This window comes from Anaerococcus sp. AGMB09787 (genome assembly GCF_022808955.1).
GTDB lineage: Bacteria > Bacillota > Clostridia > Tissierellales > Peptoniphilaceae > Anaerococcus.
In genome coordinates this window covers 115,027-165,032 of sequence record NZ_JAKZEY010000012.1, presented here as the reverse complement: position 1 = coordinate 165,032, position 50,006 = coordinate 115,027, and the positions used below count along the sequence as shown (strand labels likewise).

The 50,006-nt window shown below is 34.5% G+C and carries 44 protein-coding genes (1 of these 44 running past the window's edge); 12 read left to right on the top strand and 32 right to left on the bottom strand.

Features of this window, described 5'->3' with window-relative positions; genetic code table 11:
* Positions 1 to 222: 222 nt before the first annotated feature.
* Together trmB and MUN42_RS04280 are read left to right on the top strand one after the other, a co-directional pair.
* Complete coding sequence (gene trmB / locus MUN42_RS04285) at positions 223 to 870, top strand: tRNA (guanosine(46)-N7)-methyltransferase TrmB (protein ID WP_243343164.1); 648 nt, start codon at positions 223 to 225, stop codon at positions 868 to 870.
* Entirely contained in the window at positions 860 to 1,462 is a 603-nt protein-coding gene (locus MUN42_RS04280) for a DUF4230 domain-containing protein (protein WP_243343163.1), read from the top strand. Before trmB ends, MUN42_RS04280 begins: the two co-directional genes overlap by 11 nt.
* 33 nt (positions 1,463 to 1,495) lie before the next feature.
* Here MUN42_RS04280 and MUN42_RS04275 read toward each other — a convergent pair whose 3' ends face one another.
* The gene (locus MUN42_RS04275) at positions 1,496 to 2,209 is read right to left on the bottom strand and encodes a heparan-alpha-glucosaminide N-acetyltransferase domain-containing protein (RefSeq protein WP_243343162.1); all 714 of its coding nucleotides are present in this window, start codon (positions 2,207 to 2,209) and stop codon (positions 1,496 to 1,498) included.
* A 59-nt stretch (positions 2,210 to 2,268) separates the two neighbouring features.
* Here MUN42_RS04275 and MUN42_RS04270 point away from each other — a divergent pair, with 59 nt between their 5' ends.
* Positions 2,269 to 3,540 carry a folylpolyglutamate synthase/dihydrofolate synthase family protein gene (locus MUN42_RS04270; RefSeq protein ID WP_243343161.1) on the top strand — a complete coding sequence of 424 codons (1,272 nt, stop codon included), beginning with the start codon at positions 2,269 to 2,271 and terminating at the stop codon, positions 3,538 to 3,540.
* Here the strand turns inward: MUN42_RS04270 and MUN42_RS04265 are convergent.
* Positions 3,537 to 5,327, bottom strand: a complete 1,791-nt coding sequence (locus MUN42_RS04265) for an ATP-dependent helicase (RefSeq protein ID WP_243343160.1) — start codon at positions 5,325 to 5,327, stop codon at positions 3,537 to 3,539. The two genes, MUN42_RS04270 and MUN42_RS04265, sit on opposite strands and share 4 nt — an antisense overlap.
* Positions 5,328 to 5,399: 72 nt before the next feature.
* On the opposite strand from MUN42_RS04265, the gene MUN42_RS04260 reads away from it, so the two are divergent.
* Both MUN42_RS04260 and map read left to right on the top strand, forming a co-directional pair.
* A complete protein-coding gene (locus MUN42_RS04260; RefSeq protein WP_243343158.1) occupies positions 5,400 to 6,194 on the top strand; it encodes a nitroreductase family protein in 795 nt (264 codons plus the stop codon).
* Between the two features lie 57 nt (positions 6,195 to 6,251).
* Entirely contained in the window at positions 6,252 to 7,067 is an 816-nt protein-coding gene (map, locus tag MUN42_RS04255) for a type I methionyl aminopeptidase (protein ID WP_243343157.1), read from the top strand.
* Positions 7,068 to 7,105: 38 nt separating this feature from the next.
* Here map and MUN42_RS04250 read toward each other — a convergent pair whose 3' ends face one another.
* Together MUN42_RS04250 and ychF are read right to left on the bottom strand one after the other, a co-directional pair.
* Entirely contained in the window at positions 7,106 to 7,717 is a 612-nt protein-coding gene (locus tag MUN42_RS04250; protein WP_243343156.1) for a thymidine kinase, read from the bottom strand.
* A 4-nt stretch (positions 7,718 to 7,721) separates the two neighbouring features.
* Entirely contained in the window at positions 7,722 to 8,819 is a 1,098-nt protein-coding gene (gene ychF, locus MUN42_RS04245) for a redox-regulated ATPase YchF (RefSeq protein WP_243343155.1), read from the bottom strand.
* Between the two features lie 145 nt (positions 8,820 to 8,964).
* Here ychF and dut point away from each other — a divergent pair, with 145 nt between their 5' ends.
* From dut to MUN42_RS04215, 6 genes are read left to right on the top strand one after another with little or no spacing between them, the layout of a single operon-like run.
* The gene (gene dut / locus MUN42_RS04240) at positions 8,965 to 9,399 is read left to right on the top strand and encodes a dUTP diphosphatase (protein ID WP_243343154.1); all 435 of its coding nucleotides are present in this window, start codon (positions 8,965 to 8,967) and stop codon (positions 9,397 to 9,399) included.
* Complete coding sequence (locus tag MUN42_RS04235) at positions 9,399 to 9,938, top strand: hypothetical protein (RefSeq protein ID WP_243343153.1); 540 nt, start codon at positions 9,399 to 9,401, stop codon at positions 9,936 to 9,938. Before dut ends, MUN42_RS04235 begins: the two co-directional genes overlap by 1 nt.
* Before the next feature lie 30 nt (positions 9,939 to 9,968).
* Positions 9,969 to 12,578: a DNA mismatch repair protein MutS gene (mutS, locus tag MUN42_RS04230; protein ID WP_243343151.1), complete on the top strand. Its 2,610-nt coding sequence runs from the start codon at positions 9,969 to 9,971 to the stop codon at positions 12,576 to 12,578.
* Complete coding sequence (mutL, locus tag MUN42_RS04225; protein WP_243343150.1) at positions 12,578 to 14,386, top strand: DNA mismatch repair endonuclease MutL; 1,809 nt, start codon at positions 12,578 to 12,580, stop codon at positions 14,384 to 14,386. The genes mutS and mutL overlap by 1 nt, the downstream gene beginning before the upstream one ends.
* A complete protein-coding gene (gene miaA, locus MUN42_RS04220; RefSeq protein ID WP_243343149.1) occupies positions 14,376 to 15,323 on the top strand; it encodes a tRNA (adenosine(37)-N6)-dimethylallyltransferase MiaA in 948 nt (315 codons plus the stop codon). The genes mutL and miaA overlap by 11 nt, the downstream gene beginning before the upstream one ends.
* A complete protein-coding gene (locus MUN42_RS04215; RefSeq protein ID WP_243343148.1) occupies positions 15,313 to 16,590 on the top strand; it encodes a methionine gamma-lyase family protein in 1,278 nt (425 codons plus the stop codon). The genes miaA and MUN42_RS04215 overlap by 11 nt, the downstream gene beginning before the upstream one ends.
* 40 nt (positions 16,591 to 16,630) lie before the next feature.
* On the opposite strand, the gene MUN42_RS04210 is transcribed toward MUN42_RS04215, so the two are convergent.
* The 21 genes from MUN42_RS04210 to gmk all read right to left on the bottom strand — a co-directional run bounded on the left by MUN42_RS04210 (position 16,631) and on the right by gmk (position 40,532).
* Positions 16,631 to 17,653, bottom strand: a complete 1,023-nt coding sequence (locus MUN42_RS04210; RefSeq protein ID WP_243343147.1) for a tyrosine recombinase XerC — start codon at positions 17,651 to 17,653, stop codon at positions 16,631 to 16,633.
* A gap of 702 nt (positions 17,654 to 18,355) precedes the next feature.
* Entirely contained in the window at positions 18,356 to 19,906 is a 1,551-nt protein-coding gene (gene rny / locus MUN42_RS04205) for a ribonuclease Y (RefSeq protein WP_243343146.1), read from the bottom strand.
* Between the two features lie 186 nt (positions 19,907 to 20,092).
* Positions 20,093 to 21,112 (bottom strand): UDP-glucose 4-epimerase GalE, encoded by a 1,020-nt coding sequence (gene galE / locus MUN42_RS04200; RefSeq protein WP_243343145.1) that lies wholly within the window; start codon positions 21,110 to 21,112, stop codon positions 20,093 to 20,095.
* 12 nt (positions 21,113 to 21,124) lie between these two features.
* Positions 21,125 to 22,237 carry a sn-glycerol-3-phosphate ABC transporter ATP-binding protein UgpC gene (gene ugpC / locus MUN42_RS04195; protein ID WP_243343144.1) on the bottom strand — a complete coding sequence of 371 codons (1,113 nt, stop codon included), beginning with the start codon at positions 22,235 to 22,237 and terminating at the stop codon, positions 21,125 to 21,127.
* A gap of 199 nt (positions 22,238 to 22,436) precedes the next feature.
* Positions 22,437 to 24,596 (bottom strand): 1,3-beta-galactosyl-N-acetylhexosamine phosphorylase, encoded by a 2,160-nt coding sequence (gnpA, locus tag MUN42_RS04190; RefSeq protein WP_243343143.1) that lies wholly within the window; start codon positions 24,594 to 24,596, stop codon positions 22,437 to 22,439.
* A complete protein-coding gene (locus tag MUN42_RS04185; protein WP_243343142.1) occupies positions 24,596 to 25,480 on the bottom strand; it encodes a carbohydrate ABC transporter permease in 885 nt (294 codons plus the stop codon). The genes gnpA and MUN42_RS04185 overlap by 1 nt, the downstream gene beginning before the upstream one ends.
* A gap of 8 nt (positions 25,481 to 25,488) precedes the next feature.
* Positions 25,489 to 26,382, bottom strand: coding sequence for a sugar ABC transporter permease (locus tag MUN42_RS04180; RefSeq protein ID WP_243343141.1), 894 nt, complete (start codon positions 26,380 to 26,382; stop codon positions 25,489 to 25,491).
* 65 nt (positions 26,383 to 26,447) lie between these two features.
* Complete coding sequence (locus tag MUN42_RS04175; RefSeq protein ID WP_243343140.1) at positions 26,448 to 27,866, bottom strand: carbohydrate ABC transporter substrate-binding protein; 1,419 nt, start codon at positions 27,864 to 27,866, stop codon at positions 26,448 to 26,450.
* A 60-nt stretch (positions 27,867 to 27,926) separates the two neighbouring features.
* Positions 27,927 to 28,838, bottom strand: coding sequence for a sugar phosphate nucleotidyltransferase (locus MUN42_RS04170; protein ID WP_243343139.1), 912 nt, complete (start codon positions 28,836 to 28,838; stop codon positions 27,927 to 27,929).
* A gap of 257 nt (positions 28,839 to 29,095) precedes the next feature.
* Positions 29,096 to 29,656, bottom strand: coding sequence for a chromate transporter (locus MUN42_RS04165; protein ID WP_243343138.1), 561 nt, complete (start codon positions 29,654 to 29,656; stop codon positions 29,096 to 29,098).
* Positions 29,653 to 30,222, bottom strand: a complete 570-nt coding sequence (locus MUN42_RS04160; RefSeq protein ID WP_243343137.1) for a chromate transporter — start codon at positions 30,220 to 30,222, stop codon at positions 29,653 to 29,655. Before MUN42_RS04160 ends, MUN42_RS04165 begins: the two co-directional genes overlap by 4 nt.
* Positions 30,222 to 31,697 carry an arylsulfatase gene (locus MUN42_RS04155; protein WP_243343135.1) on the bottom strand — a complete coding sequence of 492 codons (1,476 nt, stop codon included), beginning with the start codon at positions 31,695 to 31,697 and terminating at the stop codon, positions 30,222 to 30,224. The genes MUN42_RS04160 and MUN42_RS04155 overlap by 1 nt, the downstream gene beginning before the upstream one ends.
* A gap of 117 nt (positions 31,698 to 31,814) precedes the next feature.
* Positions 31,815 to 32,345 carry a serine O-acetyltransferase EpsC gene (epsC, locus tag MUN42_RS04150; RefSeq protein ID WP_243343134.1) on the bottom strand — a complete coding sequence of 177 codons (531 nt, stop codon included), beginning with the start codon at positions 32,343 to 32,345 and terminating at the stop codon, positions 31,815 to 31,817.
* On the bottom strand, positions 32,326 to 33,243 hold the full coding sequence (cysK, locus tag MUN42_RS04145) for a cysteine synthase A (RefSeq protein ID WP_243343133.1): 918 nt from the start codon (positions 33,241 to 33,243) through the stop codon (positions 32,326 to 32,328). The genes epsC and cysK overlap by 20 nt, the downstream gene beginning before the upstream one ends.
* A gap of 116 nt (positions 33,244 to 33,359) precedes the next feature.
* The gene (tsf, locus tag MUN42_RS04140) at positions 33,360 to 34,028 is read right to left on the bottom strand and encodes a translation elongation factor Ts (protein WP_243343132.1); all 669 of its coding nucleotides are present in this window, start codon (positions 34,026 to 34,028) and stop codon (positions 33,360 to 33,362) included.
* Positions 34,029 to 34,038: 10 nt separating this feature from the next.
* Entirely contained in the window at positions 34,039 to 34,890 is an 852-nt protein-coding gene (gene rpsB / locus MUN42_RS04135) for a 30S ribosomal protein S2 (RefSeq protein WP_243343131.1), read from the bottom strand.
* Positions 34,891 to 35,024: 134 nt separating this feature from the next.
* Positions 35,025 to 36,164, bottom strand: coding sequence for a signal recognition particle-docking protein FtsY (ftsY, locus tag MUN42_RS04130; protein WP_243343129.1), 1,140 nt, complete (start codon positions 36,162 to 36,164; stop codon positions 35,025 to 35,027).
* Between the two features lie 9 nt (positions 36,165 to 36,173).
* Positions 36,174 to 38,543: a primosomal protein N' gene (gene priA, locus MUN42_RS04125; RefSeq protein ID WP_243343128.1), complete on the bottom strand. Its 2,370-nt coding sequence runs from the start codon at positions 38,541 to 38,543 to the stop codon at positions 36,174 to 36,176.
* A gap of 4 nt (positions 38,544 to 38,547) precedes the next feature.
* The gene (gene coaBC / locus MUN42_RS04120; protein WP_243343127.1) at positions 38,548 to 39,780 is read right to left on the bottom strand and encodes a bifunctional phosphopantothenoylcysteine decarboxylase/phosphopantothenate--cysteine ligase CoaBC; all 1,233 of its coding nucleotides are present in this window, start codon (positions 39,778 to 39,780) and stop codon (positions 38,548 to 38,550) included.
* Positions 39,743 to 39,931, bottom strand: coding sequence for a DNA-directed RNA polymerase subunit omega (gene rpoZ, locus MUN42_RS04115; RefSeq protein WP_243343126.1), 189 nt, complete (start codon positions 39,929 to 39,931; stop codon positions 39,743 to 39,745). The genes coaBC and rpoZ overlap by 38 nt, the downstream gene beginning before the upstream one ends.
* Entirely contained in the window at positions 39,924 to 40,532 is a 609-nt protein-coding gene (gene gmk / locus MUN42_RS04110; protein ID WP_243343125.1) for a guanylate kinase, read from the bottom strand. Before gmk ends, rpoZ begins: the two co-directional genes overlap by 8 nt.
* Before the next feature lie 90 nt (positions 40,533 to 40,622).
* Between gmk and MUN42_RS04105 the strand changes: the two genes are divergently transcribed.
* The gene (locus MUN42_RS04105) at positions 40,623 to 42,368 is read left to right on the top strand and encodes an NFACT RNA binding domain-containing protein (RefSeq protein WP_243343124.1); all 1,746 of its coding nucleotides are present in this window, start codon (positions 40,623 to 40,625) and stop codon (positions 42,366 to 42,368) included.
* A 41-nt stretch (positions 42,369 to 42,409) separates the two neighbouring features.
* Here MUN42_RS04105 and MUN42_RS04100 read toward each other — a convergent pair whose 3' ends face one another.
* From MUN42_RS04100 to glmU, 7 genes are all read right to left on the bottom strand, one after another.
* A complete protein-coding gene (locus MUN42_RS04100) occupies positions 42,410 to 42,688 on the bottom strand; it encodes an HU family DNA-binding protein (RefSeq protein WP_243343122.1) in 279 nt (92 codons plus the stop codon).
* A 79-nt stretch (positions 42,689 to 42,767) separates the two neighbouring features.
* Positions 42,768 to 43,688: a SurA N-terminal domain-containing protein gene (locus tag MUN42_RS04095; protein WP_243343121.1), complete on the bottom strand. Its 921-nt coding sequence runs from the start codon at positions 43,686 to 43,688 to the stop codon at positions 42,768 to 42,770.
* Positions 43,669 to 44,751: a peptidylprolyl isomerase gene (locus MUN42_RS04090; protein ID WP_243343120.1), complete on the bottom strand. Its 1,083-nt coding sequence runs from the start codon at positions 44,749 to 44,751 to the stop codon at positions 43,669 to 43,671. Before MUN42_RS04090 ends, MUN42_RS04095 begins: the two co-directional genes overlap by 20 nt.
* Before the next feature lies 1 nt (position 44,752).
* On the bottom strand, positions 44,753 to 48,250 hold the full coding sequence (mfd, locus tag MUN42_RS04085; RefSeq protein WP_243343119.1) for a transcription-repair coupling factor: 3,498 nt from the start codon (positions 48,248 to 48,250) through the stop codon (positions 44,753 to 44,755).
* A gap of 1 nt (position 48,251) precedes the next feature.
* Positions 48,252 to 48,830: an aminoacyl-tRNA hydrolase gene (gene pth / locus MUN42_RS04080; RefSeq protein WP_243343118.1), complete on the bottom strand. Its 579-nt coding sequence runs from the start codon at positions 48,828 to 48,830 to the stop codon at positions 48,252 to 48,254.
* Between the two features lie 2 nt (positions 48,831 to 48,832).
* The gene (locus MUN42_RS04075; RefSeq protein WP_243343117.1) at positions 48,833 to 49,822 is read right to left on the bottom strand and encodes a ribose-phosphate pyrophosphokinase; all 990 of its coding nucleotides are present in this window, start codon (positions 49,820 to 49,822) and stop codon (positions 48,833 to 48,835) included.
* A protein-coding gene (gene glmU / locus MUN42_RS04070; RefSeq protein ID WP_243343115.1) for a bifunctional UDP-N-acetylglucosamine diphosphorylase/glucosamine-1-phosphate N-acetyltransferase GlmU crosses the window boundary here: on the bottom strand, positions 49,812 to 50,006 show its final stretch. 1,206 nt of this gene lie beyond the right edge of the window; the window shows 195 of its 1,401 coding nt (coding positions 1,207–1,401); its start codon lies off the right edge, out of view; the stop codon is at positions 49,812 to 49,814. The genes MUN42_RS04075 and glmU overlap by 11 nt, the downstream gene beginning before the upstream one ends.

Sequence of the window (50,006 nt, the reverse complement as noted above, 5' to 3'; positions counted from 1 at the left end):
GCCCCTAATAAGGGGCTATTTTTGTAGAAAAAGTCAATATTATTTTTATTAATATCTAAAAGCAAAAAAATAATATAAATAAATCTAAACTTGAATTAATTGTTGGTAAAGATTATATTATTAAAGGCAAAGTGTTTAAAAACTTAAATTTTATGGTAAAATAATATTGACTACAAAATTAGTTTTACATAAGTAAATATTGTAGTTAAGAAAAGGAAGAATATGAGATTAAGACATAAACCAAATGCTATTCCAGAGATGGAAGAAAATGAATATGTATTTTTTGATGGTGGAAGATATAAGGGTAAGTGGCAGGAAGTCTTTGGCAATAATAGACCTATTGAGCTTGAAATAGGCGCTGGTAGGGGTGATTTTATTTGCAAGAAAGCCTTGGCTAATCCAGCCACTAATTTCCTTGCCTTGGAAATGAATACCAATGCCTTCGTCGTTGCCTCTAGGAAGATTTTAGATAATAAACTTACTAATGTTAGGGGCTTGATAGGAAAGGCAGAAGATCTAGAAGATATTTTTTCTAATGGAGATATTTCTAAGATCTACCTCAATTTTTCTACCCCTTGGCCCAAAAAACGCCATCACAAAAGAAGATTATCTCATAAGAGGTTTTTGGACAGGTATATTAATATAATAAAAGACCAAGCAATTCTTGAATTAAAGACCGATAATGAAGATTTCTTTGATGCAAGTATTGAATATTTTGAAGATTTTAATATGGATATTTTGGAAATTGATAGGGATTTAGCTTACGAAAAATCTATTAGCTCTGAATATGAAGATAAGTTTAGAAAGAGGGGCATGCCTATATATTATGTAAGGGCAAAGTTTAACAAAGGAGATGTAAATGAAGAGTAAAGTAAAAAAGGGAATTATTATTCTTGTAGGCCTAGTAGTCCTTGTATTTGGATCTTATTTCTTGGGTATGAAGGCAGGTGTCTTTAATGCAAAACCAGAGATAAGCTCAGATATAGTCTTGGAGCAACTTCAAGATGTAAAGGAACTTACAACACTAAAATATACCTATACAAATGTAGGGTCCTTTGAGAATGAAAATGAATTTTATGGAGTAAAAATCCCATTCACATTGAAGAAATTTATAATTTCTTATGATGGAAATTTAAGTGCAGGAATTGATTTGGATGAAGTTGAGGTAAATGTTGATAACAAGGGCAAAAAGATAAATATCACCATGCCTGAGGCAAAGATTTTATCCCACCAAATCGACGAAGATAGCCTAACTATCTTTGATGAAAAAAATTCAATTTTCAATCAATTCAAGATAGAAGATTTCCAACAATTTAGAGTTGCTGAAATGAAAAAAGTCGAAAATGATATGATAGAAAAGGGATTCTTGGACCAAGCAGAAGAAAGATCCAAGCAAGCTGTAATAGATATCCTAAATATAAATCCTATTATAGCTGAAGAATACCAAGTAAATATAAAATAGTAAGGAGCTTATGGTTTTTGCCATAAGCCTTTTTTATGCCATAAATATACTTACCAAAGGATAGAGAACTATCTGGTGGGCCAAGTAAATAACCATAGCGTGTCTACCGATAAAGGCTAGCGGATTGTTTGATCCTCTAGGCCCTAGGAGATTTTTACTCTTTAAGTACTTACCTATTCCAAGGCCTGAAAGATATATAAAAGTCCAAGGAATGATAGGGAAATAGTCAGTTGAATAAAAGTTAGCACTTGGAAATCCCAAGAAAAATAAGTTCTTGTCATATAGTAATTTAAAAAAATTAAATCTATATAGTCCGTATTTATTCATATTGTAGGTTAAGGCAAATAAAATTATGAAGATAAGTGATGTTTTTAGGGAAAAATTAATCCTTCCTTGTAAAAGTCCCCCTATAATCATAGATATTCCTATCCCATTAAGTACTCCCCATACTATAAGTTGGTCCCTGGCAAAAATGTAGGTTACTAGACTTATAGCAAAGCCCAAGATAGAAGTTTTGATTCCTCTTTTTATATTTTTCTCCCTTGAAAGAATAGTAGAAGTTACTGCCGAAATCATAAAAAAAGAAATAGCTATGGATAATTGCCAGATTTTATTGGTAAGGGTCCCATTGTACCATCCTATGGGCCTATAATAATTTATATTATATAGTAGGTGAAAAAATACCATTGATATTACTGTAAATCCTCTAAAGGTATCCAAGTAATGATTTCTCCTCGTCTTAGTCATTATTACCTCCAATTTAGACTATACCTGTTATTTAGCCTAGGGAAGGGTAGAATATTCTTATGAAGAATTTCTACGATTTTATAATAAATAGAGGTTCAACTTCGGGTGGACATAGCTTAGAAAAAATTAAAAAACTTTTAGAATATTTTGACAATCCCCAAGACAAAATAAAGGTCATTCATGTAGGAGGTACAAATGGCAAGGGATCTGTGTCAAATTTTATTGCTAATACCTTAACTAGGAAAAATAGGGTAGGTCTTTTTACAAGTCCCTATATGACTGAGATAAATGAAACCATTCAAATAAATGGAGAAAATATCTCTGATGAGGACTTTGGGGGTATTTTGGATAGGCTAAAGGGACCCCTAGAAGAGCTTGATAATAAGGGACTCCATAATTCTTACTTCGAAGTATTAACTGCTGTTATGTACATATATTTTTATGAAAATCATGTAGATGTAGCTGTAGTAGAAGTTGGTCTTGGTGGTACACTAGATTCTACCAATGTAATCAAACATCCTATAGCATCAGTAATAACTACCATATCCATGGACCATACTGATATCCTAGGTGACAGCCTTGAAGAAATTGCTCAAAATAAGGCTGGCATAATCAAGGAAAAGGCCCTTGTCTTTCTTTATCCAAAAGATGGCAGTATAAGAGATATATTTTATGATAAGGCCAAGGAAACATCTAGCGAGATCTATACCTTTAGTAAGGACGAAGTAGTCATAGAAAGCCTTTCAGAAGGTCAAAATATATTTTCATTTAGGACCTATGACCATGTTAAAACCAAGCTAATAGGTCTTCACCAAGTCTATAATGCAAGTCTTGCCTTAATGGTTCTAGACTACTTTAAGGATGAATTTTCCCTATCAAGAGAAGACATTTACCAAGGAATTTTAACAAGTAGAAATCCTGGTAGACTTGAAGAAATATCTCAAAATCCCAAAATTTTAGTAGATGGGTCCCATAATAGGGAGGCCATAGATTCTTTACTTGAGTCAATCAAAACATATAAGTATGATAGGCTAATAGTCTGCTTTTCTGTCCTAAAAGATAAGGACTACAATTATATAATAAATAAAATCTCAGAAGTAGCAGATGAAATTGTAGTAACAGAAATACCTGATAATAAAAGGGCCTTTGAAGTGGAAGAATTGTATGAAGTAGTTTCAAAAAGCTCCTCTAGTGTTAAACAATTTAAATCCTTCAAGGAAGCCTATGATTATAGTGTGAATGAAGCTAAATCATCTGATCTAATTCTATGGTGTGGGTCACTTTATCTCATAGGAGAAATATTAAAATATAACAAGTCTCTCCAAAGCTAGGAGAGACCCTTAATTTCTTTTATAAATACTGATGGATTTAGATTTTCTCTGCCTCTTTTTTTGAAGGAGAGGAGGTAGAGATTAGTCTTTGCCCTGGTCATGGCTACATACATGAGTCGTCTTTCTTCTTCTATTTTCTCATCAAGATTATCTCCTATTAACATAGGAAATTCATTTTCATTAAGGTTTATTACAAAAACATTATCATACTCTAGTCCCTTGGACCTATGGATAGTTGAAAGGGTAAGGGTTGAATCTTCGTCATTTTTTAACTCATTAAGGTTTTCTAGTTTCCCATAAAACTCATCCAAGGTCTTTAGACCCTTAGTAAAATTCACAAGGGATTCGATAAAAAGATCCTTGTTTACAATTTCTTCCCTATATTTGTTAGAAAAGCCAGTAATATATGACTTATATCCCATATACTTGTAGATATAATTAATCTTCCTATCAAGGCTCATATTTCTTATATGGTTAAGCTGCTTTTCTCTCTCTATCAGCCTATCCAATTTAGAATCAGGAAGTCCCTCCCTATAGTAAAAATCAAAAACACTTTGGTTAATACCCTTATAGTCTAGTTTTTTTATATCATCCTTACTAAGGTAGCTTTCTATCTTGTAGTAGATTTCAGAAAAGCTCTCCCTATCATAAAAATCTTCAGAAAATCTAATAATTTCGAAAAAGTCATTAATAATTTTTGAATCGAAAAAGTCCTTCTCCGAAAATTTGTAGGTAAAGGGTATCTTATCTTCCATAAGAAAGGAAAGGATATTGATGGCTTGGATATTATTTCTAAATAAGATGGCGTTTTTACTATTAGGGTCTAGGTTCTTTTTTATAAAGTTATATTGGTCAAAGACATCCTTCAGAACCTTTACTTCTACCTGGCTTTTATTATAATTTTTTGTAAAGAGGTCCTTTTCATACCTATGCTTATTGGTCTTTATGAAGTCTTGAGACCTTGTAACAATTGCTTGGGTGGACCTATGGTTTTCTCTTAGGGTCAAAATTTTTCCATCAGGGTAAGTTTTTTTAAAATTTAGTAGGTAGGATACATCAGCTGCCCTAAAGGAATAAATTGATTGGTCATCATCAGCTACTATAAGCAAGTTATTTTTGGGCTGGGCGATTTGTTCTATTATTTTAAATTGGATTAGGGAGGTATCTTGCCCTTCATCGACTTGAATGTAGTCATACCTTCTTCTAATAGAGCTCAGTAGGGCCTTGTTATTGTCAATTAAGTCAAGGGCAAGTACTTGCATATCGTCAAAGTCTATGAAGAAATGCTCTCTTTTGAAATCTTCATAAGTCCTATAGATTGCTAAGGCATTTTTAATTCTAAGCTTTTTAAGATAAGCTTCTTCTAGCATGGCATTTTTCATATAGGAGATTTTAGAGAAAAACTCCCTCAAGTCTTCACTAGATATTTTCTTGTTATTAATCTCATAATAAATCTTTTTAACTAGGTCGTATTTATTATAAGAGTCATCAGTCTCAAGAAGCCTAATCTCCCTATTATATTTCTTCAAGAAATTTCGAATAATTAGGTAGCAAAAGGCATGGATTGTCATGAAGTTAGACTTATTTCCCTTAAACCTTTCCCTCATATCTTGAGCCTGGGCCTTGGAGAAAGTAAGTGTTAGGATTTTTGATGGATCAACTTCTTGGGCTAGGTAGTTAATCCTCTCCAAAAGAGTCGTAGTTTTACCAGCACCTGGGCCTGCCAAGACTAAAATTGGTCCTTGTTTTTCTTGAATTACTCGTCTTTGTTCGTCTGTTATTTTCATATATCTATTTTATCATATAAATTAAGAAAATTTATGGTAAAATATATATAAGAGAATAATATGGGGGATATGATGTTAACAACAAATTTTTTGAAATCAAGAACTTCAACAAGAGAATTTAAAGACAAAGAAGTAAGTAATAGTGATTTAAATAAAATTAATGAATTTTTAGAAAATGCAACTTTAGTTAGTGGAGCTAACGTTAGGCTATTTATCGCAAAAAACGGCGATGAAATTTATAAGGGACTTCAAGGACTAGCTGGATATGGTGGAATTATGATCAAGGCTCCTTCATATATAAGTCTAAGTGTCCTAAATGATGAGCCAAAAAGCCTAGTAGAAGGGGCTTACCTAATTGAAAAATTCATAACCTTTGCAGATGAGATGGGAATTGGCTCATGCTGGATTAGTCTAGGCGATGTTGTAAATGAAGATCTATACCCATTATTTACAGGTGCTAGTGGAGATATTCCTGCTATTCTTGCTATAGGCTATCCACTAAAAACCAAAAAGAATGACCACAAATACACAGATAGGATTGCAAATAGCGATATAGTATTTATTGATTCATTTGATAATCCTGCAACAGATGAACAACTTGAACAAAGAGGAATAAACGAGATCTTTAACTATGCTAAGTATGCTCCATCATCATACAACAGTCAACCTTGGAGATTTTTACTAACAGATGATAAACTATCAATTTATATAGAAGACTTCAAGGGCAATAATAGCTTGATTGATGCTGGTATCATAATGTACTATATAGATGAGTTAGGTAAGAATATTTCTTCAAACACTAAGTGGGACATCGAACCTAAAATTTCAGGAGAAATATATACCTATATAGCTAGCAAAAACTTGTAAAGTGAAAACCATATGGGCGCTTAGGCGTCCTTATTTTCTTATAGAAAGGATGATATATTGATTAGATTATATACAGAAAAAGATTTTGAAAAAATGAGAGGTGCAGCAGAGATTTTGTGCCAAACCCACCTTGCCTTAAAGAGAGTTATTAGGGAAGGAATAACTACCCTTGACCTTGATAAATTTGCCAATAAGTTTATAGTAGATCACAAAAAAGCTATCCCTGCCCAACTTGGTTATTCTGGCTTTCCCTATACCCTTTGTATCTCTGTAAATGATGAGATATGCCATGGTTTCCCATCAGATTATGTACTAAAAGAAGGAGACATTGTATCTATAGATAATGTTATAGAATATGATGGAGGCCTTGCAGATTCTTGCTGGACCTACACAATCGGAGAAATGAGCGAAGAAAACCAAAGGCTAGTAGATGTTGACCTAGAATGCCTAAATAGGGGAGTAGCAGCTGCCAAGGTAGGCAATAGGATAGGGGATATAGGTCATGCTATCCAAGAATATGTAGAGGGAGAAAATGGCTTTTCTGTCATAAGGGACTTTATTGGTCATGGTATAGGCAAAGAAATGCATGAAGACCCACAAGTTCCCCACTATGGTAAGGCAGGTAGGGGACCAAGAATCCAAGCAGGAATGGTCTTTACTATAGAGCCTATGATTGCTGTAGGAGATTGGAAAATGCAAGTTGACGATAATGGTTGGACAGCTAGAACTAGGGATGGTTCTATGGTATCACAATTTGAACACCAACTAATTATCCATGAAGACGGCCCTGAAGTTATTACCAACCAAGACCTATATGAATTAACGGAAGAAGATATCAAATATATAGATAACTATAAAGCAAAATACTTGTAAAAAAGCAATAGAAAAAGAGCTGGGGTTATCTTCAGCTCTTACTTATTATAATCATCAAGGGTTATTTGATTTTTAGTTTTTTCTCTTACCTTCATTTTTTTATCGTAACAAGACCTACACAAGGGCTCGTAGAGGTCCTTGGAACCTATTTGAATTCTTGTTTCATCTGTTGACTTTTTGTAGGAAACCCAGGCATCATCTCCACATGATGCACATATAGCGTGGTGCTTGATTAGTTCATCAGCAATAGGCATGATTTCTTTCATAATTTCAAAGGGCCTAGCCATATAGTCCATATCAAGTCCAGAAACTACAATAGTTATATTCATAGCTAAGAGTTTTTGGAAAATTTCTACAACTTCCTTAGGTGGGTTTGGAAAGAATTGGACTTCATCTATTCCTATACAATCAAGGTCATTTTGCTTGGTATAATCTAGCATCTCACTAAGGTCTTCAATCTTTATAGCATCAAGTTCCAAATTATCATGACTTACAATTTTTTTATCATCATATCTCGAATCAATAGATGGCTTGAAAGCAACTATTTTATAGTTGGCAATCTTCATCCTATAAAGCTCCCTCCATAGGGAAGTAGTCTTTCCAGAAAACATTGATCCTGTATGAACTATTAATTTTGCTTTTCTCTTCATAATATTAAACGTTAAACTTGAAGTTAACTACATCACCGTCTTGCATGATATAGTCCTTGCCTTCCATTCTCAAAAGTCCATTTTCTTGGGCCTTGTGGATGGAGCCTTGGTCAACTAAATTCTCATAAGAAACTATCTCTGCCTTGATAAATCCTCTAGAAATGTCTGAGTGGATCTTGCCAGCTGCATCGACTGCCTTAGTTCCCTTTTGTATAGTCCAAGCCCTAGTTTCCATTTCGCCTGTAGTTAGGAAGGAAATTTGATTTAATGTCCTATATGAATCCCTAATAACCTTATCTGTTCCAGATTCACTAAGACCCATCATTTCTAAGAATTCATTTATTTCTTCGTCATTGTCAATTTGAGAAATCTCTTCTTCTATCTTAGCTGATACTACACTAACTTCAGCACCCTCTTCTTTGGCAAATTCTCTAACCTTATCTACATAGGCATTGCCTTCACCTTCACTTGCTGCATCTTCTTCATTCACATTGCAAACATAGATAATAGGCTTAGAAGAAAGTAGTTGGTAGGCCCTAAGCATCTTTACTTCTTCATCCTTTAGGTCTAGAACTCTAGCAGATTTTCCTTCTTCTAGGACTTCCTTTATTCTTTTTAGAAGGTCTACTTCAGCTCGAGCGCTCTTGTCAGACCTTGCAATCTTTTCTCTTTTTTCTAAGACTTTATCGACTAGTTCAAGGTCAGATAGGATTAACTCAAGGTTGATGGTTTCTATATCCCTTAGAGGATCAACTGATCCATCAACGTGGGTTACGTTTGGATCTTCAAAGCACCTTAGGACTTCAACTATAGCATCAGTTTCTCTAATATTAGATAGAAACTTATTACCAAGACCTTCACCCTTAGAAGCTCCCTTAACCAAACCAGCTATATCATAAAATTCTACTGTTGCAGGGACTATCTTCTTGCTCTTACTCATTTCAGCTAAGACATCTAATCTTTTATCCGGTACATTTACCAAACCAACATTTGGGTCTATTGTTGCAAAGGGATAGTTTGCAACCAAGGCACCAGCTTTTGTAATGGCATTAAATAATGTAGACTTACCTACATTAGGTAAACCAACGATTCCTAATTTCATATAATCACTCCATAAAACTTTATTTCAATGATTACATTATAATTGATTTTGGGGAAATATCAATTGTAAAATTTTGTGGCCCATTTGCTTTTATTGTAAATTATGGCAAAATTAGTATATTAGTATTTAGAGAAAAGGTGGATATATGACTAATAAGAAATTAAAAATGATAGTAAAATCAAAGAAGCCAACATACGGTAGTGATAGTGCAGCAGGTCTTGATTTGTACTGCTATACTGATGAGCCAATTACAGTTAAACCAGGAGAAACTGTCAAGGTTCATACAGGTGTAAGTGTAGAAATTCCTGATGGGTATTTTGGAGCAGTTTATCCAAGATCATCAACAGGGGTCAAAAAACACCTAATGCTTGCAAATACTGTTGGCGTTATAGATAGCGATTATAGGGGAGAGATAGTTACTTTCATCTATAACTACGGTAAGGATAATCAAATAATAGAAAATGGTGATAGACTAGCCCAATTAGTTTTGATACCCTACTTAAGATGTGATATAGAAGAAGTAGACGAATTAAGTGATACCCAAAGGGGGAACAAGGGCTTTGGATCTACAGGTGAGTAATGAAAAAGAATAAGTCTATAAAAAAAAGAGTCAAGAAAAATAAATATAATATTATCCTTGTAATTCTTGGTATAATTTTACTTATTTTTTCTTTTAGCTTTGTAGGTAAGTTCATTGGAAATTATTCCTTAAGGGATTTTGATGATGAAATAATCATAATAAGAGATCAGGCTAACAAGCAAGAGTCTTTTTCACTTAAAGAAATAAGAAATATGAAAACAACTACCACTAATGTAAGATTAAATAATGGTCTTGAGAATATAAAAATTACAGGCATATCCCTAGAAAAATTTTTGCAAGACTTGGGATATGAAGTAAATAATTCTCCTAATCTTTTTATAGAAGATTCTAAGGGATCTATAAGTACATTTCCAACATCCATAGCCCTAGAAGTAGATAGGGTAATCCTTACTTTCAAGATTAATGATAAGCCTAACAAGGAATACGATATGTCTATGGGTGTGATAAGTCTAATAGATAGCCAAAGCGACAGTAAATCTTCTTGGATAAATGATGTTAAAGTTATAAGTATAGACTAATTAAGTTTAGATTTGAAACAAGGATTTTATATGAACGATAATTTTGAATATAAAAAACTTTCTCCTATGTTAAAACATTATGTTGATGTCAAAAAAGACTTTGTAGACGCAATTCTTCTCTATAGGGTGGGGGATTTCTACGAAGCCTTTTTTGAAGATGCAGTAATAATGTCCAAGGTCTTATCCTTAACCCTAACAGGAAAGGATAGCGGTCATGAGAAGAAGGCTCCCATGTGTGGAGTACCCCACCATGTAATAGACAACTATACCTTTAAGCTTGTAAAAAATGGCTATAAGGTAGCTATCTGTGATCAGATAGAAGATCCAAAAGAAGCAAAGGGCCTTGTCAAAAGAGCTATAACTAGGGTGATAACTCCTGGTACAATAACAGATTTAGAAAGTTTAGATAAAAAAGAAAATAACTACCTCTTATCTTTATATCAAAATAAATATGGTATAGCAATCTCCTACTGTGATATAAGTACTGGTAAACTAGTAAGCCTTGAAATAAAGGGACTATCTTCTAGTTTGGGTAAGAAGGCAATTGACCAAATAGAAAAAATTAAACCATCAGAAATCCTAGCTAATAGGGATTTATCTGATAAGGACCTCATAAATTATTTTGATAGGAAGAAGATTTTTATAAATTATATTGAAGAAAGTCAAAACCTATTAGAAAGGGCAGAGCTCGTTAGAGATCATTTGGGTGAAAATAACCTAGAAAAAGTTTCTAATATGAGGCTTTCTATCTTATCCCTTGCTAACCTAATTGACTATATCTACAAGTACTATAAGGAGGACCTTGTCCATATCAATAATCTCGATATACTTGAAATATCTGACTATATGGATCTTGCAGCATCAACTGCCAAAAATTTGGAATTATTTAAGAACCTCAGCACTAATACGAGAGATAATTCCCTTATAAGTGTCCTAGATAAGGCAGATACGGTAATGGGATCAAGGCTAATAAACGAATTTCTAGAAAGACCCCTTATAGATAAGTACAAGATTGATAGAAGAGCATCAATTGTTGAAGCCTTTTATAAAGATAATATCTTATCTAAGAATGTATCAAATATCCTATCTGATATCTATGACCTAGAAAGACTCCTAGGAAAAATATCCTATAAGAGAGCTAATGGAAGAGACTTTATAAGTGTCAAAAATTCCATAAGGAATATCCCAAAACTCAAGGTCCTTCTAATGGAATCACCAAACGATCTTATAAAAGACCTAGGTGAAAATATTCCGGATATTGAAGATATCTATGACCTAATAGATAAGGCAATAATTGATAATCCTCCTATGAGCATTAGCGAGGGTGGCATAATAAAAGAAGGCTATAACGAGAGCCTAGATAAGTTCAAAAAATCAGCTACGGATGCCCAAGGGGAATTACTAGCCTATGAAAATGACCAAAGAGAAGTAACTGGTATCAAGACCTTAAAAATAATCTATAACAAAAATAATGGCTACTCCTTAGAAGTAACCAAAACCAATATAGACAAGGTACCTGATACTTATATTAGAAAACAAACCCTTAAAAACCAAGAAAGATACACTACAGAAAAATTAGAAGAGATTTCTACCCTAATACTATCAGGAAAAGATAGGGTAAATGACCTCGAGTATGAATTATTTAAAGGGGTAAGAAACTTTATCTTAGAAAATACTAGCAAGCTCCAAAGCTTAGCCAAGATGATAGCTAGGATTGATGCCCTAAATACCTTCGCAAGGCTTGCCAAGGCCAATAATTATGTGAGGCCTGTTATTACTACTGATAATATTATAAAGATAAAGGACGGTCGACATCCAGTTATAGAAAATAACCTAAATGAAAATGAATTTATAGCAAATGATACAGACATAGGAGAAGAGGATAACCTAATCCAGATAATAACAGGGCCTAATATGGCAGGTAAGTCTACCTATATGAGGCAAATGGCACTTATTATTATCCTTGCTCAAATAGGATCCTTTGTTCCAGCAAGCAAGGCTCATATTTCTGTGTGTGACCAAGTCTTCACGAGGGTGGGGGCAAGCGATAATATTTCTAAGGGTGAATCTACCTTTATGCTAGAGATGAACGAGGTTAGCAATATCCTAGCCAATGCAAGTGAAGATAGCTTCATTATCCTAGATGAAGTGGGAAGGGGAACATCATCCAATGATGGCTTGTCTATAGCCATGGCCCTTGTTAAATACTTGAGTAAAAACAAGAAAGCGAAGACTGTCTTTGCGACCCACTTCCATGAACTAACTATATTAGAAAAAGACCTCTCTAATGTCAAAAATTTCAAAATAGATATCCTTGAAGAAAATAATAACCTAGTCTTTTTAAGGAAAATTTCTAAGGGGAAGGCTGATAGGTCTTATGGGATTGAAGTTGCCAAATTAAGTGGGCTTGATGATGAAATAATCGATGATGCCAAGCTTATTATGGAAAAACTAGATTCTGGAGATGATATCTTTGATATGGATAAGGAAAAACAAATCACATCATCCCTCAAAGAAATAGAAGACAAGGGCCTTAGCGAAATTAAAGAAAAGGCAGCGAGTATCGATATAAATTCCCTAACACCAATAGAAGCCATGAATGAATTAAATGAGCTTGTTAAAAAGATTGGACGCTTATAATGGCAATTATACAATTAGATCAAAATACAATTGAAAAAATAGCGGCAGGGGAGGTAATAGAATCTCCTGTTTCAATCATAAAGGAATTGGTAGAAAATTCAATTGATGCAGGTAGTGATAAGATAGTTGTCGAGATTAAAAATGGTGGCAAGACCTACATCAGGGTTACTGATAATGGTTCAGGAATAAAATCTGATGAATTAGTCCTTGCCTTTAAGAAACATACTACATCCAAGATTCATAATTTTGATGACTTATATGAGATTAATTCCCTAGGCTTTAGGGGAGAAGCCCTAGCGAGTATTGTAACTGTAAGTAAGGTTAGCGCAGTAAGTAAAACTCCTGATGAAATAATTGGATCAAAGATAGTCTTTGATAATGGCCAACCTAGGCTTTCTAGTATAGCAACCAATACTGGTACAAGTATTATAGTTGAGGACTTATTTGGTAATCTACCAGCTAGACGTAAGTTTCTAAAGTCTGATAACCTAGAGTCAAATGCTATAACAAAGTTAATGTACGCCCTTGCTATAGGTAATGAGAATATATCATTTAAGTATATCAAGAATGATAATATAGAATTTGCTACAAATAAAAATGATAATCTTGTAAGTAAGGTAGCATCCTTATTCGATGATAACTTATCCGATAGCCTTATAAAAATAGACGGAGAAAACGAGTCCTATAGGATATCTGGCTATGTAACTAGTCCTAACTACTATAGGGGTAACAGGTCCCTCCAATATATATATGTCAATGGTAGGCTAATAGATAATAAGCTAATTAGAGATAGAGTTGAGCTAGCCTATAGGTCCTTAATCCCGCAAAATAGGTATCCTGCATTTTTTGTTTTTGTGACAACTGATCCGAAAAATATCGATGTGAACATCCATCCAGCCAAGAGACAGGTGAAATTCACCTACGAAGAAGATTTGACTACACTAATAGATGAAGAAATCAATGCTGTGCTTTCTACCAATAAGGATCCTAAATCAATTAAGGCAGAAGAGAAAAAAGAAGCTATCCTAGACTTTTCTTCTTATGAGGACCTATTAGAAAAATATAACAAGACCAATAGTCTAGTTAGAGAAAGGGTGGAAGATAGTTATGGAAGAGAAGATACTAAAGAAGATTCTAACTTTTTTGATCCTAATATAGACTTGTTAGGTAATATGGAAACTCACGCAGTAGATCAAAAAGAAGCTAAGAATATAGCTAATGATATTAGTCAAGATACTTTCTTAGAAGAAGCTGATTTTACCTACAAGACTTCAATATTTAGAAGGTTTTCTATCTTTGAGAAAAAAGATAGGCTTTTGATACTTGACCACCGTAGGGCCTCAGAGAAGATAAACTTCGATAGATTTATTGAAGAGTTTGAGTCAAGTGGGGTTAATGGACAAATACTTTTGCTTCCAGAAATCCTCAATCTAAGGGAAGAAGATATAGAAAAATTCAAGGAACAGAAGGAAATAATAGCAAAACTTGGCTTTGATGCCGATGTCCTATCTGATACTTCGATAGTTATAAGGGGAATACCAGCTCTCTTTGATGGTAATTTAGATTCAAAATTAATCTATGACTTTATTGATATTGACTATAAGAAGGATATTGATTATATAAAAAAGGACCTTTCAAGGATTGTTAGAAAATTATCATTTAAAAGAGGGGATAGGATAGGCAAGAAAGAGGCTGAAAGTTTCCTAGAAAGCCTATTTAATTCACCTAACCCCTACAAAACTTTTGAAGGAAAGTCAACCATGATCGAGATAGGCGTCAATGATTTGGAGAAATATTTTGAAAGATAGAATTATAATTATTACTGGACCGACAGCCTCAGGTAAAAGTGATATTGGAATAAATTTGGCTAGGTCCTTAAATTCATCAATTATATCCGCTGATAGCCAGCAAGTGTACAAATTTATGGATATTGGTACAAATAAAACTTTATATACTAGCTCTGTGAATCAGTATTTACTAGATGTAGTTAACCCAGATGAAAACTTCTCAGTCAATGATTTTTCTGAGTCTGCTAATGACCTAGTAAGAAAATTAAATAGTGAAGATAAGATTCCTATTGTTGTTGGTGGTACTGGATTTTATATAGATTCTCTACTTTTTGATATGAACTATGGCAGGGTCGAAAAAGACGAAAATATAAGGAATGACCTCAAAAAACAAGCTGATGACAAAGGCTCTGAATTCCTTTATGAGAGGTTACTTTCAATCGATGAAGAGACTGCAAAGAAGTACCATCCCAACGAAGAAAATAGGATAATAAGGGCTCTTGAAATATATGAATTAACTGGCAAGAAGCCCTCAGAGCTTAGGAAAGGACTCAATCAATTAAAGGAAAATATAGATCCTTTAATATTTTTCCTAAATTATGACAATAGGGATATCCTCTATGATAGGATTAACATAAGGGTATTAGAAATGTTAGAAGCTGGTCTTTTGGATGAAGTTAAAACGCTAATGAAAGTATTTTCTTTAAATAAGGACTCCCAGTCTATGGCAGCAATTGGCTACAAGGAAGTCCTACAGTATCTTAATGGCGATGTGGACTATGAGGCTATGCTTGATCTTATTCAAAAAAATACAAGACATTATGCTAAGAGACAAATAACATGGATGAAGAAGTACTTACAATATCCTTTTACCTACCAAATCAAGATGGATAATTTAGACAAAAATGATGCAAGCGATGTTATATTGAGTATTATAAAGGAATTTTATGGATTATAGCAAGATAAACGAAATATATAAGCTAGATAATGATTTTGATGATTTTATAAAAAGTTGCGAAGTTAAAATAAGAAAGAAGTTTGACCACTTAGAAGACCTAGCTGAGTTTAACCAAATGAAGGTGCTCGGGGCCTTTAAAAGTAATAACTTAGAAACTACTGATTTTAATAGTGGGACAGGCTATGGATATAGTGATATTGGGGCTGATAAAATTGAGGCGATTTTTGCAGATATATTTGATACAGAAGCGGCTTTAGTAAGACCTAGTATAGTATCAGGTACCCACGCCTTGTCTATCGTTCTTTATGCCTTACTCAACAAGGGAGATAAAATCTTATCAATAACTGATGAGCCCTATGATACTATGCAACAAGTCATAGGTATAGCCGGAGATAAGGCTGGTAACCTTAAGGAAAGGGGCATCTTATATGATAAAATTCCCTTGGATACCAATTCCCAAATTGCCTATGATAAGATTAAAGAGAAGCTAACAGATGATACTAAGATTTGCCTGATCCAAAGATCAACAGGTTATACTCAAAGAAGGGCGTTTTCAATTGATGAAATAAAAAGAGCCATAGATGAGATTAAAACTATAAATCCTAAGACTATAGTGTTTGTAGATAATTGCTACGGGGAATTTACAGAAGAGATTGAGCCAAGTCAAGTTGGTGCTGATATACTAGCAGGCTCATTGATTAAAAATCTTGGTGGAGGCCTAGCCATTACCGGTGGCTATATTTGTGGTAGGCAAAAGCTAATAGATTACTGCGCCAATACACTAACAGCTCCTGGTATAGGCAAGGACGAAGGCCTTAGCTTTGGTACTAGTAGACTAGTAGCAGAGGGCTTATATTTTGCCCCTCACATAGTAAAGGAAGCTATGAAAGTAGCACTTCTATTTGCTGCTGCCTTTGAAGAATTAGGTTATAACACTATTCCTCGATTGGATGATGTTAGATCTGATATAGTTCAAGCTATAGAGCTTAAGGATGGAGAGAAGATCAAGGTATTCTGTAAGGCTATCCAAGATGCGTGTAGCGTTGATTCAAACTTTATACCAGAATCCTACCCAATGCCTGGCTACGAGGATCCTGTAATAATGGCAGCTGGTGGCTTTGTAGAGGGCGCAACATCCGAATTATCTGCTGATGGACCAATTCGTGAACCCTACACAGTTTACCTCCAAGGTGGTTTAAATTACTACCATGGTAAGCTTGCCCTAAAGGTAGTCCTAGACCGTTTTAAGAAAAATAATTTTATATAGAAAAACTTTAGCGTAAACTCCTTATCTAAGTTTACGCTTTTTATATATCTAAATTTGATAAAGGATTTTTATTTACCGCTTCCTTGAGGTCTTCTTCGTCTAAGTGAGTATAGATTTGAGTTGTAGATACATTGGCGTGGCCTAAGATGTCTTTTAAAGCCCTTATATCAACATGACCATACTTATACATTAGAGTTGCTGCTGTGTGTCTAAGCTTGTGGGTTGAATAGGTACTTGTATCAAAGCCGGCCTTTTCTAGATACTTATCTATGGTAGCTTGGACAGACCTGTTAGCCATACGCTTTTTGTGGGTTGATATAAAGAGGGCATCTACTTCTTGTTCCTTCAAATATTCTTTTCTTACACCTATATAATCATTTATAAGCTTAATACAAGCATCGGTGAGGTAAATGGTTCTTTCCTTATTACCTTTACCTATTATCTTAAAGTGATCTGATGATATATCATTTACATTAATTGAAACTAACTCTGATAGCCTCATGCCTGTTGTTAGGAAGGTAAAGATAATCGTTAGATCCCTAGCCCTTAGAAAGTCATTCTTTTCCTCTTTAACGGTATGCAAGAGCTTTTCTGCCTCAAATTTTGTAAGATATACGGGATGTCTTTGACTAATCTTGGGGTTTGATAGCTTGTTTGGAACGTTTGTCTTAATTACCTCAATCTCTTGGTAGAGGTACTTATAAAACGACTTAAGAGCAGAGATTTTTCTAGCTCTTGTTGTTGGGCTATCATTACGTTCATTATCAAGGTAGGATAGGTAGGCATAAAAGTCTTGAATGGAGATATTTTCTAGGAATTTAGGGGTTATCTTTGTATCTATAGTCTTAGGATCGAATTCCTTAAAAAATTCTTCCAAATTTTCATTATAAAACTTTCGTGCAAGCATATATTCCAAAAATACTGTCAAATCATAAGAATATTCCTTAATAGTAGATGGTGATAGAGCTCTAATAGACTTTAGATAGTTTAGATAGTCTCTAACCAAGGTAGGGGGAATAAATTCTATTTTATTTTCTTGGTTATTAATATTTTTAGCTTCCATAAATTACCAAAACTTTCTTTAACCTTGATTCTATAGATATTATACTAAAAAATATAAGCTTTTCAAATTATTTCACAAAATTATTATTTTGTGCAATAATTTATTTGTAAAAGTATCTCTCCTCCGGACGATTTACATGGTATAAAGCGATAATAGAAAATACTTGCTTCACCTGTTAAATTCGGATATAATTTTTATGCCGAAATCTTAGTTTACCCTTCTTATAATTCTCAAACAATGCAAAGTCTATTTTTTTATAAAACCACTATTAACAGATTATTTTCGCAAGGATTATATTTTTATCCTTCGTATTTTGCTTTCTAAGCGGTTTTAAAATTTTTTTGGTACTAGTCTATACTTAAAAATTAAAATCGCTATACACCGCATATAACTATTCTGTAATTTGTTTTCTCATAAATAATAATTAATTTCGTATAAAATGTACAAAATTTGAGATCTTATTCTTAGTATTTATTTTATTGGTAGGTAATTAATAGACACATAAAATTTTTGACCACGAAACTTATATCCGAGTTAACTATATCTAATAAAGCCTATTAATAAAAAAGTCTATCAATCATTTATTACGTATAATTTATAATGATATAAAATATAAGCTTTATATAAAACTCCAATTAAATTCCGTGAATAAATTTTAGTATTTTAATAGGCCGCCCTTAGGCAGCCTAGTTTAACATTTAATTATTTAGCAAACTCTATCGCTTTTGACTCTCTTAAAACGTTGACTTTTATTTCTCCCGGGTATTCTAATTCACTTTCAATCTTTTGTGCAATTTCTCTAGCAATTACAACCATCTCATCATCTGAAATTCTATCAGGTTTAACCATAATTCTGAGTTCTCTACCTGCTTGGAGGGCAAATGATTTTTCGATGCCATCAAACGAATTTGCGATTCCCTCAAGATTTTCAAGTCTCTTAACGTATTTTTCCAAGCTTTCTCTTCTAGCGCCTGGTCTAGCTGCAGATATAGCATCAGCTGTTTGAACTAAGATAGATTCTACACAGTTAGGTTCTACGTCACCATGGTGAGATTCAATAGCATTTATTACGTATTTATTCTCTCCATACTTAGTGGCGGCTTCTACACCTAAACTTACGTGGGTTCCTTCTTGTTCCCTATCTATCGCCTTACCTATATCGTGAAGGAGTCCTCCACGCCTTGCTATCTGAGCATTAGCTCCGATTTCTTCGGCAAGCATGCCTGATAGGTTGGCAACTTCAACAGAATGCTTTAGGATATTTTGGCCGTATGAAGTTCTAAATTTCATCTTACCAACTAATTTGACAAGTTGAGGATGTAAATTAATAACACCGGCCTTTTCTACAGCTTCTTGTCCATCTTCTATAATTCTTTGTTCAACTTCATCTTCAGCCTTGGTAATCATTTCTTCAATCCTTGATGGATTAATTCTACCATCTTGGATCAAGCTTTCTAATGCAACCTTGGCTACTTCACGTCTAACTGGGTCAAAGGATGAAATAACTACCGCTTCTGGGGTATCGTCTATGATTAGGTCTACTCCTGAAGCTTGCTCAAAGGCTCTGATATTTCTTCCTTCACGTCCTATAATTCTACCCTTCATTTCATCGTTGGGTAGAGAAATAACTGAAACTGTATTCTCAGCAACTGCATCTGCAGCGTACCTTTGAATAGTTGTTGCAAGAATATCTCTGGCGATTTTCTTGCTTTCAGATCTTACTTTTTCTTCAGCTTCCTTTATAAGTCTAGCTGATTCGTGAATCGTATCATTTTTTACATTTTTAAGAATTATTTCTTTAGCTTCTTGGTTGGTGAGTCCAGCGATGTTTTGTAGCTCCAATTGTTGTTCTTCAATAAGTTTGTCAATTCTGTCTTCTTTTTGTTTTAACTTTTTCTGATCACTAGAGATTTGATCAGATTTTTTGTCAATTAACAAAGATCTATTGTCTAGACTTTCTTCTTTTTTTAGAAGGTGGCTTTCTCTTATATTAAGTTCTGAACGAATTTGTTGAAATTGTTTTTCGTTTTCACTTTTTAATTTAGAGATTTCAGCCTTAGCTTCAAGAAGAGTTTCATTCCTTAAGGAATCAGCTTCTTTATTAGCATCTTCTAATATCTTCCTACTGAGTTCTTCAGCAGAACTTATTTTAGATTCCCCTATATTTTTTCTATATAGGTATCCAAGATAAAAGGCTAGCAATACGAAGGCGACAGTTATTAGAATGACAATTGGGTTGATACCATTAAACATCTATTCACCTCCTAGCGGAATTATATTCCTCTTATATTATACCACAAAATTAGATTAATATAAACGTAAAAAAATATATTAACTTAAAAGTTTTGATAGATATTCATTTTATAATAATTATTTACTTGGTAAAGTTATAAATTTCATAAACCAAAAATCGACCCCTAATATAGGGATCGATTAAATTTATTCTTCATAACCGTTTGGGTTATTCTTTTGCCATCTCCAAGAATCTTCTAGCATTTCTTCAAGACCATTATCACAGATCCATCCTAGAACTTTTTCTGCCTTGCTTGCATCTGCGTAGGTTTCGTCTATATCTCCCTCACGTCTTCCTTCAATTTTGTATTCGATTTTTACTCCGTTTACCTTCTCGAAGGTTTTAACAATATCAAGGACAGAATATCCATGTCCTGTTGCAAGGTTAAATATCTCTACACCTGTTAGCTTATCTAGATTATCTATTGCCTTAACATGTCCCTTAGCAAGGTCAACTACGTGGATGTAGTCCCTTACACCTGTACCATCGTGGGTATCATAGTCATCTCCATATACATGGAGGTAAGGAAGTTTGCCAATTGCTACTTGGGTTACATAAGGCAAGAGGTTGTTTGGAATTCCTTTAGGGTCTTCACCTATTCTACCACTCTTATGGGCTCCTATTGGGTTAAAGTACCTTAGTAGAATTACCTTCCAATTTGGATCAGCTGTATGGAGGTCTGTCATAATTTGCTCCATCATTGACTTAGTCCATCCGTAAGGGTTAGTTGGTGCCCCTTTAGGAAAATCTTCTGTGATAGGAACAGTTTCTGGATCTCCATAGACTGTTGCAGATGATGAGAATATTATGTTTTTTACACCGACTTCTTCCATTGCACTCAATAAGGAAAGTGTACCTGTAATATTGTTATGGTAGTAAAGTAGTGGTTTTTTAACAGATTCACCAACCGCCTTTAGGGCAGCACAGTGAATAACAGCTTCGATTTTTTCCTTCTCTAGGACTTCTTTGACATGATTAGTATCAAGGATATCACCCTTATAGAAACTTATTGAAAGTCCGGTAAGTTCTTCAACTCTTTTTAGTGATTCTTCTGATGAATTACTTAAGTTATCATAAACTATAACATTATAACCTGAATCTAATAGTTCCAAAGCTACATGGCTTCCAATAAATCCAGCTCCTCCTGTTATTAAAATATTTTTCATTTAAGACCTCTTCTAGTTTGTCTTTTCATTCAAGATATTTACTTCACTTTCTATATCGAAATAATGAAGTTTAGTAGGATCAATATATAGGGTTATATTTTCATTTCTACCTACAAAATCTTCGTTTGTAAGTTTCGCTATAAGTTTTTCCTTACCAAAGTTTAGATAAACATATTGTTCACTACCAAGTAATTCTGTGAAGTAGACATTACCACTAACTGGTAGCCTTCCATCTTGGCTGGTTGAGTTAATATGTTCTGGTCTAATACCTACAATAATTTGTTTACCTATATATGATTTTTCTTCAAGCTTTCTTCCTTCCTCTTGAGAAATTTCCCACTTAAAGGAATCATTATAAACATAGTACTTGTCATTTTCCTTGCTTACAACAGAAATTATAAAGTTCATTTGTGGAGAACCTATAAAGCCTGCTACGAAAAGGTTGCTAGGATGTCTATATAATTCTGTAGGAGTATCTACTTGTTGGATAACTCCTTGGTTCATTATAACTATTCTATCAGCCATTGTCATAGCTTCTGTTTGATCGTGGGTTACATAGATAAAGGTAGTTTGTAACCTATCGTGAAGTTTTGCAATCTCAGATCTAGTTTGAACCCTAAGTTTAGCATCCAAGTTACTTAAAGGCTCATCCATCAAGAATACCTTAGGATTTCTAACTATAGCACGACCTAGGGCAACCCTTTGCCTTTGTCCACCTGATAGTTCTTTTGGTTTTCTATCTAGAAGTTGTTCAAGACCGAGTATTTTTGCTGCATCTGCAACTTTTCTGTCTATCTCATCTTTTGGAGTTTTTGCAAGCTTTAGGGCATAGGACATATTTTCCTTAACTGTCATTTGAGGATAAAGAGCATAGTTTTGGAAAACCATAGCTATATCCCTATTTTTTGCCTCAACATCGTTTACTCTCTTGCCATCAATGTAAAGATCTCCCTTAGAAATATCTTCAAGACCTGCTACCATTCTTAGGGTTGTTGATTTACCACAACCTGAAGGTCCTACAAATACTATAAATTCCTTATCCTTAATTTCTAAGTTGAAGTCTTTTACAGCTTCAAATCCATTTTCGTAAATTTTATAAATATTTTTTAAACTTAAATCTGCCATTTAAACCATCTTTTCCTTTTAACTGTGTTTCTTGTTATATAAAAACAAGACTAAAAGTAGTATAACAAGTGAAATCATTTGAATAAATAAATATTTGTAACCTTCGCCATTGTGGCCAACAAATTGGAGGATAGTTCCAATTACAAATAGTAGAACCATTCCGAAGGTTTGAGTTTTTTGTTTTTTATAATAATCCATACTACTCCTCGATCCAAATCAAATCACTAGGTTCTATAGTAATCTCTTTGCTATTGCCGTCCTTGTCATAAATATTGGAAGTGATTTTTTTATTCGAATTATTTAATACACAATATTTTCCCAAGTTAGGGAAAGCTGCAACTTCTAGGTTGTAATCTTCTGCAAAATACTTCTTTAATTCATCTTCTTTGTGGCTAACATATAAGATTGCTCTTTCAAGTAAACGGGTGTTTTGGGCTGAATATGGAAGACCTGTTATATAGAAAGACCTACCCTTACCGAAGTCATTTGCTGCCATATGGACTTCATGATTACTATATTCTAATATCTGAGTATCTTCAGATATAGCATAAACATTTGGTTTATTTTCCCCTAGTTCAAGTTCACTATTCAAATCTTCAGTTATAAAATGCTTGTCAGTAGTGTCTGTGAAATACTTATCCGTTGATTGAGAGAAACCTCTTTCAACATCTATTCCCATTACATCTGCTAATTGGAAGAATCTACCGTTCTTATCTATTGCACTAGGCTCTCCAACACCTATAAATCCTCCACCATTGTAGACAAACTTTCTTAAGCTACTTACTACATCTGGGTCTAAGAATGCATCTCCTCCAGAAAAGGCTGTATAAGCATCTCCAGCATTGATGATTACATCAATATCTTCTGGAACTCCATCCTTAATGTCATCGAAATTAATGAATCTAACATCGACATCAATACCTGATAGGGCTTCTGTAATACCTATATATGAATAGCATAGCTTATACCACTTACCATGGGCTACTATATATGGTCCCCATGTACGAATCTTGCCCCAGCTATTTAATATAGCAACATTGGCCTTAGTATAAGGTTTATCTTCTTTAACTGTGTCATAGATTTCCCTATATTCATCAGCAACCTTACTAATATATTCGATGAAGTCAGGGAACTTGTAGGCAAGTGATAGGTATCCACCGTAGCCTATTCTATCTAATGGCTTTCTTACTAAGGCACGTCTTGCCTTCGCCCAATTATCCTTTGCTTCGATTGTTGGATCATTTCCTTCGTAAAAGACATCTGGGAAGAAGTAAGGTAAGAATCTACCTTCAGTAAATCCTACATCTATATCAGCTATTAGCCTCAAGGTTACTCCATCACCAACGCTTCCTACTACTCCATCAAGACCTATATCCTTAAAGTACTTACCATAAGGCTCAGTTCCAATCCAGTGATCACCTAAAAACATCAAGGCCTTTTTGTTATATTTATGAACAAGATCAACAAGTCTCTTGGCCTTTTGAGTTACATATTTTTGAGTAAAATCAATGTAGTCTAGGTATGCCTTAGATGGGATCCTAAAGGTTGAATTATAATAACCTTCATCCACTATATCTTCAGGTCTTAGCTTATATCTGTATTCCTTTTCGAAAGCTATCATAGTTTCAGGAGATATAGAATTTGTGTAACCAAACCAATCTACGTATTTTTCTAGGGCCTTTTCATTAAAGACTAGGGAGAATTGATAGAAAAATGTAGTAAATCTTACAACATCTGTCTTAGGATTTTCTTGTAACCATTTTTCTAGTCTCTCTTCCATATAAGTAGAAGACTTATCAAATCTAACATCTATTGGGATATGGTGTTCTTTGTTTTTCCAGTCGTTTGTAATGTAGTTATACATTTGAACTGGGTCCCATTTTCCATAAGCTAAGAAGGTTACAGTGTAGACATGGAAGGGAATAGTCTTTATAGTCGCTATATTATTTTGCCTATCTACTTGCCATAAGTCATTGGCCACCACTTCTCCAGTAGTCCTATCTATTACTTCCCACCACTCTTTTGGATCATGATCATAGTCAGGTTCTATTTGCTCACTATAATACTTTTCCATAAAACTTATTTCAGTTTCTTCACTTGTAGCAGTAGTAAAATCACTTAGAAGATAGTATCTTGACCATTCAAACTTATTACCTTCAGCAAATTCATTTAAATCCCTAGCTGTGAAAAATGTTGTATATATGTCAACATCTTCTATATCTTTAATATCCTCAGATAACTTGGTACCATCACTATCTCTGATAGCATCAGCTCCAAGCTTATCAAGCATTTCTAGCGTTTCATCATAAAAATTCTCTTCACTTGGAAGAGTTAATCTTCCTCTTTTTTTATCCATCATTAACCTTTATCTCCTCCTACCATCATTCCTTCAGTTAGTTGTTTTTGTACCAAAATGTACATAATTAAAGTTGGCAACATAACAAGTACAAGACCAGAATAAAGTCTACCGTAGTTTGCAGCACCTCTAGCAGCTTGTTGGAGGTTGATTAAACCTACGGGTAGTGTTTTCATAGATGAGTCTGTCATTATTGTCAAAGCTAAGATATATTCATTCCAGAAGGACAAGAAGTTAAATAAAATAACTGTAATTACAGCAGGTTTTGCCATAGGAATAATTATATCTATCATAGTTCTAAAATAAGATGCTCCATCTATATAAGCTGCTTCTTCATAGGACTTAGATATTGATGAGAAAAAGTTACTTAAGAGATACACTGTAAAAGGTACCGCTGTTGAAGCATATATAATAGCTAGAACTAGCCTGTTATTCATCAAAAATCCATTACCAAAAATATTTGCTAAAAAAGTATTATTTAAAAGCTTGTTACCATCTCTTAGCATAATAAATATCGGAATTACGATGTAAGATAGGTTTATAAATAAGCCAGCATTCATAAAGGCTGTAGCAAACTTTTTACCCTTAAATTCCATCCTAGCTAGAATATAAGCACAAGGTAGCGCTATAGCAAGTAGGATTATCAAGGCTAGGGCTGTTACTATAACAGAGTTTAGGAAATAGTCCCCCATGTTAGCACTTTGCCATGCATCTACAAAGTTCTCAAAATAAAAACTTTTTGGTAAAGCCCAAGGATTTGCATAAAATTCAGAGTTTGTCTTAAGTGATGCTATAAATACCCAGCCAACTGGTACTATAATTGACAAAGCTATCAGCAACAAACATATAAATATAAATACTTTAAATAATTTATCATTTGTTTTCATATTAACTCCTAGTATTGTACTACATCTCTCTTAGTGGTCTTGTGAACAATAGCTGCAAGAACAAAGGAGAACAAGAATACTACTACACCTATAGCCAATCCATAACCAAAGGCTGAGTTTGTATAAGCTTGGTCGTATTGGTAGTTTAGTAGAGTTAATGATGCTCCATCAGGTCCACCACCTGTTAGGGCCTTAATCAATTGGAAGGCTATATTAATATTTGAGATTATATAAAATGTTAATGTAGTTCTGATAGTTTGCCATGTTAGTGGAAGGGTTATATCAAAAAATTGTCTTACCTTGCCAGCACCATCTAGATTAGCTGCCTCATATAATTGCTCAGGAATTTGGCTCATTGTTGACATATACATTACCATATAATAACCTATAGCTTGCCAAACCATAGCAAAGGCTATCGAATACATTACTAAATTTCTATCACCCAAAAATGGAATATTTTGATAGGAATCAGGATTAAACAGTCTCAAAAATCCATTAATCAAACCTTGGTCCATACCAAAAACTGCAGCTGATATGGAAGCTATTACTGCTATAGATAAAATATTAGGGATATAAAGGATAATCCTAAAAATATTTCTTCCAGCAAAATTCTCCCTAGTTAAAACAGATGCAAATATGATAGCACTAAATATGGTAAATATGGTAACCACAACTATTAAGAAAATTGTATTTTGGAAGGCCTTTACAAAGTTGGGATCTTTAAATAAAATCTTGAAGTTATCAAGTCCGACAAAAGTCTTATTTCCAGAAAGTCCACCGGTCTTGTAAAGAGAATCCTTAAATACGTTTATAGTTGGATAAATTTCGAAAATTATATACAAAAGAAAAGTTGGAAGTAATCCTAATATTATAAATCTTTTCTTTTCTTTACTGTTTTTCATTAAGGTCTCCAATCTTTAAATTTAGCAGGGCCCTTAAGCCCCGCTAAACACACATTAACTATTAATTATTTTTCAGCCTCGATTGCGTCATGAATTTTAGTAGCAGCATCTACTACTTCGTTTTGCCATTCTTCTATAGTTTTTTCGCCTGTAGCTACAGAATTAATTGTATCAAATAGTGCCTTGTGCATATCAACACCTTCAACTACTGGAGCTGCAGCCCATGAACCTAAGGCAGGTTTAACTGCATCATCATATACTGAGTAGTAAACTTTTGATTGTTCATCTGTGATATAGTCGTTATAGTTTTGAACTGGTTGAATAGCTCCACCATTTTCTGCAAATAATTTACCAGCTTCATCAGAATATAGGTAAGCTAAGAATTCTTTAGCAAGTTCTGGTTCTTGAGCATCTGTTGGAACAAATGCTTGTTCGAAGAATGAGAATGCATATCTATCAGATCCTTCATAAGATGGCATAGCCATGAAGCCCCATTCAAATCCATCTGCAACGCCTTCTGCATCAGCCATTTCTCCTACTACCCATGAACCGTTTGGCATGAATAGCGCTTCATTTTTCATAACTTGAAGTTGGTTTTGAGTAAATGATTCGTTATTAGCTTGTGATACTGTATTAGGGTTTAAATATTTAAGGATTTCACCAGTTACTTCAAACATTGGAGTAGCTTCGTTCTTCCAAGCTTCTGGATCATAGTTCATTAGCTTATCAAATAGTTCACTTCCACCTACTTCATAAGCAAGTGAGAATAAGAAAGTATCAAAGTATCCAGCTACTGGATAAGTAAATAATGGAACACCGTCTTTTTCAGCTTCTTTACCTAGAGCTAGAAATTCTTCCATTGTTGTAGGTAGTTCATATTTTCCACCGCCTTCAGTAAACATAGCCTTGTTGTACCAAAGTCCTGATGGTGAATAGAATAATGGTGCTAGGTAAGTTTTGCCATCACCATATGGGTTAGTTACGAAAGTATCAGCGAATCCTGGTATAAGTTTTTCGCCAACTGTTTGTTCTTCTCCAGGAACTTGTTTGTCAAGTAAGTCTGATATATCTGATACCATCTTTTCTTTAACCATTGTTTCTGTTAGAGAATCTGCAGCACCAACTGAATAATAAATTACGTCTGGTGTATTTCCTGATTGGATTTCTGGTCTTAGTACTTCTGAGATGTTTTTCTCAAATTTACTTTCTACTGTAGCTCCAGTCATTTCTTCGAACTTAGCTATTACAGCGTTCCAACCATCAGTACCATAACCACCGTCAAGACCTGCAACCTTTAAAGTCTTACCAGCAAAGTCTCCACCGCCTTCTGTTGTTTCAGCAGTTTCTGTGCTTTCTGCTGTTTCTGTTGGTTGAGCTTCACCTGATCCTTCATTAGCAGGTGCTTCATTACCTTGTCCACCACCACATGCTGCTAAACCAAATAGTGTTAGCGCAGTTAATAAAATTGTTTTTGTTTTTTTCATAATTTCCTCCGAGAATTTATTTATACATATTAATTGATATGTAACAAAATAATTGTGAATTCATCCCCAAATATCTCTAGGATAAACCCCGTCATCCAGCATCTTTTCAAAGGCTTCTACTGCTGGAGCCAAATCTTCATGGTAGGTGATACCTATCCATTTTTCCTTGGTAGGCAAAACGCTTACCTCAGCAACATCATCTCTTAGCATTTGTTCAATCATATCTGGCAATACGTACTCTAAAGTATCAAGCTTATCCCTATTATTTTCTAGATATTCTTTAAAATACTTTTCGCAGCATTCGATAAATTTAGGATATACAGCCCATACATTCATAGAAACTACAGAATCTAAGTTGAGGACATCTTCTGAAAGGTTTTCCTCACTCTTGATAATACCATCTTCATTTATAATCTTGTGTGTTTCCATAATCTTTGCAAGCTTACCATCTTCACTAACTATGCAGATACCTCTATTTACAGTACCATTGTCGGAAATAGTGTTTTTGAGTCTATAGCCAACCATACCGATTTGAAGTTTATCTTCATTAGCATGTTCTAGTAGGTAATCATGCATTAGACTGAAGGCTTCCTTGCCATAATAATCGTCAGCATTTATTACTAAAAAAGGTTCATTAACTACGCCCTTAGTAGCAATTATCGCTTGTACAGTCCCCCATGGTTTGGTCCTGTTGCTAGGTCTCTCGAATCCTTCAGGAAGATCATCAAGGTCTTGATAACAAAGTTCTACTTCTACGTGATCTTTGATTCTGTTACCAATGATTTCCATAAATTCTTCTTCGATTTCTTTACGAATAATAAATACAACCTTGTCAAATCCAGCTTCTACAGCATCATAGATTGAATAATCCATTAGGGTGTTATTATTCTCATCTACCTTGGCAAGTTGTTTAATACCTTTACCGTATCGAGATCCAAGACCTGCAGCCATTATTACTAATGTTGTCTTCATATAACCTCCTTATATTAATAATATCATATTATTATATTTAGTAAAGCGTTTTTTGTCAATTATACGGAGTTCAAACGGTATTTTTGTAGGTACTTATTTGCAAATATTTACGAAGTCCAAATACCAAAAACCCATTAGGAAAATCTTTACTAGACAACCTTACTATGACTAGTTATATAATACCACTTTTTCAAATAATTCAAAATAGTATTTAGTAAATTTTTTAACAATTCAGCTTATTTCAAAGTTATTTATATTTAAAGTATAAATTTTTCTGCCACTCCCAATATTAGTCCTATACAAGCTCCTATTCCTATAAGTTTGATAATGTCGAATTTTTTCCAATATAATACAAGACCTACCCCAAATCCAACTAGGGCTATATAATCAAGTGGAAGGGAGAAATTATTTATGAATATAGAGGAATGAATTAGGTCTACTGTTGCTTTGGCTATGAGTCCAACTACACCAGGTTTTAGGGCCTTGAGCATATTATCTAGTATTTTAACTTTTTTACCACGAAAAAGAAGAGATCCTAATATTAGCATCAAAATTATTTGAGGAGTAACTACTCCAAGGGTAGCTAGGAGAGAACCTGGTAGGCTCGCTATCTTGGTACCTACAAAGCTTGCCCCATTAACAGCTATTGGGCCAGGTGTGAGTTGTGAAATGGTTACTATATCTGCCATTTCAGTCATATTTAGCCATCCCTTGTTATTGACAACTACATCTTGGATCAAGGGTAGTATTGCATATCCCCCACCGAAGGCAACAGACCCTATTATTAAAAACGAAAAATATAGTTGTAATAAAATCATTTAACTAGCTCCTTATCTTTTAATCCAAATATTACTGCTCCAAGTATTGCTAGTATCAAGACTATAATTCCAACAGAAATTGAAGTAAAGTAGGCTACTAAAAAACTTATGACCATGACAGTAAGGGAAAAGGTCTTGTATTCTTGAAGTGAAATTTTGGCAAGGTCTAGGGTAGTTATAACTAGAACTGCACTTATTACTCCACTCATAGCCCTTAAGGCAGCCCTCACCCAATAGTTTGTAGCTACTTCCTTATAGAAAAAATATATTATTGATATTATTATTAAAGGTGGTAAAAACGAAGCAGCTGCACCTACCAAGGCTCCCTTAAATCCCTTAATTTTGTAACCAGTAAGAAGGGATGTTGATACTGCTAAGGCACCAGGACCTGACTGGGCTAGGGCAATCATATCGAGCATTTCGTCTTTGGTTATTAATTGTCTTTTATCGCAGAAATCATTCATTATAACTGGTGCTATGGTATATCCCCCACCAAATGTTACTGCATTTATCTTAAACAAGGACAAAAACAAGTCCAAGTAAGATATATACTTTTGCTTTGTCATTATATCTCCTTATAATTTTCATTAATAGCTAGGATAGCTTTTAGGTCTACTCCCACTACTAAATTATTATCCTTCACAAAACCTTCTTCACGGTCTCTAAGCTCATCAATTAGAATAGACCTTAGATTTGCTAGAATATTTTTGTACTTTTCATCTTTAGAAAGATCATTATTTTCTTTGCTATCATCTTCTAGATTAAATAATTGCTCCCTACCACTCTGGCTATACCGAATGTATTTGTAGGGTAATTGTATAATAAAATGATTAGAGAATTCATCCAACATATGCTCTCCATGGAGGTAGGACCTCCATTTAATATTCTCATCATTTATTAGATCCCTTATAGACTCACCATCTAAACCTTCTAGCTTATCACCTGTAGCAAGATCTATGAGACTAGGCATTATATCCCTAAGTTCAACTAGTTCCCTTACAAGACTTCCTGATTTAGTCTTACCAACAAGCTCATGGCTTGGATCATATATAAGTAAGGGTATATGTATAGAAGGTTGGTAGGCAAAGCCTTTTCTAAAGAGGTAATGGTCACCTAGCATATCCCCATGGTCTGATGTAAAGACAAAAATAGTATTATCGAATAAGTTATACTCATTGGCCTTTATCATAAATCTATTTAATTGGTGGTCAATATGGCTAATAGATCCATAGTAGCCTGCAAGCATGGTCCTATAGTCCCTCTTACTAAGAAATCCAGTCAAGGCATTTATGGCCTCTACCTTGTGGTCAAGTCCCATATCTCTTGCCCAATTTGATAGGTCTTCTTGGCTTACATCTTTTAACTCATCATAATACATATCGAAATAATTTTTTGGTGGATCATAAGGGCTATGGGGTCTTACAAAACTCATATAGAGAAAGAAATTCTCCTTTGGATCTCTAGTCCTTAGAAAATCAATAGATCTATCTACAACCCAATTAGTTGGATGGTATTTTTCCTCATAGGGAAAGGGCATAGCCACATAGGAATTACACTCAACGGCCCCATCGATTATATCTGTATTTGCTCCTATCTTTTCCCTTAGCCAATTGTAGTAGTCATCTACATTGTCGTAGGCAAGAGAATTTTCATTATTAGCATTTCTTCTCCTATGGAGATAACCGTCATGGAGTTCTACATGGTCAAAACCCATCCTTTTTCTTGGCCCATTTACATGCATCTTACCTACAGCCTTGGTATAATAGCCCCTCTTAGAAAATTCTTCTGCTAGCTTATAGGGGAAGTTCCAATTAGCATCATCGTCATAGCCAACGATACCTGTATGGTCTTGACTTAATCCAGAAAAAAGAGTAGCCCTTGCAGGCACACAGGTAGGTGTAGCACTGTAGCAATTAGAGAAGTCTATCCCTTGCCTGGCCCATTCATTGAAGGTCGGTGTAGATATGAGACCATCATTATGGATTCCCAAAGCATCATATCTGAATTGGTCAGCCATAACAAATACAATATTCTTTTTCATTTTAACCTCACTTATGTAATAAATATTTTAAAAACACATCTTCCTTATAGTTTTAGCACAGGATTATATAAGTGTCAAGTAAAGATAAAAATCGACACCATAAAGTGCCGATTCAAATTACTTGTTATTAATAACTTTTGCTGGTATTCCTACAGCAGTTGAGTCTGATGGAATATCTTCTAGGACCACTGCATTTGCACCTATCTTAACATTGTCGCCTATATTTATAGCTCCTAGCAAGACAGCACCAGCTCCTATCATTACATTGTTTCCTATGGTCGGATGTCTTTTACCCTTTTCACCAGAAATTGCCCCAAGGGTGACAGAATGATAAATCAAGCAATCATCACCAATTTCTGAAGTCTCTCCAATAACAATAGCCATACCATGGTCTATGTAACACCTACGTCCAATCTTTGCCCCTGGGTGGATTTCTATACCTGTTTCTAGCCTAGATTTGTAGGCAAGTTCTTGTGCTTCATATAATTCACCTCTTAGGTAAAGTTCATGGGCTTGGAAGTGGTTTAGCAAGGCCTTGACCCCTGGTGAAAATAGGGCAGCCTCTTCCCTGCTAGTTAAAGCAGGGTCATGGTCTAGGGCTGCATTTACTAATTCTTCTTTATATTCATTATAATTGATCGATGTCATAAAGTTCTGTTGATAAATACCTTTCTCCTGTATCAGGTAATACTGTTACTACGCTTTTTCCTTCTCCTAGTTTATCAGCTATTTCTATAGCTCCTACAACATTGGCTCCTGAAGATATTCCTACTACTAATCCTTCATCTTTAGCTAGTTGTCTAGACATAGCTATGGCATCATCACCAGCTACATCTACAATTCCATCAACTATATCAAAATTTAAGTTAGCTGGAATAAAGTTACCACCTATACCTTGGATCTTATGTGATCCTGCCTCACCTCCAGATAGGAGTGGACTTTCCTTAGGCTCTATGGCATAAACTTTTGTATCTTCATTAGTTTCCTTTAATCTCTTACCTACACCACTGACAGTTCCACCTGTACCAACACCTGCTATGAAGGCATCTGGTGTGATTTCTTCTAGGATTTCTGGACCTGTTGTTTCGTAGTGGGCTCTTACATTAGCAGGATTAGAAAATTGATCTGGGAAGAAGTATCTATTTTCATCAGCTAATTGCTTAGCCTTGTCATAGGCTCCTTGTAGGGCCCCCTCAGTAGTCCTTATTACTTCTGCCCCGTAGGCCATAGCAAGCTTAGCTCTTTCTATAGACATTGATGCAGGCATGGTAAGGATTAGATGGTAACCCTTGGCAGCGGCTATTGCTGCTAGAGCAACACCTGTGTTACCACTAGTTGGCTCTACGATTGTACCACCTTCTTTTAGAAGTCCCTTTTGTTCTGCATCTTCTATCATATACAGAGCAACCCTATCTTTGATAGATGCAGCCAAGTTATTTTTTTCTATTTTAGCATAAATGTCAGCTCTTCCCTCTTTCTTAAGAGAATTTAATTTTAATAAAGGTGTATTACCTATTAATTCTTTTCCATTATTTTTTATTGTCATATAAGTATCCTTTCTTTTCTAAAAGTAGAAACGTATTTACATTACTTCATTTTTATACCCAAAAAAATTTAAATATAACAATAAAAAAGGAGCCTCGAGCTCCCCTTTATAAATTTTTACTTATTCATTTGGCTTTGAACTTCAGCTGCAAAATCTTCTTCTTTTTTCTCTAAGCCATCGCCAACTTCAAATCTAGCAAATCTTCTAATCTTGATGTTTTCTCCAACATCGTTTGCTGTATCTCTTAGATATTCTTCGATAGTTTGGTCAGGGTTTTTAACGAATGGTTGGTCTAGTAGGCATACTTCAGAGAACCATTTTTTAAGTCTTCCTTCAACCTTCTTTTCAGCTATCATTTTCTTCTTATCTTCTGGCATATTGTCATTTGCTTCGTTAAGAGCTTGTTTAACGAGAATATCTTTTTGTTCAGCCACGTCAGCTTCGCTAGCATCTTCTTCAGAGATATACTTAGGATTTACCGCTGCAATGTGCATAGCTATATCTCTAGCAAAGTCCTTAACCTTATCAGTATTAGCTGAGAAGTCTGTTTCTGTATTGATTTCTACTATAACACCAATCTTGTTGTTGTGAATGTATGAACCAATAACACCCTCAGCAGCAATTCTACCAGATTTTTTATCAAGAGTAGCTTGTCCTTTTTCTTTAAGAAGTCTTTGAGCTTTATCGATGTCACCATCAGTTTCTACTAAGGCTTTCTTAGCATCCATCATTCCGGCACCTGTTCTATCTCTTAATTCTTTAACTAATTTTGCACTAATTGCCATGGTTATCTCCTTAATTTTCCTTATCTTCTAGGTCTGTAGCTTTTATTTCTTCGCTAGCTTCAATAATTTCTTCTTCTGTTACTTCAGATTCTTCTGAAGTTTCTTCTTCATTTGCTTCAGTTTCTTCAACTTCTTCATCTTGATCTTCTACAAAGTCTTCTTCGTTTGGATCAAATTGATTTCCTTGGTTAGCCTCAACTACAGCGTCAGCTATAATAGATGTAATAAGTTTTACAGCTCTAATAGCATCATCATTTCCAGGAATTGGTAGGTCTACTTCATCAGGATCGCAGTTTGTATCGATTATAGCGATTACTGGGATACCTAGGATTTTTGCTTCGTGTACAGCTATTTCTTCTTCTCCCGGATCTACTACAAATAATACATCAGGTAGCTCTTCCATTTCCTTGATACCACCTAAGTTTCTCTCTAGTTTATCCATTTCTTTTTGATATTGAAGAACTTCTTTTTTAGGAAGTAGGTCAAATGTTCCGTCTTCTTCCATGCTTTCGTATTTCTTTAGTTTGTTGATTGATTGTCTGATTGTTTTGAAGTTTGTTAACATTCCACCTAACCATCTGTTGGATACGTAGAATTGACCACTTCTGATTGCTTCTTGTTTAATAGAATCTTGGGCTTGTTTTTTAGTTCCTACAAATAGTACACGACCACCATCAGCTACAATATCTCTTACTGTGTTGTAAGCTTCTTCGATTTGTACTGCAGTCTTTTGTAGGTCTATTATATAGATTCCGTTTCTCTCTGTGAAGATGTACTTAGCCATCTTAGGGTTCCATCTTCTAGTTTGATGTCCAAAATGAACACCAGCTTCTAGTAATTTTTTCATTGAAACTACTGACATAAATTTTTACCTCCGTTTATTCTTCTATCCTCTTCTACTGGAAATACAAACCTTGTAGGCAACGAAATCTCCATCCGAGGATATGTTTATTCGTAGTACGTATAGATTTTACCATTTTCTAATTAGATTTCAAATTAAAATATGGCTTCTACGAAAGAATCTGGATCAAATTCTTCTATATCATCAATACTTTCTCCTACTCCAATATATTTTACTGGGACATTTAATTCAAGTTGAAGTGGATAAATAACTCCACCCTTGGCTGTTCCATCAAGTTTTGTAAGGATGAGTCCTGTAATATCTGTTACATTTTTAAATTCCCTAAGTTGACTTAGAGCATTTTGACCAGTTGTAGCATCTAAGATTAATAGGTTATCTCTTAGCGCATCCTTGGCATGGGTATCTATAGTCTTGTTTATTTTTTCTAGCTCTTTCATAAGGTTTTTCTTATTATGGAGCCTGCCTGCAGTATCACAGATTAAGACATCTACATTTTTTGCCCTCGCAGATTTGATAGCATCAAATATTACAGCTGATGGATCAGCACCTTCCTTGTGGGATATCATCTCAATATCTCCCCTACTTGCCCATTCTCCTAATTGATCAATTGCTGCTGCCCTAAAGGTATCAGCTGCTGCAAGCATGACATTTTTGCCTTCATTTTTTAGCTTGTAGGCAAGCTTTCCTATGGTTGTAGTCTTTCCTACTCCATTAACTCCTATTACCAAAATAACAGAGAGCTTTCCCTTTTCTAATTTTAGCTTATTTTCTAAGTTATTTTCTTTAAGCTTATTAGCCATAATTTCTTTAAGAACAGGATATATTTCATTAGGATCTTTGATAGACCTTGCCTTTATTTCATCTTTTAATTCTTCTACAATTTCTATAGTTGAAGTCATACCTATATCTGCTGATATTAGAATTTCTTCTAATTCTTCATAGAGGTCATCATCGATTTTTACATTTGAAGTAAACAAGTTTTTGAGGTTTGAAGTAAATTGCTTACGAGTTTTAGCGAGGCCCATTTTTATTTTTGAAAAGAAACCAGTTTTTTCTTCTTCATCATCACTTTGAACTTCAAGTTCTATAGGATTTTCTTCTACCAAGTCACTTCTTTCTTCGCTTTCTTCGACTATCTCATCTAAGCTTGTATCGTTAGCCTCTTCTTCACTTTGCATCTGACTAATTTCATCAGCTGCTTTTTCTTCTTTTTCTTCAACAGTAAATTCCTCAATATCTGGGTTCTTTTTCTTTTTTTTGAAAAAATCAAACATATTTCCTCCTTAGTTTATATTTACTGGATTTAGAGCAGGTATTATACTTGTGTCCTTGTATTTATTGATATAGTCCATCCTCAAATCTTCTACAAGCTTACTTATAAATTTCAAGTCCTTATCCTCAGCCTTTATTAAAATATTATACCTATATTTATTGTTAATTCTTGAAATCTTGCAAGGATTTGGCCCACTAATACTAACCTCATCCATATCCAAGGTGAGTTTATTTATATCATCAAAGAGTTCTTTCGCTATAGCTGATGTCTTGTGCCTATCCTCATTTATAATTTTTATACTTATAATATTAGTGTAAGGAGGATATGAGAAGGCCTTTCTAATTTGTAGTTCTCTTTCGCTAAAAGCCTTGTAGTCATTATTCTTGGCTGCTTGGATTACGAAATTTTCTGCCTTGTAGGTTTGGATTATAACCCTGCCTTTGATATCTCCCCTACCAGCCCTTCCACTAACTTGAGTCAATAATTCAAAGGTAGTTTCATTGGCCTTAAAGTCACCAACATTTAAGGATAAATCAGCTGCTACTATGCCAACAAGACTTACATTTTTGAAATCCAAGCCCTTAGCTATCATTTGGGTCCCAAGAAGGATATCAATCTGCCCATTTTTCATCATCTCATACATCTTGTAATAGGACTTTTTACTGTTAGCTGTCATTGAATCCATCCTCATGACCCTAGCTTCTGGGAATAAGGCCCTTACTTCTTCTTCTAATTTTTCAGTTCCTGCCCCAAATTCCTTAATCTTCGTACTATGGCAGACTGGACAGATCTTGGGTTGCTTCTTAGTTCTACCACAGTAATGGCAGACTAGCCTATCAACATTTTTGTGGTAGGTCATAGCTACATCACAGGCATCACACTTAACGACATACCCACAGGACCTACAAAAGGTAAAGGAATCATGGCCCACCTTATTTAAAAAGAGGATAGATTGTTGACCATTTCTAAGATTTTTTCTTAGCTCTTCCTGGAGTTTAAGTGATAGCATCGAATAGTTTGATTTCTTAAGCTCTTCACGCATATCAACTATATCTATATCAGGCGTGGTCTTGTTAATTCTAGAATTAAGTTTGATGAGCTTATATTTCTTGTTAAGCATCTTATCCAGACTATTTAAGGAAGGGGTGGCTGATGCTAGGATAAGGTTACATGAATGGTAGTTTGCCCTAAAGGCTGCTATTTCATCAGTATGGTACTTGGGATCTTGACCTGAGATATAGGACTGGTCGTGTTCTTCATCTATCACTATAAGACCTAGATTATTAAAGGGTGCAAAGATGGCTGACCTTGCCCCAATTGCTATTTTTACTTCACCATTTTTTATCATCCTCCATTGGTCAAAGCGTTCCTTAGGAGTTAACCTTGAGTGGATTACAGCTATTTTTTCCTTAAACCTCCCCTTAAATCTCTCTATAGTTTGGGGAGTTAGGGAGATTTCTGGTACTAGGATAATAGCCTCCTTGCCCTCACTTATTACTTCTTCTACCATTTGTAAAAATATTTCTGTCTTGCCAGAGCCCGTTACTCCATAAAGTAAGAAATGCCCTGCCCTATCTTTCTTTATTTGACCAAGGGCTTTGTCCTGGTCTTCGTTAAGGACAAATTTCCCGTAATTATATTTTATTTTTTCTATTTCTTTGTTTACTTCTTTTTTTCTAATAGCGAGAAGATTTTTATCTACAAGAGCCTTAATAGTAGACTTTGGAGCCTTAGTAGAGGTCATAACCTCTTTAACTGGGACCCAGTCCTTATCCTTTAAGTAATCAAAAATAGCTAGCTGGTTTTTGGCATTACTTTTAATTTTCCCCCTATCCTTATCCACTAACTTTACAAATTCCTGGTAGGTAATATGGTCAGTCTTTTTTACATCATAGGATTTTTTGACTAGACCTTCTTCTAAAAGTTTAGCTAATTCGTCTTTATAAGATGGGAAGGCTTCCTTTATTTCTTCTAGACTTCTTTTTTTGTTTAGAAAATCTAGAAGCTCACTTGATTCCTTAGATATATTTTGGAAATAAACCTTTATATCCTTAATCTTTCCTGGTGGTAGGACTTGTCTTATGGCTGCCTGGATGGGAGAAAGGTACCTCTTAGACATAAAAAAAGCTAAATCAAGTAATTCCTTTGATATTAGCTTCTCTTCATCTATTAGACCTATAATCTCTTTAGTTTTATAATCCCCATCAATCTCGTCAACTAAATCATATACAAAGCCTACATGAGGCTTGTCCGACTTACCGAAGGGTACTAAAACACGCATAGCAAGAGAGAGTCTACCTTCGAGTCTTTGGGGGATTTCGTAGGTAAAGGCCCTATCCAAAAATCTACTATTAGTGTCAATTATTACTTTTGCGTACAAAAAATCACCTAATTAAATCTAAAATAACATTAGCAAGTTCTGTTTTTTTCATTAGATCAAGATTTTTTACTTGGTCTTTGGAGATAATGCTAACAAGATTGGTATCTACATCAAAGCCTGCCCCCTCATCCTTGAGGTTGTTGGCAATTATATAGTCTAGCCCCTTAGATTCAAGTTTAGCCTTGGCATTATCAATGAGATCATCTGTTTCTGCAGCAAATCCGACAATAGTTTGCTCATCCTTTTTATCTGCAAAATATTTTACTATATCTACATTTTCTACCAAGTTTAAATCAAGGTTAGAACCATTCTTCTTGATTTTTTTATCTGAAGGATTAGCTACCTTATAGTCTACTGGAGCTGCGGCCATTATTAGAACATCACTAGAAGCAAAATGCTCATCAATGGCATTTTGCATATCCTCATTAGTTTTTACTTCAATTTTTGTGATACCTGGTGTATCCATCGGATTAACTGGACCTGACACTAAGATTACTTCTGCCCCTCTTCTCCTTGCCTCATTTGCTATATTGTATCCCATCTTTCCTGATGACCTGTTAGTTATGTATCTGACATAGTCTATTGGTTCGATGGTTGGACCAGCACTTACTATAATTTTCTTGCCAGCAAGGTCTAGGTTACTATCTTTACTAGCAAAAAACTCTTCTAAGTACATTACAATATTTTCTGGCTCTTCCATCCTTCCATCACCTATGGTATTGCAGGCAAGCATTCCTGTTTCTGGTTGGATAATCATAGCTCCATAGTCTGCTAGGGTTTGAAGGTTCTTAATTGTTGCCTTGTTGTGGAGCATTACAGTATTCATAGCTGGTGCAAGAATAAGGTCCTTATCATAGGCTAGATAAGTTGATGTTAGGAAGTTATCAGCTATACCGTTAGCCATCTTTGCTATAGTATTGGCACTTGCTGGTGCTATTAGAAATATATCTGCCCATCTTGCAAGTTCTATATGGTGGACTTGGTCATTGGTTCCTTCAAATAAGTCTGAGTAAACCTTGCACTTTCCCATTGTTTCAAAGGCAGCAGGCTTTATAAATTCCTTTGCGGCAGCTGTTTCAATAATCTTCAAATTAGCATTTTTCTTTTTTAGCCTTGAGCAAAGTTCTAATATCTTGTAGCAAGCTATCCCACCTGTTACACCAATTAGGATATTTTTACCTGCTAAAACATTTAATTCTTCACTCATCCTTGCTGACTTTTCTTTCCATGATTTCATGTAAAGCTTGAGTTACTGGCTTTGCTTCAATGTCTTCTGTAAGTGGAGCTGATCCATTTACAATTCTTCTAGCCCTCTTGGCAGCCATCATTGCTATTTCGTACCTGCTTGGACTTATTTCACCTAATTCTTTAAATGATGGATTATTCATTATTATCCTCCTTAAAATCTATATCGTCTTCTCTATATACCCTATGTTTTTCAGCGTTAATTATTTCGTTAACTGAAGTGATGGCAGAGTTCAAATGGTCGTTAACCACTAAGTAGTCATAGTCATTTATGTACATAAGCTCTTTTCTAGCGTTATGCATCCTTAGTTTAATGTCTTCATCAGTCTCTGTACCACGGCCTACTATCCTATTTTCTAATTCCTTTAATGATGGAGGAGCCAAGAAAATAAATACCCCATTATCAGTGTTCTTTTTGACATTAACAGCTCCTTGAACATCAATCTCAAGTATGACAATTTTGCCTTCATTGATCTTATCTTCAACAAATTCCTTAGGAGTTCCATAATAGTTGTTGTGAACGTAGGCATATTCCAAAAACTTGCCCTCTTTAATCATCTGTTCAAATTCTTCCCTACTCTTATAAAAATAAGAAACTCCTTCTATTTCGCCGTCTCTCTTCTTCCTAGTTGTAGCTGAAACAGAATAAACAAGATTTGATTGAGTATTCATAAGATCGTGTAATACAGTTCCTTTTCCGACGCCTGATGGCCCAGAAATAACTAATAAAAATCCCTTTTTCATCTAGCCCCCTTATTATTCATATTCTACTTTTAGAAAAGTTTTACTTCAAGTATAAGAAATTAAATGTATAATTTCAAGTGAGGTGATTAGATGTATGATGGAATAGTAACTCGAAAAGTTGTTAATGAACTCAAAGACTTACTTTTGGGAGGCAAAATTCAAAAGATAAATCAACCATCAAAAAACGACATAGTTTTTAATATTTATTCTCGTGGTAAGACTTATAAACTATTACTAAGTGCCAATAATAACGAGGCTAGGGTTAATTTAACAAAATTAAAATATGAAAATCCAGACAAACCACCAAATTTTTGTATGGTATTAAGAAAGCATATTAACCAAGGTAAAATTGTAGATATAAGCCAAAAGGGACTCGATAGAGTCATAATTTTCTCTATATCATCCATAGATGAGCTTGGCTTTGATAAAAATAAAAAACTCATAGTAGAAATTATGGGCAAATATTCTAATATAATCTTGGTAGATGAAGATATGAAGATTATTGATGCTATAAAAAGAGTCAATGAAGAAATGTCTTCTGTTAGAGAGATCTTCCCATCCCTCCCCTATGAATTTATAGGAGATGATAAGGTAGATATAAGCGAAGAATCCTTTACTAGGGACATATTCACTATCGATCAAAAACTTCCAGACAACCAAGTCCCATACAAAATTTTTCAACAAAATTATACGGGCTTTTCTCCATCTATTGGTAAGGAGCTAATAGCAAGAGCAGGAATTGACGATAGGATTAATTGGGGACTTGTTAGCGAAGATGAGAAGGAAAGGTTAAACGATGAGTTATTAAGCCTAAGAGTAAAGATCAAAACCAATGACTTAGGTTCTTTTTCCTATTCAAATACAAAAAAAGCTAAGGACTTTCATACCATAAGGCTGAGCAACTTAGCCCTTGAAGAGATGACTTATCCAACTATGAGTGAAGCTATTGAGGAATATTTCAATACCAACAAGACTCATGATAGACTAAATCAGATGAAAAGTGATTTGAACAAAAAGATCAACTCCAATATAAAATCAGTTTTGAGGAAGAAAAAAATTCTCTCTGATAACTTAGACAAAAAAGGAAAAATTGACTCCTACAAAAGAAAGGGAGACCTCTTAGCTGCCAATGTTTACAAAATAAATAAGGGCGATAGCAAAGTCAGCCTATTAGACTTTTATGATAATAACAAGGAAGTAGAAGTTCCTATAGACCCTTCCAAAAATCCTTGGGATAATGTTAAGGCTGCCTACGATAAGGCTAAGAAACTAAAGGCCTCCTACGATTATGCCATAAAGGATATGCCTAAGCAAGACGAGCTTCACAAGTACCTCCTCCAAGTACAAGATTTCATAAATAGGTCAGAAAGTATAGATGACTTATTGGATATAAGGGAGGAATTAGAAGATGCAAGGATTATAAAGAAAAATTCTAAGAGTAAGAAAATCCACCACAAAAAGTCTAAGCCATACCACTATGTAACAGCAAATGAGTCTGATATCTTTGTCGGTAAAAATTCCAAGCAAAATGATGAACTAACCTTAAAATTTGCCAATAAAGATGATATCTGGTTCCATATAAAAGACCTAGCTGGAAGCCATGTTATCCTAAGAAATGACAATATTAATGATGAGGATATCTATATAGGAGCCTATCTTGCTGCCATTAACTCATCCATCCCTAAGGGTATCAAGGTTGATGTAGATTATACAGAAAAGAAAAATGTAAATAAGGCCAAGGGAGCTAAACCTGGCATGGTCTATTACAATGATTTTAAAACTATAAGGGTTGATACTAGTGTTGATTTATCAGATAAATTTGAGGTAAAAAAATAACCGGTACTTTATTTCAAGACCGGTTTTTTCATATCCCAATATTATTTATTAACAGCTTCTTTAAGAGTTTTTCCTGCTTTAAATACTGGTGCTTTAGATGCTGGAATTTGAATTACTTCTTCAGGTTTTCTAGGGTTTCTTCCTTCTCTTGCTTTTCTATCTCTAACTTCAAATGTTCCAAAACCAACTAATTGTACCTTATCTCCTTCGATTAGGCTCTCTGTAACTGTTTCTATGAATGCATTTAAAGCTCTTTCTGCATCACTCTTTTTAAGACCACTTTTTTCTGAAATATTTACTAATAAATCTGATTTATTCATGTTTCCTCCTATAAATCACTATAATTCTGTTTAACTCTAAAATAGATTATACATAAGAAATTTACTTATTTCAAGCCTTTCAAACAAAAACCTTAATCTTAGATTTTTTTACCAGGTCATTTAAATATTTTTCGTAGGCATTTCTTAAGTAGATATCCTTAGCATTAATCAAAAGTTCTGTTTTATTGTCATTGTACGAATTAATCATCAAAATAACATACTTATCTTCATAAGCTATTACATCACTTACTACTTCTTTTTCCTTTAATTTTGATAAGGATAAAAGCTCATCATCGGCATAGACAAAGTCCGACTTATAAACTTCGAAATTTTTTACCTTTTGATTTAACATCTTTTTGAAGTCTTCACTAGACTTAATCTCTTCCTTGGCAAGCTTAGCAAAGGTCTCATCTTCAAAGATTAGGGCATCGTACTTATACATCCTGTGAAGATTTTCATCTTCCTCATAGTATTCTAAGATTTCCTTATCTTTAATAGAATTAGACTCCAAGAAATAATCGTAGTGTCTCTCCCTTATCGAATCATTGTATAAAATATCCTCAAATGATGCTTCATTAACTCCTAGGGCATCAATGTTTGCCCTAAGGCTATCTTCTCCATTAAGGGTATCAGTAAGTTTATCTTTCAATTCTATGGCTAAATTCTCATCAACCTTTACCTTATTGTTTCTTAAGTCATTTAGCATTACCTTATCCTTGATCATAGAATCAATTAAATCATCCTTGAGGACCTGCTCATAGGTCTTATTTTTCTTATACTTCTCATTCCAAAAGTCACTTCCATAAAGACTTGTATAATAGCTGTGGTAGAATTCTAATTCATTTCTAAATTCTTCACTAGTTATTATTTCTTTATCAACAGTAGCTATAGCATTGGCAGTGGTAGAGCCTCTGGAGCAAGAGGATAAGACTAATAACAGGCTAAGACCTGCAAGCCATATTATATTGTTTTTTCTTGAATTATTTATTCTTTTCTTCATCTGTGGAAGCTTCTGTTTCTACAGAACCCTCATTTTCTTCGGTACTAGTACTTTCAGTAGTTGTGCTTTCTACGTTTGAAGTTTCTGTATTTTCAGATTCAGTACTTGGAGTTTCTTCGTCACTGTCTACTGAAAATTCTGTTACTACGTTAGAATCTTCATTTAGCTTTTTTAGGTAATCTGAATATTTTTTGTCGTTTAGGGCCTTTATTATTTCTTCTTTTACATCATCTACACTATCTTTAATATCATTTACTTTTATGATATGGTAGCCGTATTGTGATTTAACTATATCACTTATCTCACCTTCGCCCAAAGAAAAAGCAACTTCTTCAAATTCTTTAACCATTTGACCCTTGCCAAATGCTCCTAGCGCACCACCATTTGCAGCAGATCCTGTATCTTCAGAATATTTTTTAGCTAATTCTTCAAAATTTTCACCATTGTCAATTTTTTCTTTAATTTCCTTAGCTAATTCCTCATCTCCTACAAGGATGTGACTAGCATCTACCTTGATTAAGCTATCTTTATTTTCTTCAAAATATTTGTTAATTTCTTCGTCTGTTGGCTTATTATTTGCTTCGAACCATTCTCTGTGTTTTGTATAAACCAAGTCTTTTCTTAGTGTTTCCTTAAATTTCTCAATATCCATGTTGTAATCATCTAAGTTTTTGTCAAATTGTTCTTGACCACCAGAGTTTTGGATAGCAGTCATAAGAGAATCATCAACTTCCTTATCATTTATCTCGATGTTATTCTTCTTGATGTCATTTTCGATAAGTTTATCTTGGACCATCATATTTACTATTGATTGCTTAAGTTGTTGTTGGCTTGCAAGCATTGAGGCATAAAAACTAATTTCCTCTTTGTAATCATCCTTGCTGATTTTTTCTCCGGCTACTATAGCAACTGTATTATCATCAAGGTCTTCCTTGCTACTTGCCTTTTGACTTTGTTCTGTTTGATTACTGCTAGTTTCATTTGTTGTTGTAGTATTTTGGTTACCACAAGCAGCAAAAAGTACTGACGCAAGCAATACTACCGGAATAAATTTGTTTTTCATATTAACTCCTTATTTTTTTTATTGTTTTTAATAATTCGTAGGTATCAATAAGTTTTAGCTTAGATACCGGAATTTTGAAGGCCGGATTTACTGAAAGATCAAGTGACATTTCTCCCTCAAAGGTTTGATTTATCTCGGCCAGTTCTTTGAAAGTAAAGGTATCTTTATTTTCAAAATATAGATTAATATTACCGTTTTTTTCTCGAATTTCACGTATATTAACTTGATCTGCTAAAGATTTTATTAGGGCGATATACATAATATTGTCTACCATTACTGGTATATCCCCATATACATCTATCAAATCTTCAAGTAAATCATTGTAATCTTCTTCGTTTTCTATACTTGCAATTCTTTTATAAATCTCTATTTTTTGAGATTGATCTTCTATATAGAAGTTAGGTATATAGGCATCAACCTTGATATCAACATAGACATCTAATTTTTCTTTGATATCTATATCCTTACCTGAAGCTTTTTCTACAGCATTTTGAAGGAACTTGACATAGAGATCATATCCTATTGCCTCAACATGGCCCGATTGGCTCTCACCCAAGAGATTGCCTGCTCCCCTAAGCTCTAAGTCTTTCATTGCTATCTTGTAGCCTGAACCAAAGTCAGAGAAATCTCTGATGGACTTAAGTCTCTTTTCACTAACTTCTGTTAATACTTTACCACTTCTATAGGTAAAGTAAGCATAGGATGACCTATTTCCCCTACCAATTCTTCCCTTAAGTTGGTAAAGTTGACCAAGTCCTAGATTATCAGCATCGAAAATTATCATAGTATTTACATTTGCTATGTCCATTCCAGTTTCTATGATAGTTGTCGCCAAAAGTATATCTATGTCCCCATTGACAAAGTCCATCATAGTTTCTTCTATCTGTCTAGGACTTAGCTTACCATGGATTATGCCTATATTGGAATCTGGCTCTAGGCTACTTATGTGATTATAGAGTTTGTCGATATTATTTACCCTATTGTAGACAAAGTAGACCTGACCATCCCTATTAAGCTCCCTATCCATGGCCTGCTTTATAATAGCTTCATCATATTCTATAACATAGGTATTGACTGGCATTCTTTCTTCTGGTGGCTCATCTAAGGTTGATAGGTCTCTTATTCCTGATAGGGACATTTGGAGGGTCCTTGGGATTGGGGTTGCTGATAGGGATAAAACATCGATAGAAGCCTTAATTTTCTTTAGCTTTTCCTTATGCTTTACTCCAAATCTTTGTTCCTCGTCTATTATCAGAAGGCCTAGCTTCTTGAAGGCAACATCCTTAGACAAGAGCCTGTGGGTACCCACTATTATATCGACCTTGCCTTGTTTTAGATCCTTTAGGATTTTATCCTGTTTTTGCTTGGAATTAAATCTAGATACCATCTGAACATTAATAGGGAATTTTTCATAACGCTTGAGCATAGTCTCATAATGCTGATTGGCAAGAATTGTAGTAGGCACCAAGAAGGCTACCTGGTAACCATCCATAACAGCCTTAAAGGCAGCCCTTAGGGCAACTTCAGTTTTTCCAAAGCCAACATCCCCACAAAGGAGTCGGTCCATAGGAATATCGGATTCCATATCAGCCTTAATTTCATTTAAAGACCTTACTTGACTATAGGTTTCTTCATAAGGGAAAGAATTCTCAAACTCATCTTGCCACACCGTATCCTTACTAAAGGCATGTCCCCTGGTTTTGGCCCTCTTAGCATAGAGATCTACTAAGTCATCTGCTATTTCATCTACAGCCTTCTTGGCCCTATTCTTAGCATTTTGCCAGGTAGCTGTTCCTAGTGAAGATAGTTTAGGTTTTTCTCCCTTAGAACCTATGTACTTACTTACAAGGTTCATTTGATCAACTGGTACAAAGAGCTTGTCTGTTCCCCTATATTGGATTACTATAAAATCCTTTTCTATATTATTTACTTCGATTTTTTTGAGGCCTTGGTAGACTCCTATACCGTTATTTTCATGAACTACAAAGTCCCCTATATCAAGGTCAGAGTAGTTTATAATCTGATTTGAGGAAGGCTTTTTATTAGTTTTTTTCCTCTTAGCCTTCTTTTGACTACCAAATATTTCCTTACTTGTAAAGACATAAAAATCTAAGTCCCTTAGATAATAGCCAGTGCTTGAAGACTTATCTGATATTTGAATTGGAATCTTGTTATAATCAAGGTCTTCTTCAGCCCTACCTACGCTCACAAAATTTTTATCTAGGTAGGAATTAAATAATTTATCAGCCTCTTCACTACTTGAGGCTAGGGCAAATACCTTGCCCTTATTAACGGCTATTTCTATAGTTCGATCCAAATAATAGTCAAGCTTACCATTAAAGTTTTCAGCCTCTATTGCCTTAATCTCGATAATTTTTTTGGGAGAAAATAGCTTTGCTCTTTTTAGTATAGAGGTTAGATTTATAATATTATATTCTTCAATAAGTGGATAAATGTCATTAATATCTATCCTAACATCCTCAAAGCTACTAAATACTTCCCCATTTTCCATTTGAAGGGCAAGATCTTCTAGGAAAGCCCTGTAGGCTTCATCATAGGATTTGGCTATCCTACTTAAATCATCAAAGGCAACTATTGTATTTTGATCTAGATAATCAAAAAAGTTTGAGTAATTATCCTTCCTGTAGGGATTGATCATGTCGTCATTGGCAACATATATACTGTTATCTATAAAGGAGATTATTTGCTCATACTTGCTAATGAGTTTTTGGTAATCATATACACTGTTATTCGAAAGGCTATCTATTTCGCTCTTTATATTCTTGATTACCTTATCATAATCTTCTTTTGAATATAGAAGCTCAGAAACAGGGCCTATTTCAACCCTTGATATTTTTTCTATGGTTCTTTGACTATCCTTATCAAAGGCCCTTATCGAATCGACTTCATCATCAAATAATTCAAGCCTTATCGGATTATCTAAATCAACTGGCCAGAAGTCTATAATGGATCCACGTTTAGCAAACTCTCCCTTGTTTTCTACCAGGGAGGATGGACTATAAGAAAGATCTGATAGCTTTCTTATAAAATCATCTATATCAATAATAGAATCTTCATCAATGGTAAAGAATGAGTTCTTATAATAGTCCACTGGGGTTAGCTTATTTGTAAGGGCCTCAAGGCTTGTTATTATAATGGACTTCTCTCCCTTAATTAGTCTATTTATAACTCCCATCCTTTGTGAGCTAGTCTTGCTATCTAGGTTATTTATATTATAGAAGTTGATATCAATCTTTGGAAAAAGATAGGCCTTATCTTCCCCAAGACCATTTATATCATCAAGATACCTATTAGCTCTCGATTCATTTTCTGCTATAAGTAAAATGCTCTTATTAAATTTTTCAAATAAAGTAAGGACTAAGTGAGGTTTGAAACCATCTGTTAGTCCTGATAGGTAAATAGGTGAATAGTCTTCAATATTATTTGCTACTTCCTTTAATTGGTCCAATTCGCCTATAGTTTGAATTAATTTGTTCATCTTAGTCTTCCAAAAGTCTCTTAGAATTATAGAGGCTCATTGCCTTGTCTACTCTCTCATCGACTATCATCTCTATAGATTCAACAGCCAAATCAATCTCATCCCTAATTACCTTAACTTCACTTTCACTAAATCCTGATAGGACAAAGTTCGCTAGGTCCATATAGTCTGGCTTTTGGCCAACAGCGACCTTAATTCTTGTAAAGTTGTCATCTTGGATTTGGTAGATGATTGATTTCATTCCGTTGTGGGTTCCAGCAGATCCCTTTTTACGAATCCTTATTGTACCAAAATCTATATCAATATCATCGACAATAACAATGATTTTTTCTACATCTATTTTAAAGAAATTTTTTATCTCTCTTACGGCTTCTCCCGAATTATTCATGTAGGTTTGTGGCTTTACTAGCATAACTTTATGGCCAGAAATTTCTCCCTGACCATAAAGTGACTTGAATTTTAGTTTTTTTACCTTAATACCATATTTTTCACTTAGCCTATCTATTGTTAGAAAGCCAATATTGTGTCTGGTATTTTCGTATTGTAAACCGGGATTACCTAGTCCAACTATTAAATACATCCTTACATTCCATCCGCAAATAAGCCACTGATTGATTCGTAAGTATTTATCCTGTGGGTAGCTTCAGCTAAAAGTGGTGCGATTGACATGATAGTTAGCTTATCAATAAGTTTTTCTGCAGGTTGTTTGATGGTATCTGTAATAACTACTTCTTTTACCCTAGAGTTATTGAGTTTATCTATAGCATCTCCTGAGAATACTCCGTGAGTAGCAACTATATATACATCCTTAGCTCCACTATCTATCAAAAATTCACTGGCATTGGTTATAGTACCAGCTGTATCTATCATATCGTCAACTATGATAGCGTGTTTTCCCTTAAATTCACCGATAACAGACATTACTTCTGATACATTTGGTTTTGGTCTTCTCTTTTCAATAATAGCTATAGGTAGTTTTAGATAGTCAGCAAACTCTCTTGCCCTTCTTACTCCACCTAGGTCCGGACTTACTACAACATAATCATCAGCATTATCCTTTACTATATCTGTAAAGTGGGTTGATAAGAGTCTTATAGCTGAAAAATGGTCTACTGGTATATCAAAATATCCTTGGATTTGTCCAGCGTGAAGGTCCATTGTAACAACCCTATCAGCTCCTGCAGTTGTTAGTAGGTTTGCTACGAGTTTTGCAGTTATAGGTTCACGACCCCTTGTCTTCCTATCTTGTCTAGCATAGCCATAGTATGGCACGATAGCGTTAATATAGCCTGCAGAAGCCCTCCTACAAGCATCTATCAAAATGAGTAGCTCCATTAGGTTATCATTAGTAGGGCTTGATGTTGGTTGCATAATATATACATCCTTGCCCCTTATTGATTGGTTGATTTTGACAGATACTTCGCCGTCTTTAAACTTTTCAATATCAGCATCTAGAAGCTCTATTCCTAGATACTTAGCCACGCTTTCTGCAAGGTCTCTGTTTGAATTTCCTGATAAAAGTGTTAATTCTCCTCTTTGAATGTATTTTCCATTATTACAATTAGTTGTCATTTCTTCTCCCAAGTTTTTCTAAATCTCTTTTTCTTTTCTTTTCAGTATAACCTTCGATATTTTTTTGTTCAGCTCTCTCGATAGATAATTCCCCAAAACCTACATCCTTGGTAATAGTAGAACCAGCTGCTACATAAGCATCTTTTGCAATATGAACTGGAGCTACTATATTGGAATTAGATCC

Bases quoted from the DNA above. Each gene is read 5' to 3' on its own strand.
- galE (WP_243343145.1), bottom strand. From the start codon at position 21,112: ATGAAAAATATTTTAATAACAGGAGGAGCTGGATTTATTGGAAGCCAT.
- MUN42_RS04260 (WP_243343158.1), top strand. From the start codon at position 5,400: ATGTTAACAACAAATTTTTTGAAATCAAGAACTTCAACAAGAGAATTT.
- MUN42_RS04075 (WP_243343117.1), bottom strand. From the start codon at position 49,822: ATGACAACTAATTGTAATAATGGAAAATACATTCAAAGAGGAGAATTA.
- MUN42_RS04180 (WP_243343141.1), bottom strand. From the start codon at position 26,382: ATGAAAAACAGTAAAGAAAAGAAAAGATTTATAATATTAGGATTACTT.
- MUN42_RS04270 (WP_243343161.1), top strand. From the start codon at position 2,269: ATGAAGAATTTCTACGATTTTATAATAAATAGAGGTTCAACTTCGGGT.
- tsf (WP_243343132.1), bottom strand. From the start codon at position 34,028: ATGGCAATTAGTGCAAAATTAGTTAAAGAATTAAGAGATAGAACAGGT.
- ugpC (WP_243343144.1), bottom strand. From the start codon at position 22,237: ATGGCAGATTTAAGTTTAAAAAATATTTATAAAATTTACGAAAATGGA.
- cysK (WP_243343133.1), bottom strand. From the start codon at position 33,243: ATGACAATAAAAAATAATGGAAAAGAATTAATAGGTAATACACCTTTA.
- MUN42_RS04095 (WP_243343121.1), bottom strand. From the start codon at position 43,688: ATGAAGAAAAGAATAAATAATTCAAGAAAAAACAATATAATATGGCTT.
- gnpA (WP_243343143.1), bottom strand. From the start codon at position 24,596: ATGATGGATAAAAAAAGAGGAAGATTAACTCTTCCAAGTGAAGAGAAT.
- MUN42_RS04160 (WP_243343137.1), bottom strand. From the start codon at position 30,222: ATGACAAAGCAAAAGTATATATCTTACTTGGACTTGTTTTTGTCCTTG.
- MUN42_RS04215 (WP_243343148.1), top strand. From the start codon at position 15,313: ATGGATTATAGCAAGATAAACGAAATATATAAGCTAGATAATGATTTT.
- MUN42_RS04090 (WP_243343120.1), bottom strand. From the start codon at position 44,751: ATGAAAAACAAATTTATTCCGGTAGTATTGCTTGCGTCAGTACTTTTT.
- trmB (WP_243343164.1), top strand. From the start codon at position 223: ATGAGATTAAGACATAAACCAAATGCTATTCCAGAGATGGAAGAAAAT.
- MUN42_RS04235 (WP_243343153.1), top strand. From the start codon at position 9,399: ATGAAAAAGAATAAGTCTATAAAAAAAAGAGTCAAGAAAAATAAATAT.
- MUN42_RS04155 (WP_243343135.1), bottom strand. From the start codon at position 31,697: ATGAAAAAGAATATTGTATTTGTTATGGCTGACCAATTCAGATATGAT.
- ychF (WP_243343155.1), bottom strand. From the start codon at position 8,819: ATGAAATTAGGAATCGTTGGTTTACCTAATGTAGGTAAGTCTACATTA.
- mfd (WP_243343119.1), bottom strand. From the start codon at position 48,250: ATGAACAAATTAATTCAAACTATAGGCGAATTGGACCAATTAAAGGAA.
- coaBC (WP_243343127.1), bottom strand. From the start codon at position 39,780: ATGAAATCATGGAAAGAAAAGTCAGCAAGGATGAGTGAAGAATTAAAT.
- MUN42_RS04185 (WP_243343142.1), bottom strand. From the start codon at position 25,480: ATGAAAACAAATGATAAATTATTTAAAGTATTTATATTTATATGTTTG.
- MUN42_RS04100 (WP_243343122.1), bottom strand. From the start codon at position 42,688: ATGAATAAATCAGATTTATTAGTAAATATTTCAGAAAAAAGTGGTCTT.
- MUN42_RS04275 (WP_243343162.1), bottom strand. From the start codon at position 2,209: ATGACTAAGACGAGGAGAAATCATTACTTGGATACCTTTAGAGGATTT.
- dut (WP_243343154.1), top strand. From the start codon at position 8,965: ATGACTAATAAGAAATTAAAAATGATAGTAAAATCAAAGAAGCCAACA.
- MUN42_RS04280 (WP_243343163.1), top strand. From the start codon at position 860: ATGAAGAGTAAAGTAAAAAAGGGAATTATTATTCTTGTAGGCCTAGTA.
- pth (WP_243343118.1), bottom strand. From the start codon at position 48,830: ATGTATTTAATAGTTGGACTAGGTAATCCCGGTTTACAATACGAAAAT.
- gmk (WP_243343125.1), bottom strand. From the start codon at position 40,532: ATGAAAAAGGGATTTTTATTAGTTATTTCTGGGCCATCAGGCGTCGGA.
- MUN42_RS04165 (WP_243343138.1), bottom strand. From the start codon at position 29,656: ATGATTTTATTACAACTATATTTTTCGTTTTTAATAATAGGGTCTGTT.
- MUN42_RS04250 (WP_243343156.1), bottom strand. From the start codon at position 7,717: ATGAAGAGAAAAGCAAAATTAATAGTTCATACAGGATCAATGTTTTCT.
- rpoZ (WP_243343126.1), bottom strand. From the start codon at position 39,931: ATGAATAATCCATCATTTAAAGAATTAGGTGAAATAAGTCCAAGCAGG.
- mutS (WP_243343151.1), top strand. From the start codon at position 9,969: ATGAACGATAATTTTGAATATAAAAAACTTTCTCCTATGTTAAAACAT.
- MUN42_RS04265 (WP_243343160.1), bottom strand. From the start codon at position 5,327: ATGAAAATAACAGACGAACAAAGACGAGTAATTCAAGAAAAACAAGGA.
- MUN42_RS04175 (WP_243343140.1), bottom strand. From the start codon at position 27,866: ATGAAAAAAACAAAAACAATTTTATTAACTGCGCTAACACTATTTGGT.
- MUN42_RS04170 (WP_243343139.1), bottom strand. From the start codon at position 28,838: ATGAAGACAACATTAGTAATAATGGCTGCAGGTCTTGGATCTCGATAC.
- ftsY (WP_243343129.1), bottom strand. From the start codon at position 36,164: ATGTTTGATTTTTTCAAAAAAAAGAAAAAGAACCCAGATATTGAGGAA.
- MUN42_RS04105 (WP_243343124.1), top strand. From the start codon at position 40,623: ATGTATGATGGAATAGTAACTCGAAAAGTTGTTAATGAACTCAAAGAC.
- epsC (WP_243343134.1), bottom strand. From the start codon at position 32,345: ATGACATCGATCAATTATAATGAATATAAAGAAGAATTAGTAAATGCA.
- rny (WP_243343146.1), bottom strand. From the start codon at position 19,906: ATGTTTAATGGTATCAACCCAATTGTCATTCTAATAACTGTCGCCTTC.
- mutL (WP_243343150.1), top strand. From the start codon at position 12,578: ATGGCAATTATACAATTAGATCAAAATACAATTGAAAAAATAGCGGCA.
- rpsB (WP_243343131.1), bottom strand. From the start codon at position 34,890: ATGTCAGTAGTTTCAATGAAAAAATTACTAGAAGCTGGTGTTCATTTT.
- MUN42_RS04210 (WP_243343147.1), bottom strand. From the start codon at position 17,653: ATGGAAGCTAAAAATATTAATAACCAAGAAAATAAAATAGAATTTATT.